The organism is Streptomyces sp. NBC_00873 (assembly GCF_045207415.1).
Taxonomy (GTDB): domain Bacteria; phylum Actinomycetota; class Actinomycetes; order Streptomycetales; family Streptomycetaceae; genus Streptomyces.
This window is the reverse complement of sequence record NZ_CP108803.1, coordinates 7,158,573-7,216,243: the sequence shown is the minus strand read 5'-3', so window position 1 is coordinate 7,216,243 and position 57,671 is coordinate 7,158,573. Positions and strand designations below refer to the sequence as shown.

Sequence of the window (57,671 nt, the reverse complement as noted above, 5' to 3'; positions counted from 1 at the left end):
TGCTCGTCCGCCGGGTTCACGACCGCGATCGTGTCCGCGCCCGCTGCGGGGCGCCACTCCCCGCCGATGTACATACCGTCGTGGGCCTTCATGGCATTACCTCCGGGCAGGGGTACGGTCGATGTCGTCCGCACCCCAAACTAGCGGCGTTAGTTTTTTGGCGCCAGAGACGCCCGTCACGTGCGGCCCGGCAATTCACCCGGGGTTGGGGGGCGTCCGGCGGATCACGGCCGGGGCCGCAGCCTGTCCGGCCCTGATCCGCCAGACCCCCTCGTCACACGGTTCAGTAAAGCTCGTCACGGCGCTGGCCGAGCGCTCCGATGTGAAGAGCAGCCGCAAAGAGCGCACGTACCACCTCGACAGGATCGAGCAGAACCCGGTGACGGACGCCGCGGCCGACGCGGACCCCGCCGCCGCCGAATGGGGTGTCAAGGACATCAAGGCGGACCAGGTCTGGTCCGAGTACGACGACCGGGGCGAGGGCATCGTCATCGCCCACGTCGACTCGGGTGTGCAGTACGACCACCCGGCGCTGGTCGGCAAGCGAGGGCCGCCCACAGGAGGCCCTCGCTCTGCTGACCGGCGGGAGCGGCCCCGGCTCGGCCGCGCTGCTGTCCTGGGCGGAGCTGCTGTCGGGACAGCCTGAGCAGGCGGTGCGGCTGGCGGCGGCGGAGACCGTACGCGCCGAGGAGGTCGGCGAACGGCTGTCGTTGACCGAGGCGCGTACGGTGCATGCGGCGGCGCTCGCGGCGCTTGGCCGCGAGCGGGAGGCGCGCGAGGAGTTCGACCGGGCAGCGGTACTGGCGGCCGAACTCCCCTATCCGGCGGGGGCGTTCGCGGTGGAGCAGGCCCGTGGGATGGACTGGATGACCGGCTGACTCAGCGGTGGTCAGCCCAGACCGGCGGGCTCGGCGCCGGGGCGCTCGAACTGGGTGCGGTACAGCTCCTCGTACCGGCCGCCGGCCGCCAGCAGCTCCTGGTGGGTGCCGCGTTCCACGATCCGGCCGTCCTCCACGACGAGGATGAGGTCCGCCGCCCGTACGGTGGAGAGCCGGTGGGCGATCACCACCGCGGTGCGTCCTTCGAGCGCCTCCACGAGGGCTTCCTGGACGGCCGCTTCGGAGGTGTTGTCCAGGTGCGCGGTGGCCTCGTCGAGGATGACGACGCGCTGGCGGGCCAGCAGCAGCCGGGCGATGGTCAGCCGTTGGCGTTCGCCGCCGGAGAGCCGGTAGCCGCGTTCGCCGACTACGGTGTCGAGTCCGTCGGGCAGCGAGGCGACCAGTCCGTCCAGCCGTGAGCGGCGCAGGGCGTCCCAGAGGTCCTCCTCGGTGGCTTCGGGGCGGGCGAGGAGAAGGTTTGCGCGGACCGACTCGTGGAAGAGGTGGCCGTCCTGGGTGACCATGCCGAGTGTGTCACGGAGGGTGTCGGCCGACAGGTCGCGTACGTCGATGCCGCCGATGCGTACGGCGCCCTCGTCCGTGTCGTACAGCCGGGGCAGCAGCTGCGCGATGGTCGACTTGCCCGCGCCGGACGATCCGACGAGGGCCACCGTCTGGCCCGGTTCGGCGCGGAACGAGACCCCGCGCAGCACCTCGGCGCCGCCGCGGGTGTCCAGGGTGGCGACGTCTTCCAGCGAGGCGAGGGAGACCTTGTCGGCGGACGGGTAGCCGAAGCGCACGGCGTCGAACTCCACGGAGACCGGACCGTCCGGGACCGTCCGCGCATCGGGCTTCTCCTCGATCAGGGGCTTGAGGTCGAGGACCTCGAAGACCCGCTCGAAGCTGACGAGCGCGCTCATCACCTCGACGCGTGCCCCGGCGAGTGCGGTGAGCGGCGCGTACAGCCGGGTCAGCAGCAGGGCCAGGGCGACGACGGCGCCCGCGTCCAGCTGCCCGCGCAGCGCGTAGAACCCGCCGAGCCCGTAGACCAGGGCAAGTGCCAGCGCCGATACGAGGGTGAGAGCCGTGATGAACGCGGACTGGGCCATGGCCGTGCGGACACCGATGTCGCGCACTCTGCCCGCCCTGGCGGCGAATTCGGTGGACTCGTCGGCGGGCCGCCCGAAGAGCTTGATGAGTGTGGCGCCGGGTGCGGAGAAGCGCTCGGTCATCCGGGTGCCCATCGCCGCGTTGTGGGCGGCGGCTTCGCGCTGGAGCCTCGCCATCCGCGTACCCATCCGGCGTGCGGGCAGCACGAACACGGGCAGCAGCACCAGCGCGAGTGCGGTGATCTGCCAGGAGATGCTGAGCATGACGCCGAGGGTGAGCAGCAGCGTGACGACATTGCTGACGACGCCGGACAGGGTGTTGCTGAAGGCGCGCTGGGCGCCGATGACGTCGTTGTTGAGGCGGCTGACGAGCGCGCCGGTGCGGGTGCGGGTGAAGAACGCGATCGGCATGCGCTGGACGTGGTCGAAGACGGCGGTGCGCAGGTCGAGGATCAGTCCCTCGCCGAGGGTGGCCGAGAGCCAGCGGCTGACCAGCCCGAGTCCCGCCTCCGCGACGGCGATCACGGCGATGAGCACGGCCAGCCGCGTGACGGTCCCCTCCTCCTTGCCGGTCACGATCGCGTTCACGACGCGGCCGGCGAGGACGGGGGTGGCGACCGCGAGCAGTGCCGTGGCGACACTCAGCAGCAGGAACAGGGCGACCCGCCGCCGGTGCGGTCGGGCGAACGCGGCGATGCGCCGCAAGGTGGCTCGGTCGAAGGGGCGTCGGTCCTGCTGCGCGTTCATGACGTTGTGGAGCTGCGTCCACGCGGTGGCTTCCATGCTCATGGAAGGAACGTACGACCTCGACCCGGCTTGAGGTCAACGTCCGCTCCAAGGCCTTTCCCGAAAGCAAGGCCCTGGAGCGGTACGGCTCAGACGTCGAGCCCCGGGATCTCCTTCGGCAGGGGGCAGATCCGGCGGCCGTGGTGGTCGAAGACCGCGTTCGTCCGCACCGAGCGAAAGAGCCCGGCAGGAGACGGCGGGCCGCGCCATCGACACCGCCCTCTTGCCGGGCCCTTCCGTGTGGTCCATGGGTCAGATGATCCCGAAGAGGAGTCCGGCGCAGAGCACCACCAGTGAGGTGAGCGCGGCCCACTTGACGGTGAACCTGGTGTGGTCACCGAACTCGACCTTCGCCATGCCGACGAGGACGTAGACGGCAGGGACCAGCGGGGACGACATGTGGAGCGGCTGGCCGATCAGGGAGGCGCGGGCGATCTCCAGCGGGGAGACACCGTGGGCGGCGCCGGCTTCGGCGAGCACGGGGAGAACGCCGAAGTAGAAGCCGTCGTTGGACATGAAGTACGTGAGCGGGATGCTCAGGATGCCGGTGACGATCGCCATGTGCGGGCCCATGCCGTCCGGGATCGCGCCGACGAGCCAGTCCGCCATGTGCTCGACCATGCCGGTGCCGGAGAGCACACCGGTGAAGACGGCGGCGGCGAAGACCATGCCGGAGACATTGAGGACGTTGTCGGCGTGGGCCGCGATACGGGCCCGCTGGTCGGGCATGTGGGGGAAGTTGACGGTGAGGGCGAGGGCCGCGCCGAGCAGGAAGAGCACCGGGATCGGCATCAGTTCCATGATCATCGCGGCGAGGAGGGCGACGGTGAGGCCGGCGTTGAACCAGTAGAGCTTGGGCCGCAGGGTGGCACGGTTCGGGTCGAGGCCCTTGAAGCCCTCGTCGTCGTCCGCGTCGCCGTCGTGCGCCGCTGCCGCCGTGTGTTCCGCGTCCGTGCCCGTACCGGCTCCGCCGGAGTTCTTGCGGGTACGGTCGCTGCCGCCGCCTGCACCGACGCCTGCACCGACGAGAACCGTCTCGGGCTCCCGGACGATGGCCTCGTCGAGGGTGAGGGTGCCCAGCCGCTTGCGCTCGCGCCGGCCGAGGACGACGGCCAGGAGGATGACTGCGAGAAGTCCGACGCCGAGGGCCGGAATCATCGGGACGAAGATGTCGCCCGCGTCCAGCTTCAGGGCGGTGGCGGCGCGGGCGGTGGGACCGCCCCAGGGCAGGGTGTTCATGACGCCGTTGGCCGTGGCGGCGACACCGGTCATCACGACCAGGCTCATCTTGAGACGCTTGTAGAGCGGATACATCGCCGAGACGGTGATCATGAAGGTGGTGGAGCCGTCGCCGTCCAGCGAGACGATCGCGGCGAGCACCGCCGTACCGACGACGATCCGCATCGGGTCGGCCTTGCAGAAGCGCAGGATGCCGCGGACGATCGGGTCGAAGAGGCCGACGTCGATCATCACACCGAAGTAGACGATGGCGAACATCAGCATCGCGGCGGTCGGCGCGAGGTTGCCCACGCCGTCTATCACATAGTCACCGAGCTTGGCGCCCTGCCCGACGGCGACACAGAAAAGTGCGGGGATCAGGACCAGCGCCGCGATCGGCGACATCTTCTTCATCATGATCAGGACCAGGAAGGTCGCAATCATGGCAAAGCCGAGGATTGTCAGCATATGGGATACCTATCGTTCACCCTTGAACTCCCACCGGAGTCGGCGGTGCGGATGACGTTAGGGCGCGACTCGCAGCCTTAACAAGACGTTGACATGCGAGCAATACGAGCAAAACCCCAGGTCAGTGGCCGGGTGACGTGCTGGGCGCCACCGCGATGGGGATGCCGTTGAGCACGGCGGTGCCGGACAGCCGGTCGAGCAGCGCGCCGTCGAGGAGCTGGTTGACGTTGGCGCCGGGGCGGCGGCCGCGACGGACATCCGGGTGCCGGGGCGGTCGTGCCCCCAGCCGTGCGGGAGGCCGGGGAGATGCGGTCCGGTTCCCTGCGGCGCGGACCCGGGTCGTCCCGCGCGGTGAGGTGCGGTGCCGGGTTCAGTCCAGGATCTGGGCCAGATACGCCTGGATCAGGACGCGGGTCTCCACGACGATGGCCGGATCGCCCGACGGGTCGGTGCGGAAGGCGAGTTGGAGGAGCGCGTCGGCGGCTTCGACGCAGACCAGGATCGTCCGGAGCAGATCCTCGTCGGCGGTGCGCCCCAAATGACCGGAGAGCAGCCGGGCGAGGCGCTCCGCGACGCGGCGATTGGCGTCGGAGGCCGGGTCGTCCACGGGGGCCGGGGCGCCGAAGTCGACGAGGGCGAAACCGGGGACGGAGCGCTTCATCGCCAGGTATTCGTCGAGCACGGCGTCGATGGCGCTGCGCCAGTCGGCGGCCGGGATGGCGGTCAGGCGACCGGTGATGCGCTCCGCGTAACTGTCCAGGTTGCGCCGGGCCAGGGCGTCGGCGAGGGCGCGCTTGTTGGAGAAGAACCGGTAGACGGAGCCGATCGGGACTTCCGCACGGGCGGCGACGGCCCGAGTGGACAGCTGCTCGTAACCGGTCTCGTCGAGGAGTTCGGCGCAGGCGTCGAGTATCCGGGCGAGGCGCTCGGCGCTGCGCTGCTGCACGGGGGCGCGGCGGAGGTTCGTATTCGCATGGGGCACGGGCTCCATGATGCCGTGACTCTCCTCTGCGGGACGGGCGGGTGCGCACCGGCGGTCAGGCGAGGAGCAGGGTCAGCCCGCCGACGGTGTACGCGATCATCAGGGCCAGCAGGGGAAGCTGCCCCGCGACGGCGCGGGCGGGCGGGAAGAGGCGCACGGACCGGTCGTGGGCGGCGGCGACGCCGAGGATGTGCCCGACGACGATCGCGGCGACCTGGAGCGTGGCGATGCCGCCGGGGCCCAGGGGCGGTTCGGGTGGAACCGGATTGTCAGTACCGAGTGCCATCATGACCGTGCGTGGCCCTTCGGTCACGAAGAGTGTGAAGTAGTGGGCGACGAGATAGCCGAGGGCGATCGGGACGAGCGAGTGCGCGAAGACGGTGAGGGGGTGGCGGAGTTGACCGGAGATCAGCCGGGTGGCACCGGCGCAGAGGGCATAGAGGGTGGCGACGAGGGCGACGGCGGCGAGCAGCCCGAGCGTGGCCGTGGTGGTGCGGCCCAGGGGTGAGGTCTGGACGGCGGTGATCCAGGAGGGGGCGTCGGAGAAGCCGTCGTAGGCGGTGGAGCCGAGCATGACGCAGACGGTGGCGACGAGACCGGAGGTCTGCGGGGTGGCGTCGAGTGTGTTGAAGGGGGAGCGCAGGACGAGACGGCGGTCGGCGGGCCGGCGGCCGAGGGGGGAGAGCCGGGCGAGCAGGCCGGAGTAGACCTCGAAGGCGTCGGCGTGGTCGAACCAGCGGGCGCCGTGGCGGGCGGCGCCCGCGAGGTGGACAGCGCCGTACAGCACGAGGAAGAGAAGGAGGGCGGTGGACGACGCGGGGTCGGGGGCGACGAGTTCGAGCCAGGTGAAGGCGAGGAGTCCGGCCGCGGCGGGCCACAGACCGAGGCGTACGGGAAGGGGGCGGCCCGCGGCCGGGTCGCGGGCCAGTGCGCGGCAGACGAGGAGGTGGAGCGTGCGCAGGGGGTTGAGGAGTCGCCAGACGGGACCGATGAGGAGCGAGGCGGGGACGAGCCCGACCCAGAGAAGCACGTAGACGGCGCCCGCGGCCGGGTTGCGCTCCGGACCGTCCGGGCCGAGGAGGAGATGGAGGAGGACGAACAGGGCGGCGGCCAGGCCGAGGGCGCGCGCGGCGATACGGGTGGGGCGGGCGTCGGCGAGGCGCTGGAGAGGGACCGGAAGCGGGCGGCCCGCCCGGTCGCCCCGGAACCGGGAGGCGGGCCAGAGCAGGCCGAGCGCAAGGAAGGAGACGAAGAGCGCGGCGAAGGCACCGGCGAACGCGTAGAAGGGGGACAGCGGCAGGTCGTGCCGGGAGCCGATGCCGTGGGCGAGGACGCTCACCGCACGACGAGCTGGGTCAGGAGCAGATCGGACTCGTGGGTCTCGACCTCGAAGAGCCCGGTGCGGTCGGCGGTGAGAGTGAGAGTGGTGGTCCGTCCGGCGGGCAGGCGCGCCTCCTTGTCGTAGCCGTGGACATGGAGGGTGTCGGCACGGTCGGTGCGGACGCGCAGCTCGATGCGCTGCCCCTTCCTGAGCTCGGTGCGGCCGGGGGTGGGGCTGACCCTGCCGTGAGAGATGACGATCTCCAGAGTCCGGTCGGGGCGGGGCTCGGCGGGGGTGCCGGCGGAAGGAGTGGTGGTGAGAGGCGTGGTGGCCTGGATCGGTGTGGAGCGCACAGCCCAGGCGGTGTGATCGTCGGCGTACAGCCGGGCCGTGAGGGTGCGGCCGCCGCCCGCGTCGCGGACGAGGGAGTCGGGGAGGTGGTACCAGGGGCCGTAGAGCCGGGCCAGGGGGTGGCCGTCGAGGAAGAGCCGGGCGTGGCCGCGCCCGAGGAGCGCCGCGCCGCCGACACTGTCCGGGCTGAAACGGAAGTTCCGTACGGAGAGATGGACGTTCCACCCGTCCTCGGAGTCCGGCCGTATGGCGACGGTCACCGCGGGGGCGCCCTGGGCCTCGACCTGGCGGAGCCGGTGCCCGGATCCGTCGTCCGCGGTGAGGAGCCGGCCGACGCTGCCGCCGGCCTGTTCATGACTGGTGCCGGGCCTGTGGTGGGTGGTGGGCCGCCCACCGCAGGCACTCGCACCGCCCACGAGGGCGCCTGCGGTGAGAAGGGCGACGGCGAGCCGGAGGAACGCCGTGCGCGACGTGAGCGACGTGCGCGACGTGAGCGACGTGAGCGACGTGAGCGACGTGCGCGACGTGAGCGACGTGCGCGACGTGAGCCTGTTGAGTCGCAGCGGGCGGGGAGATCGCGTCATGATCAGTCCCCGTCCGGTCCGGAGCCCCGGTGGGACCCGGAATCCGTGTCCGGCTCGGAATCCGCCGATCCGGACCCTGAATCCGCACCGTGTCCGGAACCCGCGCCGTGGCCCGGATTCCTTCCCGCGCCCGCGCCCGCACCGGCACCAACCCCCGCCCGGTCGTCGCCCTGCGTGTCCGCCGCATCAGCGTTCGCGTCCGCCTCATCAGCGTTCGCGTCCGCCTCATCGGCGTTCGCGTCCGCGTCCGGCCCCGCGTCCGCGTCCGGCCCCGCGTCCGCGTCCGGCCCCGCGTCCGCGTCCGGCCCCGCGTCCGCGTCCGGCCCCGCGTCCGCGTCCGGCCCCGCGTCCGCGTCCGGCCCCGCGTCCGCGTCCGGCCCCGCGTCCGCGTCCGGCCCCGCGTCCGCGTCCGGCCCCGGGTCCGCCTTCTCCCGTACCGCCCGTTCCCCGTGCCGCGCCGAGGCCGCCACCGCCCACACCACCCAGATGACGCCGAGGAGACCGCGTATCCAGGCCGGGCCGATCGGGATCCACGGGATCATCAGGACGGCCTTGTCGAAGGCGTCGAGCAGGGTCAGGGCGCCCAGCACCATCGTGGTCCAGCCCAGTCCGGGCCGCTCGCCGCGCAGGACGAGTCCGATGCCGGTCCACCACGCCCCGGTCAGCAGGAGCGCCACCGCAGGCAGATAGGAGGACGCGAGGCCCGTCGTGGCACCGGCCACATCCAGCCCGAGGCCGATCGCGCCGAGCAGGGTGGCCGCTGTGGCGAGCCGGCTGTGCCGCAGGCGGCGCCACCAGAGCACCCCGCCGACCAGCGCGAGCACCAGAGCGACACCCAGCGCGATCTGCACCTCGATGCGCTCGATGCCGCGTGCGCCGTACCAGTCGCAGCCGGCCGGCAGCCGCCGCGCCTGCACGTTGTAGTCGGCACAGACCAGCAGTTGGGCAAGTTTGACCGGTTCGCCCACCAGCCGGTCGGTGCGGACGGAGACCGCGCCGCCCGCCGCGCCGCACGCGGGCAGCGAGCGCGGTGTGGACGGTCCGGCGTCCGACTGCCAGCAGTTGCTGTCACCCTGGCCGTCCCACCACACATCGGTGCGGTTGGGCCGGGAGCGGCCCGCCTTGTCCGTGCCGAGGTGATTGCCCGCGTACCGGTTGTGGTGCGAGGTGTCGGCCTGCTTCGCGAGGGCGTTCTCGCCGCGGATGAAGGCGGGGACGGCGCTCAGGAAGAAGGCGGCGCGTCGCTGTCCGTAGATCCAGTTGTTCTCGTAGATGTTCCAGTTGCCGCCCGCGGTGATGATGCCGGTGCCCGGCGGCATGGAGATCTGCGGGCAGACGACGCCGTCCTCGTAGCCGCGTTCGACGGGCGGTTTGGCGCAGGTTCCGTCGGCGACGTACGGGTAGTAGTCGGCGTTGTTGTCGTGGATCAGGTTGCGTTCGAAGCGTGCGTGGTTCTGCGGGAGTCCGGGGTGGCCGGGGAAGGCGCTGTCCATCGAGGCGCCGCCCATGTTGTGGTCGAACTCGTTGTCGTGGACGTGGACCGAGTCGCCCGCGGTGCCGGAGTAGCCGACCATGTTGTGGTGGCTGCGACAGCCGGTGATCTCGATCGAGTAGCGCGGCACGTCGTAGCCGTATCCGTCGTTGATGTCCGACGCGCTGCCGGGGTAGATGCCGGAGTCGCCGTTGCCGTACGACTCGCAGTTCTTGTACAGCCCGTGGTCACTGGCGAAGGTGAGGAAGCCGTACTCGTCGTTCCACCGGGTGAGGACGTCGTCGATGACGAAGCCGTCCTGGGCCAGCACGTACAGCGAGTTGAACGTCGTGCGCTGGGCGGTGAAGTTCTTGAAGTAGATGCCGTCGGAGCCGTCCGAGCGGATCGCGTTGAGTTTCTGGTACTTGGCGTCGATGACGACGTCGGTGCGCTCCGCCCCCGTCCCCTCGATCTGGAGCTGCTTCTTGCCGAGGATCGCCACCAGGTTCTGGTTGTGGGGACACTGCTTCTGCTGCGCGTACGACAGGATCTGGTAACCGAGCTGCGAGTTGGGCGCCTTGAGCCTCGCGCACTCCCCCGTCGGCCTGGGCAGCGAGGGCTCCTCCTCGTACAGGCCGGGCAGGATCGCGATGTTCATGCCAGGTCTGCCGACCTTGTCGACGGCCTGTTGCAGATGGCGGTAGCCGGACTTCAGGCACCGGTCGAAGAGTTCGAGGTTGCGTGCCCGGAGCTTCGCCGGGAAGCCGGATATCCGGCGTTCGAAGTCGGCGCGGTCGCTCTTGCAGACCAGCAGATCGGGTTCGCCGGCGCGGTGGACCGGGACGCTGCCGGAACCGTCAGGCAGGGTGACCGGCCGTTCCTCGTGCGCCCGGGCGGCCGGGGCCGCGAGGAGTGCGGCGGCCAGTGCCACCAGGACCACCAGAAGTCTTCGTGTCCACGACATGTGCCGGAGAGTAGAGCATTGTTCAACTTTTGGAACCCCCTTCTGCTCGACGGATCAAAAGATTTCCGTCACGGCCCCGCACCGGATCCGCGACGCGCCACCGCCCCGCCCCGTTGACGTGCCCCGATCTGATTCCTACGGTGTCCCATAGGATTTCTTCGGCACCGGGAGCGCGACATGGGCGGAACCAGCGGCATCGAGCAGGCGAGGAAGACGGCGGAAGCGCTTGCGCACTCCGCCGGTTTCGGCAATGAGCACAGCTCCGAGGCGGTCCCGGGGGCGCTGCCGCACGGCCGCAACTCGCCGCAGCGAGCACCCCTCGGCCTCTACGCCGAGCAGCTGAGCGGCTCGGCCTTCACCGAACCACGCGCCCACAACCGCCGTTCCTGGCTCTACCGGATCCGCCCCTCGGCCGCCCACCCGCCGTTCGTCCGGATCGACAACGGCGCGGTGCGCACCGCCCCCTTCACCGAGTCCGTCCCCGATCCGAACCGGCTGCGCTGGGACCCGCTCCCCGATCCCGCGCCCGGCACGGACTTCCTGGCAGGGCTGTGGACCCTCGGCGGCAACGGCGACGCCACCCAGCGCACCGGCATGGCCGTGCACCTCTACCACGCCAACACGGCCATGACCGACCGGGTGTTCAGCGACTCCGACGGCGAATTGCTGATCGTCCCCGAGCGGGGCGGCCTGCTGCTCCGTACCGAACTGGGCCTGCTGCGCGCCGAACCCGGCCACATCGCGCTGATCCCCCGAGGTGTCCGCTTCCGTGTGGAACTCCTCGACGACTCCGCCCGCGGCTATGTCTGCGAGAACTACGGGCAGCCGTTCGCACTCCCCGACCTCGGCCCGATCGGCGCCAACGGCCTTGCCAACGCCCGGGACTTCCTGGCTCCCGTCGCCGCGTACGAGGACGCGGACCGCCCGGTCCAGGTGATCAACAAATTCTGCGGCAACCTCTGGTCCGCGACGTACGACCACTCGCCGCTCGACGTCGTCGCCTGGCACGGCAACCACACCCCGTACGTCTACGACCTGCACCGCTTCAATGTGATCGGCTCCATCAGCTACGACCACCCCGACCCGTCGATCTTCACGGTGCTGACCTCGCCGTCGGACACCCCCGGTCTCGCCGGAGTGGATTTCGTCGTCTTCGCGCCGCGCTGGCTGGTCGGCGAGGACACGTTCCGGCCGCCGTACTTCCACCGCAATGTGATGAGCGAGTACATGGGGCTGATCGAGGGGGCGTACGACGCGAAGACGGCCGGCAAGGGCGGCTTCGTGCCGGGCGGCGGCTCGCTCCACAACATGATGTCGGCACACGGCCCGGACCGGGAGACCTTCGACCGGGCGAGCGCGGCGGAGCTGAAGCCGCAGAAGATCGACGACGGTCTTGCCTTCATGTTCGAGACCCGCTGGCCGGTCACGGCGACCGGACAGGCGGCGACCGCCGACCACCTGCAGCGCGGGTACGACGACGTGTGGCAGGGTCTCGAACGCAACTTCCGGCCATAGGCGAAGCCGCCGCTTCCCGGCCCCCGCTCGTCGCGTCCGCAGTGTCGCAGTACGGAGAGTCCAGGTGACCCAGGTGCCTCAACTGCCCCAGACGCCCCAGGTGACGGCCTTCGCCCCCGACTCGCTGGTCCTGAACCGCAAACTGCCGCTGTGGTACCAGGTCTCGCAGTCCCTGCGCGCGTCCATACTCGGCCGCGCGCAGGACGCCTCGCTGCGGCTGCCGACCGAGGAGCAGCTCGCCGCACACTACGGCGTCAGCGTCCTCACGATGCGGCAGGCGCTCAAGGAGCTGGAGACGGAGGGGCTGATCAGCAGGCACAGGCGGCGCGGCACCTTCATCGAGCCGCGGGCCCGCCGGGCCTCGCCGGTCCGGCTGCTCGGCTCGATCGATGCGATCGTCGCCCAGCAGTCGGGCGAGCGCACCACGGTCCTCGGCCATGGCCCGCTCGCCCTGCCGGGCGATCTCGCCGAGTACTTCCCGGGCTGTACGGACGTGGTCGGCTACCGGCGGCTGCGCTGCGACGGCGACACCGGCGAGCCCACCAACTGGGCGGAGAACACGGTGCATCCCGAGGTCGCGGCCCGGCTCGATGCCGCCGATCTCGAACGCTGGCCGATGACCAAGGTGTTGCGCGACCGCGTCGGCGTCCGGATCGCGCGGATCACGGACACGGTCGAGGCGCGGCTCGCCGACCCGGCCACCGCCGAGCTCCTCCAGGTCCCGCTGCTCAGCCCGATCCTCTTCTACACGGGGGTGACGTACGAGGAGAGCGGCCGGGTGGTGGATGTGGCACAGATCCGGTACCGGGGAGACAGGTTCTCGTTCTCGGTGACGGTCGAAGCGCACTGACTCGCACCCCGCTGCGCACGACGCGCCGTTACGATGCCTGGGGCGGCGGACGTGGCGACGGGGAGGACGACACGGTGGCAGCACGGGCGGGCGCCGGAGCCGGCGGGGACGACGACATCCCGCTGCTCGACGACCTCATGCCATGGTCCGTACGGCCCCTGCGCACCGGGCGCCCCTGGGTGACGGCCCCGGACGCCGGTTGCCTCAAGGCCCGTTGGGGGCGTCTGGTCAGTGCCGAGGGAGCCGAGCGAGAACAGCTTTTCCGGCCCACCCGTTCCCGTAACCCGCAGACACCGGTCGCGGCGCTGCCCGGCCAGACCACCTCCACCGCCCGGTTCGCACGGGAGTCCGGTCCGTGCCCCGAACCGGTACGGATCCTGCACGGACCGTTCGACGAGCAGTGGCTGATCCCCGACCACCGGCTGATCGACGCCGCCCGCCCGGAACTGTGGAGGGTCGCCGACGGGCACCAGCTCTTCGCCGTCGAGCACGGGTACGTACCGCAGGACACCGGTCCCGCCCTGTCCGTGACGGCGCTGCTGCCCGACGGCCACTGGCCGGCGGGCCGCCCCGGCCGGATCCGGCCGCTCTACCGAAGGCCCGACGGACGGGAACCCAATCTGGCGCCCGGGCTGCTCGGGCTGCTGCGCACCCGGCACGGGGACATGGTCACCGCGGAGACCGTGCTGGCGTGGATCGTCACGGCGGCCCGTCACTCCCCCGCCGGGACCGTCGTGCCGCTGCCCGCCGACACCGCACGCTGGTGGGCCGGGGTGGAGCTGGGCCGGGAGCTGTTGCGGCTGCAGCTGCGCGGCGCGCGCGGCGGGGAGCGCCCGCGGCTGCCCGGCGGGCGGCGCCCCTACGTGCGGGCCGCGGTACCGGCCGCGCCCGGCACGCTGGAGTACGACCCCGGCGACGAGACGCTCCTGCTGGGTACGGGACGCATTTCACCGGTACCGGCGGGGGCCTGGGAGTTCCGGGTAGGCGGGGTGCGGATGCTGGAGCTGTGGTTCGAGCGGCGGGCCTCGGCGGACGCGGCGGACGGGCTGGAAGCGATACGACCCCGGGGCTGGCCCCAGGAGTGGACCTCGGAACTGCTGGAACTGATCACCGTGCTCGCCCTGCTCGCCGAACTCCGTCCCCGGCAGGAAGGCCTGGCCGACGGCCCGCAGATCACGGCCGGCGATCTCCGCGCGGCGGGCGTCCTGCCGGTCCCGGCCACGGCCAGGCGGCCCGCGTCGGTGCTCGACCATCAGGAGGAGGGGCCGGACGGGCAGTTCGCGCTGCTGTGACGGCATCGGGGTGCATGTGCGCTAAGGGCTGTCCTCTAATCCCCGGTGGATCAGCGCGCGGCGTCGGATGCGGTGCATCGCAAGGCGGAGGGGCGTCCTCATGCTGGACGTATTCGGGCGTTTCGACAACGCGGCGAGGTGCCGTAGCCGTCGTCGTGCGCCCGCCGGGGATTACGGGACAGCCCTTAGCGGTCGAAGGAGTCCAGTACCCGGTGCAGCGCCCGGTCGAAGACCCTGTCCAGATCGATCGGCCCGGGGTCCTCGGCGAATCCCGCCGCCATCCGCGGATACTTCCCGGTCGCGATCTGGCTGATCAGATAGCCGGTGCGCGCGGCGTGCTCCTGCTCCTCGGACCAGGGCAGCGACCGGCCGCGCTCCGCCGTGGCGATCTCGTTGGCCGTATAGGTGGTGACCACACCGTTGACCATGGCGATGAGTTCCATCTTCTCGCCGAACCGCGCGTCGACCCCGTCCAGGCAGCTGAGCGTGTACTCCAGATACCGCAGCGCGTTCGGGCTGAAGCCGTACACGGGTGACATGAGCCGGGGCACCCAGGTGTGGCGGTGCATCATCTCGCGGGCCTGATGGGCCAGCGCGATGAGATCGGCACGCCAGTCGCCGGACGGCTCCGGGAACTCGTACCCGCCGCTGACCGCGTCGAGCATCAGCTCGTGCAGGTCCTCCTTGCGGGGCACGTAGTTGTAGAGCGACATCGTGCCGCAGCCGAGCTCCGCCGCGACCTTCCGCATGGACACCGCGTCGAGGCCCTCCGCATCGGCGATGCGGACGGCGGCTGCCGCGATGTCGGCACGGCTGAACGCGGGCCTGGGGCCTCGGCCCGCGCGCTCGGGGCGCGCCCAGATCACTTCGGGTACAGCGGGTCGCCCCACCATCGATCATCACCTCGCTCACCATCGTAGTTACGTACACCGTACGTAGTGCGCTACGGTGACCGCATGACAACTACGTACGCTGTACTTAGTGAAGGTCTGGAGAAGAGCTACGGGGACGTCCATGCGCTGCGCGGACTCGATCTCGCGGTCGCCGAAGGAGCCGTCTGCGGAGTCCTGGGGCCGAACGGCGCGGGCAAGACCACCGCCGTCCGGGTCCTCACCACGCTGACGGCACCGGACGGCGGAAGCGCCCGGGTCGCGGGCCACGACCTGGTGCGCCAGGCAGGCGCGGTGCGCGCGGCGATCGGCGTCACCGGACAGAACGCCTCGGTCGACGGTGAACTGTCCGGCCGGCAGAACCTGCGGCTCTTCGCCAAGCTGCTCCGGTTCCGTGGCGAGGCCGTGCGCACCCGCGCCGACGAACTGCTGGAACGCTTCGAGCTGACGGAGGCCGCCGACCGCCCGGCCCGCACCTACTCGGGCGGCATGCACCGCCGCCTCGACCTCGCCGCCAGCCTGCTGACCCGGCCGCGGGTGCTCTTCCTGGACGAGCCGACCACCGGACTCGACCCGCACAGCCGCAACCAGATCTGGGCGGCGGTACGCGAACTGGCGGACCGGGGCACCACCGTCCTGCTCACCACCCAGTATCTGGAGGAGGCCGATCAGCTGGCCGACGACATCGTGCTGATCGACCAGGGCCGGGCCGCCCACCGCGGCACCCCCGCCGAGCTGAAGGCCCGCATCGGTTCCTACGCCGAGGTGGTCGTCCCCCACGCGTCGGCGCTGGTTCCGGCAGCGGCCGTCCTCGACCAGCTCACCGGCGCCGAACCGGTGCTCGACCACGAGCGCCGCACCGTGGGCGCCGTCGCGACCGACACCACGCTCACCCTCCCCCGTATCGTCCGCGAACTCGACGCGGCCGGCGTACCGCTGATCGACGCGAGCCTGCGCCCGCCGACCCTCGACGAGGTCTTCCTCCGCCTGACCGACCGCGGCGACAGCCGCACCTCCCCGCCCCTGAAGGAGACGGCAGCATGAGCAGCACCGTACTGGCCCACGAGCAGCGCACCGCAGCCGCCACAAGCACCCCGGTCGCCGACAGCCTGGCCGTGCTGGGCCGCCATCTGCAGCGGATCAAAGCAGCCCCGGGCGTAGTGATCCTGACCCAGACCATGCCGATCACCATGCTGCTGTTCTTCGGTTACGTGTTCGGCAGCGCGCTGGCCATGCCGGGGCAGGAGTACCGCGCGTTCCTCGTGCCGGGGCTGCTCGCGGCGACGGCGGCGAACGGCATCATGACCGGGATGTTCCAGTCCGCACAGGACTGCCACCGGGGGGTGATGGACCGGTTCCGTACGCTGCCGATGAGCCGCACCGCCGTACCGCTCGGGCAGACCGCGGCCGATCTGCTGACCACGGCGATCGGCATGGTGCCGCTGATCCTGGTCGGACTCGCGGTCGGCTGGCGGATCGAGGGCGGCCCGCTCGCCGCCCTGGGCGCCTTCGGGCTGCTGCTGCTCCTCCGGTTCGCCACGTCGTGGATGGGCTGCTGGCTGGGCCTGCTGATCCGCAACGAGGAGGCGGCCGGCCAGCTGGGCAGCGCCACGTTCATCCTGCCGCTGCTGTCCAGCGCGTACATCCCGACCGACAACCTGCCGGGCTGGCTGCGGACGGTCGCGGAGTGGAACCCGATCAGCGCCATGGCCGCCGCCACCCGGGACTTGTTCGGCAATGCGGCGCCGTCCGCGGACGCGGCCTGGCCGGCGGCCCACCCGGTGGCCGGCACGCTCGCCTGGTCGGCGGCGCTCCTCGCCGTGTTCGTACCGCTGGCCGTCCGGCACCATGCGCGCGGCGGCGAGTGACCCGATCCGGCTCCGGCGGCCCTGAGCGCCGTTCCCGCCGCCGGGCAGGCGTCACCTGGTGCCGTGGCGCCGGGGCATGCCGCGCACACGCCCCGGCGCCCGCCCGCTACTTCTGCGGTGTCAGCTCCGGTCCCAGCGAGGAGAACTTCTCGTGCGACACGACACGCTTCGGCGGCCAGGTGATGTTCTTCGGCGGCCACTTCTGCCCGGTCCTCTTCAGGAACCAGGCCGGCGGCTCGTACATCGGCGGCTCATAGCCACCGGGCAGCGCCGTCTTCCACGCCAGTCCCTTGGTGCGTTCGGCGAACTCGGCCTTGATCGCCTTCAGCCGCTCCGGCTGGGTGAGCAGATCGACCGCGGTCGCGGCCAGATACTTCGCCGCCGCGAGCACCGCCGCCTGGCCGGGCGCGGCGGCCGCACACGCGGCTGTGGACCAGGTGTGCATCTTGGTGCCGATCGGGGCGAGCGCCGCGCCCATCGACACGGTCGGCACATTCCAGCTGATGTCCGCGACATCGGTCGAGCCGCCGCCCATGAAGACCGGGTTGGGCGGGGTGAGCGCGCCGACCTTGTCGTGCATGCCGGTGGCCGGGAGTCCCAGTGACTCCTGGAGTTCCTTCGCCAGCCGGTGCGCCTCGTCGGTGAAAGCGGGCGGACCGATCTGCGTCATGTTCTCGTGCAGCAGCTCGGCGAAGGACTTCGACGGCAGCTGGTTCCAGCAGGCCGAGGTGATCCGGTGTCCGACCGTGGTCTGGCTGGCCTTCGCCGCCGCTTCGGAGACCGCGATCACCTTGTCGAGCAGCACCTGCACCCGGGCCGGACTGCCTTCGCGGACGTAGTACGAGATCTCGGCGATCTCCGGGGTGACGTTCGGGATGTCACCGCCGTTGTTGATCACCCAGTGGAGCCGCCCCGACGGGGCGAGGTTCTCCTCGCGCAGGAACTCCGACATCGTCGCCATCATCACGGCGGCGTCCAGCGCGCTCTTGTTGCCGAGTGGGGTTCCGCCGTGGCCGGCGACCCCGAGGAAGGTGAAGGTCACCGCGGTCATCGCGGTGGTGGTGCCCCAGCCGGTGGCGTTGGCGGTGGAGGGATGCCAGTCCAGGAAGGCGTCCAGACCGTCGTACACGCCCTTGCTGACGGCGTACGTCTTGCCGATCAGCGCCTCCTCGGCCGTCGAGCCGAAGAACTTCACGGTGACGGGCAGCCGGTGCTTCGCCGCGGCCTGGGCGACGGCTGCCGCGGCCGCGGCGGCGGCCGTTCCCAGCGCGCTGTGCCCGCAACCGTGTCCGGGGCCGTAACCGGGCGCGAACGGGTCGTGGATGTACTCGCGCGGATCGTGGTGGCCGACGCCCTTGTTCTGCGAGAGGCCGGGCAGCGCGTCGTACTCCCCGCTGAAGCCGAGGACCGGGCCGCCGCTGCCGTAGCGGTACGTGGCGGTGAACGCGGTCGGGAAGCCCGCGGTGCCGAACTCGACGTCGAATCCCGCCCTCTCCAGGAACCCGGCCTCGGCGAGCGAGGAGTTCCACTCGCGCAGGCTGAGTTCGGCGTGGTCCCAGATCTCCGCGTTGAGCCCGGTGATCCGGCCGCTGTTGGAGTCGATCCAGCCGATGGCCGCCTGTTTGGCCGGGCTGTCCTGCGCCAGTCCCTTCGGAGCCTCGTAACCGTCGTCCGTCGCGGCTTCGGCCGCCTCGGAGGCCGCGGCCATCGCGGGATCGGCCTCGGCCGTCATCACGGCGGTGGTCACGCCTGCCGCGCCGAGCAACTGCATGATCCGTCTGCGGCTGAGGACCGGACCGGCTGCCATGGCTGCTTCGTGCGCGTGCTCGTGCTGGTCGTGCAGGTCACACATGTACGCCTCCGGGGGTGAGGTGCTGTGTACGTGCCAAACGATCAGCACCCTGGCCCCAGAAGTTTTCGACGTCAACATCTCGGGATGACAAAGTTGTTACGTACACGATAGGTAGGGTTCCCATGAGCACTCAGCCCCTCCCCCTGGACGGCATCACCGTCGTCGCCGTCGAACAGGCCGTCGCCGCCCCGTTCGCCACCAGGCAGCTCGCCGACCTCGGCGCCCGGGTCATCAAGATCGAGCGCCCGGACGGCGGTGACTTCGCCCGCGGTTACGACACCGCCGCCCGCGGCCTCGCCTCGCATTTCGTCTGGTGCAACCGCGGAAAGGAGTCCCTCGCGATCGACCTCAAGGACCCGCGCGGCCTCGCCGTGGTGCGCCGGCTGGTCGCCGACGCCGATGTGTTCGTACAGAACCTCGCCCAGGGCGCGGCCGCCCGGCTGGGTCTGGACGCCACGACGCTCTGCGCCGCGCACCCGCGGCTGGTCGCCGTCGACATCTCGGGGTACGGCGCCGACGGGCCGTATGCACACAAGCGGGCCTACGACATGCTCGTGCAGTGCGAGGCGGGGCTGGTCTCCGTCACCGGCACGCCCGGGCAGCCGGTGAAGGCGGGCGTGCCCGCCGCCGACATCGCGGCGGCGATGTACGCCTTCTCGGGGGTGCTCGCGGCGCTGCTGCGGCGCGCGACCACCGGGCTCGGCGGGCCGGTGGAGATCTCGATGCTGGAGGCGCTGACCGAGTGGATGGGGCATCCGCTGCACCATCGGATGCATGGAGGCGAATCCCCGGCGCGCACAGGGCTCGCGCATCCCGTCATCGCCCCCTACGACGCATTCGGGACGGCGGACGGGGAACACCTGCTGCTCTCCGTGCAGAACGACCGGGAGTGGCGCCGGCTCGCGGAACAGGTGCTGGGACGGCCGGAGTTGGCGGACGATCCGGACTTCGCGACGAACACCGCACGGACCGCGCACCGGGAGCGGACCGATGCGGTGGTGGCCGAGGCGCTCGCCACGCTGACCACGAAGGAGGCACTGGCCGGGCTGGACGCGGCGGGCATCGCCTGCGCCCGGCTGAACACCGTGGCGGACGTGGCAGCACACCCGCAGCTGGCGGCTCGGGACCGGTGGCGGGAAGTGGCATCGCCGGTCGGGGCGCTGCGGGCCATGCTGCCGCCGATCACGCTGCCGGGCGGGGCGGAGCCTCGGATGGGAGCCGTACCGGCGCTCGGTGAGCACACCGAAGCACTGCTGCGGACCGCGGGGATGACGGACGAGCAGACAGCGGAGCTGCGCCGGGACGGTGTGATCGCCTGAGCGCGGCCCGAGCGGTGGGCCGGTTCAGTCAGAAACGGGCGATCGGTCGGGGGCCGGATCGATGGTGACAGGCCGTCGGGTCAGTGGCGGCTGCCGAAGAGCGAGCGCCGCAGTCGCCGCAACGGCGCGAAGAGCGAGACGCGCGCGCTCCTGCTCCGGCGGCTGCGCGCGGCGTCGCGCGAGGTGAGCTCCAGCATCAGCAGCGTCGCCTCCGCGGTCTCGCGCTGCGGGACGGCGGGACCGCCGAGCACTGCGAGATGGCGGTCGAGGCGCGAACTGGTCGCACTGCTTCCGCATGTGATGGCAGGCACACGCGGCCTGCTGCGCATCGCTATCTGTTCCATGTCACTCCCCACCCGTACGAGGGCACCCGGCCCGGGCAGGTTAACCCTATCCTCCCGCGATGACACGCGTGTATCCCGGGCGCCGGATTGAGCACACACATACGGAGGTTGACGACGGTGCTCATAATTCGCTCGATTCCAGGGCGAGTTGGACAGAACGGGAGCGGTTCGCCGCAGCGGCGGATTGTTGCGCAAGGGGGTCGGGAACGGTCCGGTCTGAGCTAGCGTGGAGAGGTTTCCGCCGTGCTGCCGCCACTCCTGCGGATGGGGGATCACCGTGAGCGAAGTGCCGGGCGAGGACCGACTGATCGCGGGCCGCTACCGCCTGCTGGGCCCCCTGGGCCAGGGCGGGATGGGGACCGTGTGGCGGGCGCGCGACGAGGTGCTGGGGCGCGAGGTCGCCGTGAAGGAGGTCCGCGCCCCGTCGGGGCTGCCCGCCTCCGACGTACAGCGGCTTTACGCGCGCCTGGAGCGGGAGGCCTGGGCGGCGGCGAGGGTCTCCCACCGCAACGTGGTCACCGTCTACGACGTGGCGACCGAGGACTCCCGCCCCTGGATCGTGATGGAGCTGATCCGCGGGCTCGCGCTCTCCGACGTACTGGACGCCGAGGGCCCCATGTCCCCGCAGCGAGCGGCGCACATCGGCGCGGAGGTGCTGGCCGCGCTGCGCAGCGCCCACGGGTCCGGGGTGCTGCACCGCGATGTGAAACCCGGCAATGTGCTGCTCGCCAACGACGGGCGGGTGGTGCTGACGGACTTCGGTATCGCCATGGTCGAGGGGACGTCCGCACTCACCATGACGGGTGAGCTGATCGGCTCGCCGGAGTTCCTGGCACCGGAGCGCGCACTGGGGCGCACGCCGGGGCCCGAATCGGATCTGTGGTCACTCGGTGTGCTTCTGTACGCCGCGACCGAGGGCAATTCGCCGTTCCGTCAGAACACCCCGCTGAACACGCTCCGGGCCGTGGTCGACGAGGAACTGCCACCGCCCCGGCGGGCCGGCCCGCTGGCTCCGGTCGTCGAGGGGCTGCTGCGCAAGGACCCGGCCGAGCGGCTCTCGGCCGCGGAGGCCGAGCATCAGCTGCGGATCGTCGCCGCCGGGGGTACGCCACGGACCACGGGGGCCGGTGCGGCGGATCCGTACGGTGCGACGGTGACGGCCCGCACGACGGCTCCTGCGACGCCGCTTCCCGTGCCCCCCTCCCCGTCCCCCGTTCCTTCTGCGGCGTACGCGTCCGCTCCCGAGGAGCGGTCGCGTCGGGCGGTCGCCGTTCTCGCCATAGGGCTGGCGGTCCTGCTGCTGGCCGTCGGCGGGATCGTCTGGACACTGACCCACAGGGGCGACGACAAGAACGCGGGAGGGTCCACCGGCGCCCCCGGCCCGGGCCCGACCAGCAGCGCCCCGCGCTCGGCGTCCGCCACCCGGGGAACGTCCGGCGTCGACGAATCACCGGGCGGGGGCGGCACCGGGAGCACCGGCAACACCGCCCACAGCAGTACGAGCAAGCCGTCGCCCCAGACCGTGACGGTGTATCTCACCTCGGTACGCGACAGCTACGAGGGCAGTTGCCCGCCGCCGCACACCGAGGCACCGGCGGTCGAGGCGACGATCACGGTGGGGCGCACGCCGGCCCGGGTCGAGTACCGGTGGGTGCTGAAGGACGGTACGAGCTCCGGTCCTGGCTGGCAGTCGCTGCCCTTCGGCGCCGGCGGCGGGCGGTCGAAGCAGGTGTCGCACACGGAGCTGACGTACCGGCAGGACATCACGTACCACGGAACGATCACCCTGGAGGTGAGGAGTCCGGTCGTGGTCACCTCGAACGGAGTGGAGTTCTCGGTGACCTGCCGGACGGAGACCCCGACGGACGGGGCCTCCGCCTCTGCGGAAGGGGCCTCCGCCCCTGCGGACGAGTGAACGGGGCGGCCCGTGGCTTCCGCCGCCCTGTCAGGCCGCCGAGTTGAAGGCGGGCAGATAGCCGCCCGACTGTCCGGCGGCGGTGGGGTGGTACGACTCACCGATGTTGAGCCAGTTGACACTGTGCAGCCAGGCGCTGCCGGAGCAGATCTCGTGCCCGGTGAACCTGGATGCGACATCACTGAAGGTGAAGCCGTGGTCGGCCGCACGCTTGGCGGTTGCCGCGTTGAGGTAGTCGGAGGCGCTGTTGATGGCGGAGCGTTCGGTATCGCTCAGGCCGGCGATGCAGCTGCCGCCGATCTTGTAGAAGCGGGGGTAGCCGAGGACGACGACACGGGCGGACGGCGCCTTGGACCTGATCGCCGTGTACACCGAGTCGAGCTTGCCGGGCAGGGTGGAGTCGACGTAGCTGCGGGCGGTGGCGATCCGGCTGAGGCAGGTGGCTTCCGACTGGAGGACACAGGTGGTCATGACATCGGCGAAGCCCGCGTCATTGCCGCCGATGGAGATCGAGACGAGGTCGGTCGAGGCGGAGAGCGGGCCGAGCTGTCCGGCCTTCACACCGTCGGTAACGGCACCCGAGCAGGCCGTGAAGGCGAACGACGCGGGCGAGTTGGCGGCGGCCCAGAGCGCGGGATAGGCCTTGGTGCTGCGCTTGCAGTCACCGCTGGCGCTGTCGTAGCTGCCGGATCCGACCCCTGAGGAGTACGAGTCGCCGAGTGCGACGTAATCGACGGACGTCGCTGCGTTCGCGGTGGTCGCCCCGGTCAGGGCGAGTACGGCACCGAGCAGGAGCGAGGACGACAGCGCCACAAGTCTGGATATCTTCATGGAATCTCCCTTGGACCGACCGGCAGGATCTCTGCCCTACTCAGTGGTAGCAGCACAGCGGCCCGGCTGGAAGTGTTCATGCCAAGTACATCCCATGAGGTTCTCCTGAACGCCTCCTGAGCGTGCGTCACATCGGCATCCGGCATCCGGCGCGCTGCGGGGCAAAGGCGCGCATGCAGAACATCCGGAGCGAGGCAGGACGGTGTGGGCTCCTTATCGCGGGGGAGGCCCTTGTGCACCGCAGATCGCTTCCGCATGCACCGCCGACCATTCGGCCGGCGACCGGAATGCCGGAGCCCCGGAACCCATCCGGTCAAGGATGCCGGCGCGGCGGCGCCAGCGACCGTACGCCCCGGAGCGGGTGACGGTCCGGCGGTCCGCCGACGCCGCGGCAGGTACGAAGCGGATTCACCGGCTCGGGGCGGTGAGCGATGCCCGTCCGAACGGGTGGCAGAAGGTGGCAAAACCTGGGTGCGCCGGGTGCCCCTGTGCCGGATCATGGGCGCCATGTCTGCCAACCCTGAGTCCGCTCTGCCGATCCGGCTCACCGTCGACGACAGCGATTCCCCGGCCGATGTCGTCGACGCGCTGTTCCTCGGCCGCTTCGCGACGGGCGAGCAGCCGTACTCCCACAGTTCCTCCCTCGACCGGGTGAAGTCCGGGGCGACGCTGCTGCCGCCTGCCGCCAAGGTGCTGCGCGCCGCCCGCGACGAAGACCGCAGCGCGACCCTCGCCGAGGGAGAGGGCTGGACGCTGCTCATCTCGCGGTGGAACCGCGGCGCCGACGTCACCGTCACCGCGACCACCGCCGAGCTGGCGCAGAAGATCCTCGACCAGGCGACGGACGGTGCCCAGGACGAACCGGAACCACAGCCCGAGAACGTGACGATGGGCTTCTGGTACGTCTCACCGCGCCGTGGCCCGCACCGCACCACCCGTCAGATCGCCGCCGGTACATGGGACGAGGTGCGCGGCAACTACACGGCGCCGGTGGCCGAGGCCATGGACCGGCTGATGAAGGTGACACCGGACGACATCGCGGGCCGGCTGCTCCTGCTGCACGGCCCGCCCGGCACCGGCAAGACGTCCGCGCTGCGCACGCTGGCCCGGTCCTGGCGGGACTGGTGCCAGGTCGACTGCGTACTCGACCCGGAGCGGCTCTTCAACGATGTCGGCTATCTGATGGACATCGCGATCGGCGAGGACGACGGCACGGCGAAGGGCAGGTGGCGGCTGCTGCTCCTGGAGGACTGCGACGAACTGATCCGCGGCGAGGCCAAGCACACGGCGGGCCAGGCGCTGTCCCGGCTGCTGAACCTCACCGACGGGCTGCTGGGCCAGGGCCGCAATGTGCTGGTGGGCGTGACGACCAATGAGGACCTGGAACGGCTCCACCCGGCGGTCGTCAGGCCCGGTCGCTGCCTGGCCCGCATCGAGGTGGGCTCTCTGACGCGCCGGGAGGCGGTGGCCTGGCTGGGCACGGAGGAGGGGCTCGGCCGGGAGGGAGCGACGCTGGCCGAGCTGTACGCGCTGCGCCGCGGCACCGGTCCTGCCTCGGTGCCGAAGCAGGACGCGGGGGCGGACGCGGGGCTGTATCTCTGAGGGTTCCGCCCGCAAGCCTGTCTGCCCCCAATCGCCGGACGGGCTCGGTTCTCGCACCCTTGAGGACACGAACGGCCACCGCCCGGACGGCCGCGGTCATTCCTCGTACGCCGCCCGCACCGCATCCTGCGCCAGCGACGCCGCCGCCGCGCGCGACAACCCGAGCCGCCTCACCTGGTCCGCGTACTCCCGCGCCGCCTCCGCGGCCTTCCGTTCCGCCGCATCCCCCGCGGCAGCGACGAACGTACCGTTCCGTCCGCGGGTCTCGATCACCCCGTCCGCCTCCAGGGTCCGATACGCCTTGGCCACCGTGTTCGCGGCGAGGCCGAGCTCCTCGGCGAAGCCGCGTACGGTCGGGAGTCTGTAGCCGACGGGCAGCGCGCCGGACCGCGCCAGTTCGGAGATCTGCGTGCGCAGTTGCTCGTACGGGGCGGTGCCGGAGTCGGGATCGAGAGCGATCTTCAAAGTCACGGCCCGATTCTCCCCCACCGCCGGAAATTCGGAGGCGACCGGGCCGGTTCTCCCCGTAACGTCCGCCGCATGACTGTGATCGTTCGCGACTTCGTGCCCACCGACGCCGAGGCGTGGGTACGGGTGCGGCGCGCCGCCCTTCCGTACATGGTGACGACTCCTGAGCAGGTTTCCTTCGAACAGGCCAACGCCCATCCCGACAGGCGGTACAGGCTGCTGGTCGCCGAGGAGGACGGGGAGATCATCGGCACCGCTCAGGTCGGCATCGTCCATGACAGCCCGGAGCCCGGCCAGGGTTTCTGCAATCCGTACACGCACCCCCACCGGGTGGGCCGCGGGGCGGGCTCGCTGCTGGTGCGCACCGCCGAGGAGTATCTGGCCGGGGCGGGAGCTGTCGCCATCTACACCTGGGTGCTAGACGAGCCGGCGAACCGGGTCTTCGCCGAGAAGCGCGGGTACACGCCGAGCCGTCCGGCGCACTTCCTCCATCTCGACCTCGCACACGGCACGCTGCCGCCCCGTCAGGATCCGCCGTCCGGTGTGGAGCTGCGGACCGCCGCGGAATTCGCGGACGACCCGCGGCCCCTGTTCGAGGCGGACGCGGAGACCACGGCGGACGAGCCGAGCGACACCCCGGCCGAACTCTCGGACTACGAGGACTGGCTGCGGAACACCTGGAACAACCCCGGTCTGGACCGGGAGCTCACCTCGGTCGCTGTGGTGGACGGCGAGGTGGCGGCCTTCAGTGCGGCGAACACCGACGGCCTGACCCGCTACTGGTCGGGGATGACCGGCACCCGCAGGGCGTATCGCAACCGGGGTCTGGCGAAGCTCGCCAAGACCGACTCGCTGCACCGTGCACGCGCGGCCGGCTACACGGACGCGTACACCGGCAATGACGCGGACAACGGCCCGATGCTGGCCATCAACACATGGTTCGGCTACCGGATCTGCGCCACGGAGGTGCGCCATGTCCACAACATCGGTTGAGGTCGTCCTGGTCAAGGCGGGGCGGACGAAGATCCGTTACCCGGCGGAGCTCGTGGGCGACGACGGCACCCGGGTGACGGTGACCGCGCCGTGGGCCGCGCCGGGCGTGCGCGACTTCGGCTTCGTACGGTTCGAGCCGGGCGATGTCTTCACCGAGCACTACTGGCGCGACCGGTGGTTCGCGGTGAAGGAGGTCCGCACCGGCGAGGGGACGCTGAAGGGCTGGTACTGCGACATCACCCGGCCCGCGGTGCTGGGCGACGGGGAGCTGCTGGTCGAGGATCTGGATCTCGATCTGTGGGTGTCCGCGGACGGCTCCTCCGTACTGCGGCTGGACGAGGACGAGTTCGAGGAGAGCGGGCTGGCCGCACACGATCCCGACGCGGCGGATGCCGCCCGCCGGGCGCTGGACGAGCTGGAGGGCCTCGCCCTCGCAGGCGGGCTCACGGGTCTGCTGGCACTGTCGCGCCCGTCCGGCGACGGACGCTAACGCACCACGAGCTCCACCTCGTACCCCGCCGCGTCCTCCAGATAAGCGGCGCAGTGCGCGTCGCCGCCCGCGTAGGGATGGCGGTCCGCGAACAGCAGCCGCCAGCCGTGCTCCGGGGCCCGCGCCACCAGCGCGTCCAGCGTGGCCCGGTCCCGGACGTGGAACGCCAGGTGGTTGAGGCCGGGAAGGAGCCGGTCGTGCGGTCCCGGGGCCAGGGCCGGTGACTGCTCGATCACCAGATAGGTGTCACCGCGCCGCCAGCTGCGGCCGTGCTCCCATCTCTGGTACGGGACATGGCCCAGCTCACCGAGGAGCCAGCCCCACCCCGCCTCGGCCACCGCCAGGTCGGGCACCCACAGCTCGATGTGGTGCACCCCGCCGGTACCGGACCCGCCGGACCGCAGGGGGACCGCGCGGCGGGTGCCGTGCGGCTGGTACGCCACGGTGTCGCCGTCCTCGTGCCAGTGGATCAGGAAGTGCTCCCCCGCCCGGTAGCCGTCCAGCCCCGCGCGGCAGTACGCGACCATGTCGTCGGGCAGGGCGTCCAGCGGGAACCAGGCGAGCTCCGAGCACTTCTCCGGTTCGCGGTTGTACGGCGGGCGGGCGGGGTCGTACTCCGCCTCGAAGAACCAGCCGGTCCGGGGACTGCCGCCGGGACCGCGGTGCTGCATGACCAGGGCGACCCGCAGCTCGTCCGGGTCCAGTGCGAGACCGATCTCCTCGGCGGCCTCGCGGATCATCGCCTCGCGGACGTCCTCGCCGTCCTCCACATGTCCGGACGGACCGTTGAACAGCCCGTCCGCGTATCCCGTCCCGGCGCGGCGGGCGAGCAGGACGTCGGGGCCGCGGCGCAGGATCAGATGCACATCGACGATCTCGGTGTGCCGGTGCGGCGGCTCGGCGCGCGCCACCAGCGCGTACCGGTCGTCGTCGACCTGCTTGCCCCACAGGTCCGGGTCGCCGGAGAGCCGCTCGTGGTGGATGCGCTCGGTGAACGGGGTGAGCAGTGCGGTCAGCCTCTCGGCGGAGAGGCCCACCCCGCCCCACACCCCCTCGATCAGCAGCAGCCGCCCGCCGGGCCGCAGCAGACCGAACCAGTGGCGCAGAGCGGCCTCGGGATCGGGCAGCAGCCACACCACATGGCGGGCCATGATCACGTCGAACTGCTGCTTCCCGACCGGTGGTCGGGCCGCGTCCCCGACGAGCACCTCGGTGCCCGTCCCGGCGAGCTTGGCCCGCGCCTGCTCGACCATGCGCGGCGACCGGTCGACCGCGGTGACCCGGTGGCCCTGCCCGGCGACGACCAGCGCCAGACTTCCGGTGCCGCACCCCAGGTCCAGCACCTCGGAGCGGTCCCCGGGCAGCCAGTTCTCCAGGCGCTGCGCCCATGCGTGCCGGACCACCGGATCGAGCAGCCCGTGGTCGGGCTCCTCGTCGAAGGAGTCGGCGGCGGAGTCCCAGTCGATCGTCGTCATGCGTCGATCGTCTCAGCCGCCACTGACACAGTCGATCAGTCGGTCGGTCAGCGGGTCAGCCGCTTGCGGTAGTGGAACCTGTCGTAAGGGCCGTCCACGCGCCGCTCCACCAGTTCGTACCCGTAGCGCGGGTAGATCTTCTGGTTCTCCCACATCAGCGCGTTGGTGTAGAGGCGGATCTCGGGAAGGCCGAGGCCGCGGGCGTGCGCGTCCACGAAGGCGAGCAGCCGTCGGCCGACTCCCCGGCCGGCCGCGTCCGGGTGGACGGCGACGGACTCCAGGAAGAGGTGGTCCTCGTGCGGGACGAGGACCAGGACGCCGATGACGTCCTGGTCCCCCGTCACGTACACCCGGCCCGCCGCCACATCCGCCGCATGGTCCGCACGCATGGGTGCGGGGACGACGCCGATGCGCGCGATGTAGTGCCGGTAGGCGGCATCGGTGACGGCCCGTACGGCGGGGACGTCGGCCGGGGCGGCCAGGCGGATCTCGTCGGATGTGTCGGCGGTCATGGAAGCACGGTACGAGGGTCCACCGACTTCATCCGCACCCGCCTCGAACAGGAAGCCGCCTGATGACCACACCCCGCGACACCCCCGCCTCCCGCCGCAGCCGCGCCAACGGCGACGGAACCGTCTACCAACGCAAGGACAGCCGCTGGGAAGCCGCCGGATACGTCCTCGCCTCCGGCAACACCCGCAAGAGGGTCCGCGTCTACGGCACCACCCGCAAGGAAGCCCTGTCCAAGCTGACCGAGAAGATCGCCGCCAGCAACCGCGGCCTCCCCGTGCCCTCCACGCAGGGCAGCGTGGCTGCGTACCTGACGTACTGGCTGGAGAACGTCGCCGTCCACCAGCTCCGCGAGAACACCCACACCCGCTACACGGCTTGCGTCCATCAGCACCTCATCCCGGGCCTGAGGAAGAAGAAACCCGCCAAGCTCGCCGCCAAGGACGTTCGCACCTGGCTCAACCAGCTCCGCCTAACCTGCCAGTGCTGCACCCGCGGCATCGACGCCCGCCGTGATCAGCCCCGTTGCTGCGCCGCCGAGGCGTGCTGCTCCAAGCGGCTCTCCCCGCTGACGCTGGCGTACATCCACTCCGTGCTCAAGTCCGCCCTGGAGCACGCCGTCCGCGAGGAGGAGATCACGCCCATGGCCGGCCCGCGGTGGCGGAGCCGAGAGCGGGCCGGGTGGGCGGCCGTGCCGCGCGCTACCCGCGCCAGCGGGTCGCCTTGAAGACGTAGAGAAAGTTTGGACGCATCCCGCCTTGGCGATATGCCGTGGCCGTCGGCCTGATCGGTCGGCTGGAGTGTGGTTCGAAGCGTCGGAGTGCCAGGTGTGGTCCTGCGGGTAGCCAGGATGATCGTTGTCCGGCCGGTCCGGGGACCGTGTTGCAGGGGTACCGTCTGAGTGTTGCCGCAGAACGGAGTTCGCCGTGTCGCAGAGCATCGAGGAGCACACCGGCGCTCGGATCGCCCGTATCCGGAAACAGCGTGGCTTGACGCAGCAGGGGCTGGCGATGCGCGCCCATGTGTCAAAGTCGCTGTTGTCGAAGGTGGAGTGTGGGCAGAAGCCCGCTTCCCCGGCTCTTGTTGCTGCCTGTGCCCGCGCGCTGGGCGTATCCACGTCCGATCTGCTGGGACAGCCGTACGCCGAGGAGTTGCGCCGGGACCGCATGGACGCCTTGATCCAGCCGATCCGTGAGGGGCTGGAGAACTGGGATGTCGCTCTCGACTGGGAGACGGCTCCGCGCCCAGCCGCGTTGATCCGGGCTGATGTCCAACGGGCCCTTGAGCAGCGCCGTCAGGCACAATACACGGACATGGTGCGTGACCTGCCCGTTTTGATCGACGAGTCGGTGCAGGCGGTGCACACCAGCACCGGGGAAGAACAGCGGCTGGCTCACGAGTGTCTGGCGGAGTCGTTCCGGTGTGTGTTCACCGTGGCGTGGAAGCTCGGCTTCATCGACCTGGCCACCGTCGCGCTGGACCGGCTGGCCTGGACCGCGCCGCGCGCCGACGAGCCGGGACTGGCCGCCATGCATGCCTTCCTTCGTGCACAGACCACGATGTCGTCCGGCCGGTACGACGTGGGTATGCGGGTGATTGACCAGGCTCTGCGGGATCTCGACGGGCAGGACGCGCGCCGCCCGGCAGGTGTTGAGGCCATGCGGGGCATGCTGCATCTGCGGGCTGCGGTGATCGCGGGGCGGATGAAGGACCGGGACCAGGCGGACGCCCGCCTGTCCGAGGCCTGCTCTCTGGCCCGGACCACGGGCGAGTTGCCCGATTTCGGCGTCACCTGGGGGCCGGTGAACGTCGGTGTGCATGCCGTGGCCATCGCCTCGGAGATGGACGACTTCGGGCGCGCGATCGAACTCGCCGAGGATGTGCACATCCCGCGGGGCTGGACCCGTTCCCGGGCCGGGCACCACTGGATGGACCTCGGCCGCTCCCATGCCTGGGCCGGCCATCCGGAGGAGGCGCTGGACTGCCTGCACCAGGCTCGGCGCATCGCGCCTCAGCAGACCCGCTACCACCCGACCGTGCGGGACACCGTGCTGGCCCTCAAGCAACAGGAACGGACGCGTAACAGTTCGCTGGCGCAGTACGCGGAGTGGGTCGGGATATAGCAGGGTCCCGGCGAGAGGGGTTGCACCCTTCGGTGCAACTGCTGTGCATCGCCAGTCGGCAGGCTGACGCCCAGTCAGGACCCCCGCGACCGAGCGAACGGTCCGGGGGCGTGGCCAACGCTGACAAGGAGCGCCGACATGCCGCACTGTATCGCCCACATCTTCGAGCCGCTGTTGCGGCTGCTGTGGCCCGCACCGGGCCGCCACCGCGGACCGGATCGCCATTCCATCAGTCTCGGTGTGGTGGCATCGACTGAATGTCCGCCTCGCTTACCCGCTGCCCCGGTGCTGCGCGGTGAGGACATCGGACTGGTCCGCCCGTACCTGGTCGCGCACGAGTAGCGGGAGCAGCAGCGCCGACGGGCACCACGGTGCGCACTACGGCTGGTCGTGCACGGCATCGACATCGGACCCCGGCTGATCAACAGCGTGGAGGTGCGGGCCTGATGAGCCTCACGAATCAGGCCCGCCTGCTCCCCTGGGCCGGGCCAGAAGGAAAACCTTGCTACCTCGCAGGCGACGGGACCGGCTACCTGTCACGCCTCGCTGACAACATGGAGTCGGCCCAACTCGGCCTGGCCGGTGAACTCGTTCAGGAGGCACAGCGCGTTCTGGACGGGCGCCAGTGGTCGCCTGGCGAACTGCACCTGCTGGCAGTCCAGTTGACCGAGGCACTGACGAACGTCCACCGGATCGCGGTGAGCCGAGGCGCGCGCCTGCCCGCACCGGCCTACGAAGACCTCGATGCCCTCGACAAGCCGGACGACGAGGACGACCGGCGACCCGCCGCGCAGCCTGTCCAGCGCGGCTGACCTGCCCGTCGCCCCGCCACCCGACCCGACGACGGCGACGAACCGCCACTTTGTGCAGCACCCGTCCGGTGACGTTGCCGTCAACTACTGATCTTCGATGACGGGCTTGACGCGGGTGGGGCGAGTTCGAGGCCGGTTCCGGCCAGGAATGCGGTGAGGAGTTCGGGGTGGCGCTGGATGTAACGCAGGGCGCTCTTCGCGGCCCGGTGGAGCTCGTCAATCGAACGGAAGGCCCGGTTCGCAGCCCCCCGCGACCCCGCCATGATCGCGAAGTGGGTCAAGTTCCAGATCCTCGACACCGAACGCCAGGACTGGACCCGCGGCTACGACACCGCCCGGCAGTACTTCGAACGGGAGGGCTCCCTGGACGTGCCCTACGAACACCAGGAAGGCGCCTACCCACTGGGCAGGTGGCTGTCCGACCAGCGGCGGTCCTACCGGGCCGGGACCATGTCCAGCACCCGGGCGGATGAGCTGGAAGAGCTCGGCATGGTGTGGGACACCGCCGACGCGCAGTTCGCCGAGAACCTCGCCGCGGCCCGCGCGTACTACGCACAGGCCGGCACCCTGGCCGCACCCCGCCACGCCACCGCCCTCGACAAACCCGTCGGACAATGGCTCACCAACCTCCGCCGACCCGGCGGACTCGGCAAGGACCCGGAACGGGCGCAGCGGCGGGCCGAGCAGCTCGCCGCCATCGACCCCGACTGGAACCCCCGCGAGCGCGGGTGGACCGTCGACTGGCAACGCCACTACACCGGCCTGAAGGTGCTCCTCGAGGGCGGGGCCTGCCTCGAAGAGATCGTGCCCGGGGTAACGCACCGCGGCGACGACATCGGACGCTGGCTGACGAGGCAAGCCCGCGACTGGACACGCCTCAACACCGAACAGCAACACCGCCTGGGCAAGATGGGCGTGAAACCCGCTGCACGACCCTCAGCCGCCCGTGCACCACGCCCCGCAAGAACAGGAGCAGGGGGCGGCGCCGATGCCTTCCAGCGTGGCGTAGCAGCCCTCACGCAGTACATCCAACGCGAGGGGAAGACTGTCGTCGGAAGGCAGCACGTCGAAGAACTCCCCGACGGCACGACCGTGAAGCTGGGCATCTTCCTCACCAACCAAAAAACCCGACGCCACCGACTCAGTGAGCAACAACTCGCGCAGCTCGCCGCGCTCGGATACGACTGGGCATAGATTCCTGCGATGGACCATGAACCGTTCCGGGTTCGCTGACGTTGCCGTCAACTACTGCCGTCACCCCACGCAGAAGCCCCGCCAGGACGCACCTGGCGGGGCTTCTATTTACTGACACGAACCTTCAAGGACTATTCGAGCAGTGCCACTTCAAGGCGATATTCCCGCCGCAGGTCCTCCACCAGCCGCCTCCGCGCAAATTTCACCACGCCGCGCGCCCACCAGGATTCCTCAGAGATCCTTGGGAACGCATCTGGCATCAGGAGTGCGCGGAATCTTGAGTCTACCGCTTCCACTTCTGCGCGAAGTAGCGCAAGCTCGGGAAAGCGTTGCAGTTCCGCAGCATCAAGAGCTCGCGCCAGCGAATCCCTCGACGTCAGATCATTGAAGTAGTCTTCGGCGTCATCCCGATAGCCCTGTTCGCAACTTTCGACGAAAGCACGCCAGCGAGACAGGAGTGCCTCCGGTTCGACGTCACGCCACCGACCAGACTCTCTGACGAAGTTGGAGAACGCGTCACGGAAGTCCCCAGTGTTTTGAGTCATCGGGCCGCCTCTCTCTGGAAGTATGCGAGCGGATCATCTGGCCGGAAATAGGTCGAAATGGTGTTCCCGTCTCTCATTCCAATTCTCCCTTGGGAGTCCATTCGAATGATGACACCGTCACTTCTGACAGCTTCACGTGCAGCAGCGGGACAGCTACCGGGACACATCAGCGCCTGCGCGTCCGCGACGTATCTTTCAAAGCCATCATCCGTGTCGTATTCCGGCATATCAGGCCTACGGGTCGGATTCCCGGAATCATCGAGCCCCAAGACATGCTTGTCATATTTCTCGTCCGCAACCCCAATCTTGAAGTCACAGTTGCTGTTGTGAACGAGGACCGGCGTCTCACCCGCCAGCACATAGTACGTGTGCAGGTCGTCGACGGTGAGGTTCTGCATATCGGCTGAGCCGGGAACCACCTTGACCGCGACGACGACGGCATGCTCATCGTTCGCCGTGTTGAGCGTGTGGCCTGGGGTGAGCTTGCCGGCGTCTATCCAGGTGCGGGTGGTGTCGTCCCAGAAGGGGTGCCGGGACGTGGTGTGGAGTTCGTAGGTCTTGCCCTGTCCATTGCGGATCTTGAGGTCTACGAGATCGTAGTCGTGGTGGACAAGTTTGGCCGTGACCGTGCGGGGACCGCGATGCTTTCCGGTGCGAGGGTCTCCCGCTTCGACCTTGTCACCGGGCTTCACCTTTCCGATCGCCTTGCTCTTCCCGTGTTCCAGCAAGACGGGGGTATCGGCGCTGAAACTGCATGGCCCGCCTGCGGCACCTCTCAACTTTCCAGGCGCGAGCGCCTTCAGGCCGAGCGTCTTGGAGAGGCCCACTTCCAGAGCTACGGTGTCCAGCACTTGGCCTGCGTAGATGCCTAGCCAGCTCTTTTCATGGTCGCAGGAAACACCCTCGACACCACACATGATGTGTGCGACACCGAAGGAGATTCCGCCTGCAGGGTTCGGGAAGCACCCTAGGCCGTAGTCCAAGCAGTCCTGGTTCGGATCCCAGTGCTTGAGGAGATTCGGCCCCTCCCGCTTAATTACAGCGTTCCATGCCTTGTGGAACATCTTGTAATTCTTGAACGTGATGTTGGTGACATTCATCCGAATCGCGATCGGACCGTCGTAGTAGTTGTTGGTTTGACTCTTCTGCGTGTTCTTCTTGGCGTTCGAATTTCCGGTGGCAGGATTGCTGTCGAATCCTCTTTGGTTGTCGCCTTCGAAGAGTTTCAGCCCGGTGGGGTCACTCTTGCTGATGGGGCTGTTGTTGCTGTAGGCGTACCCGTTCATCTGGAGCGGGTCGGCTATGTCGATAACGGGGTCGGCGGACAGGAACCGGCCGGCAGCCTGGTCGTATTCGCGGGCGCCGATGTGGGTCAGGCCTGTGGCGGAGTCGTCGATGCCGACGCCAAGGTAGCTGCGCTTGTTGGGCCATGTGGAGGGCTTGGGGCCGCGTGCCTCTCCGTACGGCTTGAAGGCGCGGCGGGTGACCGTTTGAGTGCCGCCGAGTTCGACCGTGGTGTTGGCGGTGCCGAGGTGGTCGGAGATGAGGACGTTGAGTTTGTGGCCGGTGGTCGCGCCGTTGGTGGTGGTACGGACGACGGTGGGGGCGCCGGCGTGCCCGTAGGCACGGGAGGCCTTGGTGATCTTGCCGGCGGCATCGGTGGTGAGTTCGGTCTCGCCCAGGTAGAGAGTGGAACCTGAGGGCGAGTTCTCCAGGATGCGGTTGCCCTCGGCATCGTAGATGTAACTCGTCTTGACGCCGTTGGTGGTGACCGTGTCGAGCTTGTTCTCCGCGGTCCAGCCAAGGGCCTGGGTGGTGGAGGGCAGCGTGCGGGTTTCCGTATTGCCTGTGGGGTCGCTGGTGTAGGTACTGCCCTGGCCGGAGGGGGCGGAGGTAATCGAGGAGAGGGTATGCGGCTGTGTGGTGGGCCCCGTGCTGCCGTAGCCGTACTTGAAGGTGACGTTCTTTGTGGCGTCGGCCGTGTTGTGCTCGGTGAGGCTGGCGCGGTTGCCGATCCAGTCGAAGGTGAAGGCCTGGCGGTAGGCGGTGGTGCCGGTGGAGACCGTGCCGGTGGCGGGGGCGGCGGCGTTGAGGGAGTTGGTCAGTGCCGTGTCGGGACTGGTGGTGTCGCTGGCCGCGTTGGGGGCGTTGGCGACGGGGCCGCTGGAGGGCAGGCCGTCGGTGCGGTGCCCCCAGTTGGTGCCTCCGGATGAGCGGCATCCGGTGCCGGAGCCGTCGGGGGTGATGTTGGACGTCCAGGCGTGGACCAGTTCACCGAGCGCGTCGTAGGTGTAGCACTGGTTGTCCCAGGTCGAGCCGGTGAAATCCGTGAGTTTGCGGGCGTTGGAGGTGATGGTGCCCGAGGCGTCGTAGGAGTAGTAACTGTCGGCGATTCGGTGGGTGTTGGCGGTTTCGCGATCGGTGACCGTGCGCTGGAGACGGCCGGTGTGCTGGTCGACGAAGTTGGTCGTCCACACGCGGTAGGGCTGTGGGCCGCTGACTGTGCGCAGTACCTCCCCGTACGGGGAGTAGGTCACGTCCGAGGTGTACCAGTCGAGGCCGGAGGTGGACTCGGGCATGCCCTCGGCGTCGTAGCGGGTGATGACCTTCTCGGCGGCCAGGCCCCCCTTGGCCGGCAAGGTGACCGACGGGGGCTTGCCGGTGGGCGTGTAGGCGTACAGGTACCGGTAGGTGCCCGACAGGCCGGCGGTCACCGTGTTGGAGGGGATGACGGTTTCGCGGCCGGTGACCCGGTAGTCGGTGTCGTAGCTGGTGACGCGGTTGATGTACTCGCCGCCGGCGGTGTGCCGGATGGAGGAAGCTGGTTGGCCGACCGCGCCGATCAGTGTGTCGTAGGTGAACTCGCTGACCGGAGGAGCGGTGGCCGAGCCCTCGCGGACAGCGGTGATGCGGTCGAGTTCGTCGTAGGTGGTGTAGGTGGTCTTGCCGCGCGCGTCGGTGGTGCTGATCTTGCGGTCGGCGTCGTCGTAGGTGAGGGAGGATTCGCCGGTGTCCGGGTCGGTGGACTTCTTCAGGCGTCCGCGGGTGTCGTAGGTGTAGGACCAGGTGTTGCCGGCCGGGTCGGTGACCTGGGTGCGGTCACCGCGGGCGTCGAAGGAGTAGCTGGTGGTTCGCCACTCGCTGGTGCCGGCGGTGTAGTGCTGGATCGAAGTGACCCGGCCCAAGGCGTCGGTGAAGGTCTTCGTGGACGGGGCGGTGGAGCCGGCGGGGTTGGTGAAGACGGACGTCTTGCCGTACGAGATGTACGAGGCGTACTGGTAGTCCTTGCCGTAGTAGACGGACGAGCGTACGACACGCTCCAGGCCGTCGTAGCGGGTCCTGGTCTTGCTCGGGACCAGGGATTCGGACGTGCGGGCGAACAGCTCGGTGGTCGGGGAGCCCTTGGCAAGGTAGCCGCCGGTCTTCTCTCGGAGCAGGCCGTGATCGCTGTACTTGGTGTCGACGATGACCCGGCCCGCACCGTGGGCTTCCGACTGGGTCTGCACCTCACGCATCAGGCCGTCGTAGATCGTCACCTGGCGGCTGTAGGTGTCGTCGTCTTTCAGGGCCTTGACGGTGACGGAGGCGGGGGTGGTGTCCTCGTCCGTTGCCAGTGCCGTCTGGTAGCTGATCTCGACGTCGGGGCTCTTGCCGCCAAAGGAGCGGGAGGGTGACCAGCCCTTGACCAGGCGGCCGAGCGCGTCGTATTCGCTGAGGGTGACGCGGCCGTTGGTGTCGGTGACCGTCAGCGGCAGTGCGCGGCCCGGGTCGTAGGTCGTGGTGGAGGTGTGCCCCTTGGGGTTGATGGTGGTGACAGATGTGACCGGTCCGCCGGTGTCGCCGGGGGTGTATACGGTTTCGCTGGTTCCGGTCTTCGGGGCGGTGACTTTCCGGACCCGGCCCAGGGGGTCGTAGGTCGTCGTGGTCACCACGGAGTGGGATGTGCCCGTGCCGTTGATCTCCGCTACCGAGGTCGGGAGGCCCGTGGTCGGGGGAACTCGCCAGGCCTGCCCGTCGTACGACGTCTGAACTGAGCTCAGGAGCTGGGTTGCAGGGTCCGCGGTCGCGTAGCCGGAGCAGGGCGTTGCGGTGGAGCGGGCTTCCTCGGGCTTGCCGATGATCCAGGCGGTGGTGTTGTGGACGTAGCTCGTCCGCATGCAGACCTGGTTGCTGAGGGTCTCGCCGCCGGTGCCGTTCGGCTTGACGACCGACATCTGCAGCTGGGTGGGCAGTCCGTAGGTGTCATCGACGGTCGTCTCGGTCCGGACTGTCTGCCAGCTGGTGTCGAGGGTCTGGATGGCGTCGGTACGGTCGACCCAGGTGCGGTGGGCGAGGAGCGGGTCGAGGTCAGTGCCGTCTTCAGCCTCGCGGGCGCGGGAGGCGGTCTGCTTGGACTGGGGGAAGGTCAGGGCCCGCTTGAGCAGGTCGCCACCGGTGTGTTCGTAGGTGAGGACCTCGGCGGTCATGCCGGCGTACTGCTCGGCGTCGTCGGCAACCAGCTCCACCGCGCCCTCGGAGTCCTTGAGCGGGCCGCCGGTGCCCTGGAAGTAGCGGGTGACGCCATAGGACTGCGACGGGATCTCACCATTCTGGGAGGTGGTCTCGCTCCCCTTGGTGGTGGCGACCTGACGGTAGCCGCGCCACTTGCTGTAGGTGCGCAAGGAGGGACGGGTGAATTCGTCGTCGTTCTTGGACCAGGCCGGGGAGGAGTACTCGTAGGAGGTGACGATGGGCCTGCCGTGCGTGGTGACCTTGTCGGTTTCGGTGACCGAAGCGACAACGTACTTGTTGAACCATGCCTTGGCCGGCGCCTTCTCCGCCCCGTCCGGGGACCAGCGCACCGGATAGCAGGTGCCGTTGCTCTTGCCCTTGTCGGTGGCGGGTTCGGAGCGGCAGCCGCCGGTGTACTCGACCTCGATGTCGCCGCCGTTCTCGGTGGCCACTGTGCCGATGCGCGGACGGGTGAAGCCCGGTCGCTTGTCGCTGGAGCTTGAGGGAACGAGATTGGGGAGCTGACGGTCCTTCAGGCGTGCTCTCAGCGGAGAGGACGCACCAACCGTGTACTTGGCGAAGCTGACGCCGTCCTTGGACTGGGGAGTGCCGGTGGTGTCGCCTGGGCCGAAGCCGGTGCGGGTGATCGAGTTCAGCCACAGGCCAGGCGATGTGTCGTACCAGTCCTTGGGAAAGGACTGGTGGAGCGTGTGTATGTGTCTACCTTCCGGAGCGTGCTCGATCCCGGGCGCTGGGCGTAGGTGGTGACCGCGGACAGGCGCAGCCGGGTCCAGAAGGAGGGAAAGGCGGGACAGAACTTGGAAGTGGCCTTGCAGTTGAGGTTGCCGGGGCTGTCCCACCAGGGGCGATACGCGCCCGGGTCGTCGGTCTTGTCGAAGTTGGTGCCGTCGCAGACGGTGGCGGAGTCCAGGCATCGCTGAGCAGCCATCAGGTCGACCTTCGCGGACGGCTTGGTGAGGTCCGCGGACGGCTTGGTGAGGTCCGCGGACTGCATTCCGTACTCGATGAGGTCCGGGTAGGCGGCGCGGTCGTACGCCTCGGGCGTCGTGAACTTCTTCCGAACGGCGTAGTAGTTGGTGGACTGGTGCCAGTCAATCACCATGGCGTTGCCGTGGACGTCGACGACCTTGTCCATGCCCCAGCTCCACGCCTGCTGCTTGCCCGCCCCGCACCGGGAGTCCGCGAAGGTGTCGGTGTGGCACGGCTCGCCGGGGTGGTTGCCGAACACAGGCACGGTGGAGACCGAGTCGGTGGCGGCGTGGCCACCGCCTACTGCGTCCAGGCCGTAGTAGTACGTGGTGCCGTCCCTGGTGGTGACGACCCAGTACTCACCGTCGTTGTCGGCGTTGGTGGCGCCGGTCTTCAGCTCCACCCGGGTGCCGTCGTCGTTCTGCGGGCGGTAGACGTCGGTGTTGCCGACGCGGACCAGTTCGGTGGTCCGGCCGTTGAGCGACATCACGGCGTTGTACGACACCCAGCACAGGTCGGAAGTCTTGTCCTTCGCGGCGGTGTTGTTCGGGGTCCCGGCTTGGAGGGTCTTGGTGTCGTCCTTGCAGGGACGGTAGCGGCGCTCGATGTGGCCCGGGTCGTAGTCCCAACCCTCACCGATCCAGGATGCCTGCGGGGAGGAAACAGCTGTCTTGCCGTCCACCGTCTGCGAGTTGTACTCGAAGGCGACGTTGGGGGACGGCCCGGCAGGGGCCGGCGGGATGGCCAGCGGGTAGGACCAGGTAAAGGCGCCGGAGGAACCGCCGGCCGCCCACGAGCCGCTGGAGACCAGCGGGGTCGCCTTGAACGAGCCGCCCTTGCCGGCGCCCGAGTCGGTGAGACCGAGAACCGCCCTGTCGCCACCGGCCACAGCAGCAACCTGCCTGCGGTAGCCGGCCTGTATGACGCCCGTACCGCCGGTCCGGGCCGCGGAGGAAGCAGAGGCAGGTGTGATGGTGCCGTCTGCAGCGGTGTCAACGGTCGCGGTGACCGTCTCGGTGTCGGTGTTGTTGACGGTTTCGAGTTCCTCGTAGGTCTGGCACGCCTCGTCGTCCGGGGTATCCCAGTAGCACTCGGGAAACTGGACAAAACGCAGCCTGGAGGCCCAGTCGGCACCGTAGAGGTTTTTGAACTCTTCGTAGTCGAACTGCACCGTCACCGGCACGGAGCCGGTTGACGGCGCCTCCACGGCGAGCACCGCGCCGTCAATACCCTGCGTCTTGGGGTCCGTCCGGCCGGCGACGCTGACCTGCCAGGTCCCGGTCGGCATGGCCTCGCCGGTCGCCTGTCCGAGGCTCACGGGCAGGTGTTCAACCGGGGAGGTGGCCGTCTGCACCGCATCGGTCGTGCTGACCGTGCGCGCGGAGGCGGGGGTTGTGGTCGAGCCGAAGGTGACGGTACCGGTGCCGGCGAGTGGCGCGTTGGTGGTGCCCGCCGGGGCCTGCTGCAGATCAGCGGGCGTCTCGGTCTTCAGGCTCTCGAGGCTTGTGTTCACGGTCTCGCCCGGCACGGGCTGATCCTGGTCGAGGGTGGGGGAAAGGGACCTCGCCCATGTCGCAACGCCGATACCGCCTGCCCGGCCGGCGTGCCATCGCCATAGCCTGTGCGGCCGCCATCGCCGCGACCGGGCTGACCTATGCCGGACTTGAGTACGCGGATTCCGGGTCGGAGGCCAATTCATCTGCCCACTCGGCTACTTCCGAGGTGAGCGAGGCCGACGCCATCACCCGCGCGGCAAAGAGCGGCAAACGCGTGGAGGCCACCGCACTGCGCACGCCCTACTCGAGCACCTGGGCGCGCCCCGACGGCCGGATGTCCCGCGAGATCCACGTCTCGCCTGTCCGCGCCAAGGTCGGCGGAGAGTGGAAGCCGATCGACCGCTCCCTGCACCGCACCAGCCGGGGCTGGGAGCCGAAGGCCACCAACACCCTCTTGGTCTTCTCCCCCGGCACACAGGCCGGCAAGCAGAGCAAGGAGCGTGCATCGCGCACGACAGTGCGCCGCATCTCGCTGCTCAAGACCGCGGTGGCCGAGGCGGATCCGACCGCGAGCCCGTTGGTTACGCTGCACTCCGACGGGCACGACATCCAGCTCACCTGGCCCGGCCCTATCCCAGAGCCGATCATCGACACCAACCGGGCGCTGTACCCCGAGATCATCCCAGGCGCAGACCTGGTGCTCACCGCGGACGACGACGGGTTCGCCCAGCTGCTTGTGGTGAAGAACCCCGCCGCCGCGGCCGATCCCCGGGTCACCCAGCTCTCCTACGGCCTGACGTCCCCCACCCTTACCTTCCGGCTGGATCCGCGATCCGACATCGTCAGCGCCGAGAACTCCGACAGCGACGAAGTGGCGCTCTCGCCCTCACCGCTGATGTGGGACAGCGCCGGGGCCGTCGCCGTCACCGACGGCGAGGTCGGCGCCACCGCCCAACCCACCGCACCCGAAGTCCTGCCCTCCGAGACCGCATCCGCTTCCGAGACACCCTCGCCCTCGGCAAGCACCGACGACGCGTCCGAGACCGACGAGCAGACCGACCCGTACGCCGAGGCGCTGCCCTCGGCGAGCGACGAACCGGCTCCCTCTGTCTCGGAGTCGCCGCTGCCCTCGGCTCCTGGCGAGCCGACACCGGCCCCCTCGCAGTCCGGCTCGGCGGCCACCCTGTCGCTTCCTGGACTTGACGGGCCGTCTCCCGACTCCCACGGCGCGCTGGTCGCCGCCGACCTGTCCGGCGCGAACTGGGTCCTCACCCCGGATGCCGATCTCCTGGCCGACCCGTCCACGGTCTTCCCGGTGTTCATCGACCCGTCGGTCAAGAAGCACACCCAGAACTGGACCACTGCCTACAACCGTCACCCCGACGCCACCTTCTACAACGGCAAGGGCTTCAACAAGAACGGCACCCACGAGGCGCGGGTCGGCTTCGAGTCCGACACCTGGGGCACCTCACGCTCGTTCTTCAACATCGACTTCGACAAGACCCTCCAGGGCGCCGTCATCTCCCGTGCCAAGCTGCGGGTCCTGGAAACCTACTCCTGGTCATGCGACGACCGTGCCATGAGCGTGCACCTCACCGGTGCGATCACCTCCAAGACCAACTGGAAGAACGCGCCCAAGCTCCACGACGGCAACAAGATCGCTACGAGGAGCTTCGCTCACGGCTACAAGTCCGGCTGCCGCGACGCCTACGAGACCTTCGACGTGAAGAAAGCCGCGCAGAAGGCCGCCGACAAGGGCCTGGGCACCATCACCTTCGGCATGCGTGCGGTCAACGAGACGTCGCAGTACTCCTGGAAGAAGTTCATGGCCAACGGCGAGAACGCCCCCGTTCTCGAGCTGGTCTACAACCGACGTCCGGATGCGCCCACCTCTCTCGACCTGGGCCCGGACGCCAAGTGCACCACCACCGAGCCGTACGTCCGGATGGGCGCGGGTGAGATCACCTTCACCGCCTCGGCCAAGGACAAGGACAAGAACCTCGACTACATCGACTTCGACCTCTGGCCGCTCGGCAAGTGGTCCACCACCGGCGATCTGCTGAAGTCCACCGGCAAGAGGTCGGTCGGCGCAGACACCGACTCGGCCCGTCGCACGACGCCCGGTTTCTCCACCAACTCGCTCGTCAACGGCACGGTGTACTCCTGGCGCGCCAGGTCCATCGCCGACGCGGGCGCGACCTCCAGCTACTCGCCCAAGAACACGCCCTGCCGGTTCATCTTCGACACGGCAGCGCCCAAGCCGCCCAAGGCCGACTCCACCGACTTCCCCAACGCCGACGGCAACGAGAACGGCTTCAGCTCCGATCCTGAAGACGCCACTTGGAGCACCAAGAAGTTCAGCACCCCCGGCTCCTTCACCGTGCGTGCCCTGAGCACCGACGTCGTGCGCTACGAGTACGGCTTCAACTCCGCCAGCTATCCCTTCTCCCTTCCCCGCACCGCGGGCACGTCGACCAGCACCAGCGCGACGATCACCAACGCCAAGCCGCCCACCGCGGGCCCCAACGTGCTCTACGTGAGGACCGTCGACGGTGCAGGCAACGTCTCCGATCCGACCAAGTACTTCTTCTACGTCACCCCGCGCGACCAGGCCGACACCCCCGGAGACTTCACCGGCGACCAGCTCCCTGACCTGCTGACCGTCACCGAGAACGGCTACCTTCGCCTCTACCCCTCACAGGCAACCAACGACCTCACCAGAGGCAGCGGCGACCTGGACTACTCCATGTCCGGCGCGTACCGCGACAACCCCAGCAAGGATCCCAACGGCGACGACCTGCCCTCCTACATCGCCGCCCGCTCCGGCCACTTCGACGGCGCGCTGATCACCCACAACGGAGACATCTACGGAGGCGACGGCATCCAGGACCTCGTCGCCCGCGTCGACGACAAACTGTGGGTATACCCGGGCGATGGCTATGGCGCCGTCAACGTCGACACGCGACGCGAGATCCTGCTGCCGGCCGACGCACCCGCCCCCGCCGCCCTCACCCAACTCGTCTCCGCCGGCGACGCCACCGGAGACGGCAGGGCCGACTTCTTCGCCACCATCGGCGACGAGCTGTGGGTCTTCACCGGCTACCACGGTGCCACCATCGACCAGGCGACTCGCCTCGCATCCTCGGGCTGGGACATTCGCGACATCGTCACGGCCCAGGACATCACCGGCGACGGCGTCACCGACCTCGTCTTCCGCAGCGACGGCACCTCCAAGCTGTACCTTCGCGTCGGCATCGCAGCCGCAGGCGGCAGCGTCGACCTGAACTCGCTCGCGTACGAGGCCAACTCCGAGGGCGGAGCCGACGTCGGATACGGCTCCGCCGGCTGGTCCAGCACGAGCATCCCCCTGCTGATCGGCACCCCGGATGCCAACGGAGACTCGATCCCGGACATCTGGGCCGTACGGTCCGACGGCTCCGTACGCTTCTACGCAGGCGGCAGAACCGTACTTTCAGGATCCGGCACCGAAATCATCGGCCAGACCAGCTGGTGGAAAACACGCCAGGCCATCGGCTGACACGGCGTGTAGAGCAACCGGCCCCGGCAGCCACTTCGGCTGTCGGGGCCGGGCCCGTCCAGGAACTGCGTGCGGTACGGGGTCACGACCTCGTCGTACCTGGTCGCGATGACCGTGTACCGCACGCCGGGCACGGTGTCGCCGCCCGCGTTGAGCTTGGCGATGAACGGGGATCCGGCGACCTGGTCGGCGAGGCCGGGCGTGTTGGCGTTCAACAGGTCCTCGGCGCCGGGGAAGTACGGCAGCAGCTTCGTCAGCCCGAGGAGGGTGGTGCCGTGATTGTCGGGGGCGAGCCCGATCATGGCGTTCACCTTCGTGGCGCCGCCGAGGAACTTCCGGTGATCCTCACCGGGCCGTGATCGCCATACCGCGAGATCGGCTCATCGCCGAGCTCCGAGTCGCTCGCCGGCCAGAGCGGCGGGACGTACGACCCCAGGTCCGAAGCGCCGCCTGGCCCGGTCCGCGGCGGCTTCGGCGGCACGGGCACGGTCATCGCCGGGGTCCAGGGAGAGTTGGCGGTGAGCCCCGTCGGCCGGCAGCAGGTCGTCGGCGCGGATCACGAATGCACGAACTCTTGCGCGCTGCAGCCCGAGAGCGGTCAGCAGGCCCAGCGCAGCCGTGACGAGGGCGGGCGAGTGGTCGGTGGGTTCCGCCAGCGTGCACGTACGCGTGGTGGAGCTGCGGTCGGCGTACCGCACCGTGAGCGTGAGGCGGCCGGTGACCTGGCTTTCACCGCGCAGGCGTTGGCCGATTTGGTCGGCGAGTCCCAGGACGGCGCGGTGATGCCGCACCGGGTCGAGACAGTCCTGGTCGAGCACGAGATCGGCCATCAGATGTGCCGCCGGTTCCAGCGGAACGACCGGGCGGGGATCATGGCCGCGGGCCCGCTCGGTCAGCAGCCGGGCCTGGCCGACGCCGAGAATGCGTTGCAGGGTCGCCGGGGGTACGTCGGCGAGCTGGCCGATGGTGTGCAGGCCGTATCGGCCGAGCGTGGCCGCGGTGGCGCGGCCGATTCCGGGCAGCGCGGTGACCGGTCGGGGGCGCAGCCAGGCGGCGGCCTGTTCGGCGGGAACCCAGGTGGTGTGTCCCGGCGCGGACGCGTCGGCCGCCATGGTGGCCAGCATGCGGTTGCCGGCGAGCCCTGCACTGCTCTCGATGCCGTACAAGGCCAACAGCCTGAGTTTCGCCAGCTGAACCACGTCGTACGGGGTGAGGTCGAAGTACCTGAGCGCGGACGTCAGGTCGAGCTGGACAGCATCGGGCGACACCGCCTGCACATGGGGGGTGATGCCGGTCAGCAGGTCGATCGCGTCCGCGTACCGTCCTTCGTACGGCAGGGCGTGCAGGTGCAGGTGGGCGATGTGCCGTCGGCGCGTGGTCAACCTGCGCTCCCTGGGCTGGTGTGGCCGAGCTTCTTCAGATCGGCTGAACGGCTACCGGCGGGCTGCAGGTCGGCGTAGGGATGCAGTTGAGCGCCTGTCGTGCCGTTGAGCAGGGTGCGCCGCGGCTGCGCGGGGGTCGGTTGCGGATGGCTGACTCCGAGCAGGGAGAGAGCCGCTTCGGGGCCGTGATCGCGCCGGGCGACGGCGATCCGTTCCAGGTCCCAGGCCATGGTGCCGACGACGGTGCGGCGGGTGCCGCGCACCTGGACCGTGCCGCGGACCAGCAGCAGCCCGCTGTGGAAGACCGTGTACGCGCAGGCGGGGTGGGAGTCCTCGAAGAAGGCCAGGTCGACCAGGCCGGAGCCGTCCTCCAGGGTGACGAAGATGATGCGCTTGCCGCTGGCGATCGGCGGGGTCTGCGTCGAGGCCCGTACCCCGGCGACGAGAACCTGCTGACCGGGGCGCATGCCGGCCAGGTGGGCCGCGTCGGTCGCGCCGATCTCCCGCAGCAGCCGGTGGTGGTGCTCCATCAGGTGCTTGGAGACGTCGATGCCGAGCGTGTTCAGCTCCGCGTTGAGAGCTTCGCGTCCGGTCATCTCCGGCAGACCGCTCGGCTCCGCTCCGCCGACCGCCTCCACGTCGATGGGCAACTGGCCCTTGCTCGCGGACCGGGCGCGGGACTGCCGGTGGAGTTCGGCGATCTGCAGCAACAGATCCCGCCGCGTGAAGCGCCCGTCGTGCAGGGAGTTCAGGGCGCCGATCTCCGCGAGGCGTTCGGCGACCGGCCGGCTGGGCCGGGCCCGCTGCCAGAAGTCCGACAGCGATCCGTACGGCTGGGCCTCCTCGATCCGCGCGCATTCCTCCTCGCTGATACCGCGCACCGCGGACAGCGCGAGCCGCACGCCCCACTGCTCCCCGTCGGCCCGCTCCACGGTGTGCTTCGTCCTGGAGTGGTTGACGTCGACAGGCAGGACCGGGACGCCGCGTCGGCGGGCGTCGGCGACGATGACGCGCTTGGGCCACATACCGGGGTCGTGTTCGAGGAGGCCGGCCAGCAGGAAAGCCGGGTAGTGCGCCTTGAGCCAGGCGCTCTGCAGAGCCGGTACGGCGAAGGCGACCGCGTGCGCCCGGCAGAAGCCGTAGGCACCGAAGGCCTCGACGGTCTTCCACACCTGGTCCCGGACCGCAGGGCTGTAACCGCGGGCGGCCGCCCGGCGGTGGAACCAGTCCTTGATCCTGGGCAGTCGGTGCTTGTCGCCGAGTGCCCGCCGGGCGACCTCGGCCAGAGCGCGATCGCAGCCGGTCAGCACCGACAGCGTCTCGATGATCTGCTCGTGCCAGATGGTCACGCCGTAGGTGTCGGCGAGCACGGGTTCGAGGTCCGGGTGGGCGTAGGCCGGTGTACCGCCATGACGTGCGGCGATGTACCGCTCGGGCATCCCCCCGGCAACCGGTCCGGGGCGGAAGAGACTGATGTCGGCGATGACGTCCTGCGGGTCACGGGGCTGCAGGCGCGAGAGAAGGTCCTGCTGGCCGGGCGATTCGAGCTGGAACAGCCCTATGGTCTGGCTCTCCTGAATGAGTTTGAACGCGAAGACGTCGTCGAGCGGCACCTGCCGTGGATCGTCCAGATCGATACGGTTGCCGGTCGCCCGTTCGATATCGGCGACGGCGTGGGCCATCGCGGACTGCATCCGCACACCCAGAACGTCCAGTTTGATGTTGCCCAGCGCCTCGATCTCCTCCTTGGCCGCCATCGCCATCGGATAATTGCCCTGGGGGGTGGGCTGCACGGGCAGCCGGTCCAGGAGCGTCGCGTCGCTGATGATCACTCCGCAGGGGTGCATGGCCATGCCGTGAACCAGGGAGTCGAGGCCTTCGGCGAGCTCCCACAACGGCCCGTACCGCTTCGCTTCGGCCGCCAGTTGACGCAGTTCGGGCAGTTCGGCGAGTGCGCTGGTGATGTCCGACGCCCGCAGGTGCGGGAAGCTCTTGGCGATCCGGTCGACGTCCGCCGGTGCGATCCCCAGCGCGAGGCCGGTGTCCCTCAGCGCCCGGCGGGCCCGGTAGGTCTCGGGCATCGCGGTGACCGCCACTCGCTCGGTGCCGAACCGGGCGAAGATCGCGTCGTAGCATTCCAGCCTTCTGGCGGACTCCACGTCGATGTCGATGTCGGGCAGCGACGCCCGTCGCACGCTCAGGAAGCGTTCGAACAGCAGGCGGTGATCGAGCGGGTTGGCCGTGGCGATGCCCAGCGCGTGGCAGACCATCGAACCGGCGCCCGAGCCGCGGGCCGCGACCCGAATGCCCAGCTCCCGGATGTCGGCCACGACCTGGCCGACGGCGAGGAAGTACGAGTCGTAGTTCAGCTCGGAGATCACGCCGAGCTCTTCGTCCAGCCGGTCGAGCGCCGCCCGGTCACGGTCCAGGCCGCGCCGGACCATTCCGGCCTCGCACTGGCGACGCAGAAACTGTGCCGCGCCGCCCGTTCCCGGCTCGACTCCGAGCACAGCCGGTTCCGGGAAGTGCGGTGTGCCCAGCCCCAGGTCCGCCTTGGGATCGACGGAGCACTCGGCCGCCGTGACGGCGGTGTCCGCCAGCAAACGGTCTGCCCGCCGGGCGTCCGCTCCGGCACACTCGGCAATCAACTGCGCGATGCGCGCCATCGCTCCTTCGTCCTTGAGCCAGCGCTGCCCGCTGTCCAGGCGGCGCCGGTCGATGGGGCGCAGCAGCCGCGCGGCATCAAGGACGTCGGCGAGCCGGTGCTGATCCGGATCGGCATAGCGGACGGCGTTGGAGAGCACGACGGTGGTGTCGGTACGGTCTCCCAGCCCCAGGGTGCGGGCGGCCAGCCGCAGCGATCCCGGGCCCGTACCGGACCGCCTGTGCAGGACAGCCTCCAGCCGTACACCGCTGCCGAAGATCTCCCGCCACGGCGCCAGCAGCTTCGCCGCGACGTCCTCCCGGCCTGCCGTCAGTGCCCGTACCGGCTCCGAGAGCGGTCCGAGCAGCACGATCAGACCGGGACCGCCGTACTTGCGCAGCGCTTCCCACGGCACCGCCACCGGGGCCGCGCCGCCTGCCGTGCCCGCGTGCGCGGCCGACGTGATGCGGCACAGCCGTGCCCATCCCGTCCGGTTCTGCGCGAGCAGCACCACTCGCAGGGGCGGCTCGACGACGTGGGCACCACCGCGCGCCGGGGTGCGGCGGCGCTGCACCGGAGGAGGGGGTGCGATGGCCTCCACGGCCAGATCGATGCCGAAGATCGGCCGGATCCCGGCTCCGGCGCAGGCCTTCGCAAACCGTACGGCGCCGGTGACCGTGTCCCGGTCGGTGAGCGCGAGCGCCGTCGTGCCGCGCTCGGCCGCCCGCCGGACGAGGTGTTCGGGATGGGCGGCACCGTAGCGGGCGGAGTATCCGGACGCGACGTGCAGATGGGCGTAACCCGCCATGCCGCACCTCCATCACATCACCCCATTTGAGCCTTTCACCCGATATGTCTATCGTACGCTCGTTCGATTACTCTAACCCCCATCAGCCTCGAACAATGGCGTGATTCGAACGCGTGACCTATTTCGTGGCATTCCACACAGCGGTTCACCACGGCTCCGCCGGGACTCACCGTCACCACGAGGGAACTCTTCGCACGCAAGGGGCCGGCAGGAAAACCAGCAGCGTGCTGCGCAGCGATGCGCGCCGGGCACGGGTCATCCGGCGAGCGAGCCGGTCAGCCGTCCGGCCCCGCCCCACCTGCGCAGACAGGGGACACCCCGGACCATGGGGGGCATGACTTTCGCCGACGAGGTGACGAAGGCCGTCACTCCACGGGCCGCACTGCTTGTCATCGGTGTGCTCGCGCTGCAGCTGCCGTTCATCGCGCCCTACATCGGGGCGCTGCACGCCCCGAAGCCGACAGACGTCCCCTTCGGGGTGGTCGCACCCGGCGTCATGGCGCTGTACTCGATCGCGGGCGGGATCGGCGGCGCGATCATCGTCGGACCGATCCTCGGCGCGCGCCCGCCCGCCCGGGAGCATATGGGCCCTGTCCGGGCTGGGCACCCTGGTCGTCTTCGCGGTCGGCATGATCACACTCGCCCTGCAGGCGCTCACCGGCATCGTCGGCATCGGCCTGGCCGTCCTGATCATCGTGATCGCGGGCTACCCGAGCGCGGGCGGCGCCTTCCCGCTGCCGATGCTGCCGGACTTCTGGCAGGCGATCGGCCCCGCGCTGCCACCGGGTGCGGGGACCTGGGTGGCGCGCTCGATCGCGTACTTCAAGGGCAACGTTGATCGCTGCGGTACCAGCCGGGCTTCTTCATCCCCATCTCGCCGCCCCGGTTGAGCGCCTGCCTCACTCCCCGGCCAGTTCCTCCGTCCGGGCCGGCACACCTTCGGCCAGGGCGATTTCGACGTCCTCTCCCTCCCAGCCCTGCTGGGTGCGCCACAGGACCTGGATGCCGAAGACGTCGTGGACGGTGGCCGCCGACCAGTCCTCGGCCGGGGGGCCGGCCAGAACGAGGCAGAGGCGGTCGGCAGGCTTGGGCAGCGTGTGGTTGATCTCGATGAGGCGGACCGCTCCCGCGCGGAGGTCGGCGTACGTGGCGAGACCGGCACCGAGCACTTCGTACAGCAGGTGGCCGTCCTCGGTCACGCACTCGACGTCGGCGACCGAGGAGTCGGACTTCGGCTGCCGGTCGGCTCGCAGCAGAGCCGCCATCAGTTCGAAGCGCACCGCCTCATGGGTCTTGCAGGTGCGGTCAGTTGCCGCCGAGGCCTCCAGGATGTGGCGAAGTCCGGTGCTCGGAGTTGCCTGTTCCGATGGGGCGGAGGCGACTGCGGTGGCGGTCATGGGGGCGTTTTCCTTCGGCTCGGACGACGCGGGGGTCTCGGTCGGATCGGACGGCTCGAGGTTGGCGACCGGCTCAAATGGCGCTGATCGCGGCGCGGAAACGGGATGTTCCGGCTTGCCCTTCGTCACCGGGCCGGCCGCGGCACCGATGCGCCGCTCGATGGTCCGCCGCGCTTCGGCCAGGCCCTCGGCCCAGCCACTGAGCTCCAGCTCGGTACGGAACCGGTCCAGGTCCGGCGTCCCGGAAGCCGCCGCCCGGTTGGCGTTGGCCGCCAGATCCCGTAGCAGGTTCAGCCGGGCCCTGTCCGGGGATCCGAGTACGCGCCAGACATCCAGCCAGTCGTGCTGGTCCAGGCGCAGGCAGCGGTTGGCCATGCCCTTGAGCTCCGAGAGCCGGGCGCGGGCGTCGTCCGGGACGTTTCCGCCGGCCAGTTCCTCGACAACGCCGAGTGCATCGGCGTAACGCGCGGCCATGGTGGGCGAGATGGGCCGACGGCCGCGTTCGTCGACCGTCACGAAGCTGACGCTGGAGGCGTGGCGGAGCACCCAGGCGTCCAGCTCCGTCCCTGCGGCGGGGGGTGTGGAGCCGTGGCGCACGGCCATGAGCAGCGGGCGGTCCGTGGCGGGTGAGACGGCCTCGACCTTGTAGTTGCCGCCGGTGGTGTGGCCGATCACCCGGACCCGGATGTCGGTGCCGATCTCCGGAATGTCTCCCTCCGCCGCCGGTGCGGCGTCGGTGTCGGTGCTGATGCCGGGGGCGGCACCGATTCCGCGGAGCGGCTGTTCCGTAGTGCCGGCGGTGTCCGTCAGTGCCTCCGGGAGCGGCGCGGTGTGCAGGACGGTCAGGCTCTGGGTGCTGCGGGTCAGCGCGATGTAGAGCTGGCGCAGGCCGGACGGGCCGCGGTCGGCGATGGTGGCGGGTTCGACGACGAGGACGTGGTCGTACTCCATGCCCTTGGCCTGCGCGGCGGCCAGGACGGACACCGCCTGGCGTTCCTGTTCCGTGATGCCGTCGGCCTCGTCCATGTGGCGGCCGATCTCGTCGAGCCAGCCGGAGTCGTCGGGAACGATGACGGCCACGGAACGCAGAGTGCGCCCGTCGCTGGTGCCGACGAGGCGGACGGCTTGGGCGACGGTGTCGCCGAGCAGCTTCCACGGCTCGGTCGCGATCGCCCGTACGGCATCCGTGCCGGCCTCGCGCACGGCCCGCGGGTAGGGCAGCGAGGGGGCGACCGTACGGGCCAGGGGGGCGACGAACTCCATGATCTCGGCGGGTACGCGGTAGCTGGTGGTCAGCTCTTCGACGCGCCAGTCGCCGTGGTCGGACAGGAGCGTGCCCAGGCGGTCCCACTCGGTGTACGGATACGGGCCGGTGGCCTGGGCGAGGTCGCCGAGGACGGTCATCGAGCCGCCCCTCGCGACGCGGCGGCGCAGGGCGCGGGCCTGCATGGGAGTCAGGTCCTGGGCCTCGTCGACGACGATGTGACCGTAGCGCCGCGGCGTCTCGCCCGTGATGAGGTACCGGAGTTCTTCCAGGCAGACACGGTCGTCCAAGGTCCAAGGGTCGTCCTCGGCCTTGTCGGCCCGAGGACGGGGCAGGGCGGCCTGCTCCTCCTCGTCGAGGATGCCGTCGGCGCAGGCGCGCAGGAGGTCGGGCGAGTCGTAGAGGCTGCGCAGGGCCTCCCGGGCGCCCGGCGAGGGCCAGGCACGGTCGAGGAGGCGCTCCACCTGACGGTTGCGTTCCAGGCTGCGGCGGATCGTACCGTCCGCGCCGCGACGCGGGGCCAGGGCGGCGAGTTCCCGCAGGAGCCGGTCGACGAGCAGGCTGCGGAAGCGGTCGCGGCGCTCGCGGTGGGCGCCATCGCCGCCGCGCGCCTCGTCAAAAAGGGCGCGGACTTCCGAGCGGGGGATGCGCAGGGTCGTGCTGCCGGCGGTGACGGTGAACGCCGGCTCGTCGCCCTCGAAGGAGGGTGCGGTGAGGAGACCGTCGAGGGCCTCGGGACGGCACTCGTGCTCGACGCGGCGCCGCAGGACGGCCGCCATGCGCTCGTCGGACTTCACCAGCCGCGCCCGCGGCGTGTCGGTGCCGAGAACCTCGCCGTCCCACAGGCGGGAGAGCTGGACGGCGTTGACCTCGCGGGTACCGAGGGTGGGCAGGACCTGGCCGACGTAGTCGAGGAACCGCTGGTGCGGGCCGATGACGAGGATGTCCTGGGCCTTGAAATGGTCGTTGTTGACGAGCCAGGTCACGCGGTGCAGACCGACGGCGGACTTGCCCGTGCCCGGGCCGCCCTGCACGACGAGGATGTCGGACGGGGAACCAGTGACAAGGTCCATCTGGTCGCGGCGGATGGTCTCGACGATGTCCCGCATGCGGCCGCTGCGCGAACGCTGGAGCTCACGGAGCAGGAAGTCGTCCGGTTGCAGGGGCTTGCGGCGCTGGAACCGGGCTACGTCGGCGGGCGTGTGGGCCGACGTACGTTTTCCGCGCTCGCCGGCTTCCGGCTGCTTCGCGGCTCGGGGCGGTGCTTCCGCCCCGGCCTCATCGGCGGTGGCGGGCTCCGCCGTGATCGCGTCGTCCCCGGCGGGCCGCGGTTCCGGGACGGCTTCCAGCACAGGGGCGACGGATACGGGAGTCGCCGAGGCGATGTCGTCGAAGTAGTCCTCGACGATCTGCTGCGCGCAGCGTAGTTGCCGCCGCAGGACGACGTCGCCCGGCGTGTGCGACTGCGCCTCGAACCACTTCGTGGCCAGCGGGCTGGTCCACAGCACGACGACGGTGTCGCGGGTCCGGACATCGGATACGGCACGGCGGCCCACGTACCAGGGGCGGGGTTCCTCGCCCGGATCTTCCGGCGCGTCGACACGGGCGATCACCAGGGACTCCTCGCCCAGCCCCCCGTACGCCTCGGCCTTCTTCACGACGTCGAGCCGGTTGGCGATACCGTCCTTGCCACTGGCCGCGGCCTGGGCGGCCGACGTCCCGGTCATCTCGGCGAGGCGCGCGGTATAGCAGTCGTACGCCCGGTCGACGGCCTTCTGCTCCTCTGCAATGACCTGGTTACGAGCGATGGTGTTCATCTGCTGTCCCTCCCTGGCGCCGTCCGGCGAAACGCCGCACCGGGTATACGTCCGCGCCGCACTGAATGGCCATCAGGACCCGTTTCCTCACGGTGAGTCGGAGCCTTGCCCCCCGAGCCGAACTCCCGTCCCCTGTTGAACGTGGATCAGGTCACGCGTGGGACGGCCTTCTGCGCGGCGACAGTCACGAAGACGGCACCCTTCTGAAGCTGCCACCACCTCAAGCATGTCAGTCATTGACTGAGTTCACAAGCTCATCCGGCGCTTCTCGGCCACTCTTGAGCGCCGGACGGCAACTCGTCCGGATACCACCTGCACCACCACCGCCGGTGCACCAAAGCGCCTGCGCACAGCGCTGTCACTGACATGCCATACGATGCGCACACCTGTTCGCAACCCTTCCGTTTGAGGATTCCTACGTCATGTCTCTCGGTGTCACGTCCCGTTCCCTGCGCGGCATATCCGCTGTCGTAGCCCTGATCTCGGTCGGAGCGGTGGGATGCTCCGAAGCCCTCGACAGCGCAAAGACCGGCGCCAAGAAAGTGGTTCGCCAGCGATCGGTCTTCTCGCTCGCGACCGGCGACTGCTACAACCCGAACAACGGGGCGCCCAAGAGCGAGGAGTTCAGCGTCGAGGTCGTGCCGTGCGAGGAACCGCACAAGGGCCAGGTCGTCGGTGACTTCAAGATCGACGGGTCGGCGTACCCCGGCGAGGACAAAACCGCACAGATCGCCGACGAACGATGCCCGGCCGAGGGGCAGAAGTTCACCCCCGACGCCTGGGCCCTGCCCAAGGGCGTCGACGTCTACTACTACTCCCCCACCAAGGAGAGCTGGGCGACGGGCGATCGGGCCGTGAGCTGCACGTACACCAAGGACGCGGGCACGTTCTCCGGTTCGTTGAAGAGCAATCCCCTGAACGCCGACCAGCTCGCGTACCTGAAGGGTTCGAACGCCGTCTACGAGGCCCTGTGGACGAACCAGCCCGAAGCAGATCATGTCGAGGGTGACTTCGCCGGCTACAAAAAGCAGGCCAAAGCCGTTACCGCCGCGCTCGGCACCCACCTCACGGCCCTGAAGAGTATTCAGCAGCCGGAGACCGTCAAGCTCCGTGCACGGCTGAAGGAGACCGCCGACGCGTGGGAGAAGGCCGCCTCGGCCGGTGACACGGACGCCTTCTACCTCGCCTACGACCGGGCCTTCGACGGGATCGACCCGGGCAAGACGGTCGCCGCCCGCAAGGAGCTGAAGCTCGCCACCACCGTCCCGGCCGACGAAGCCGAGGTTTGGGCCGGCTGACCCCGTCGGGTCACGTCGACCGGCACCGGCTCCCCACGACGGGGCTCGACCTCGGCTGAAGCCCCATGACTCCTGGCCCTTCGGGCGGGCGGCCCTCGGAGGCCGCCCGCCCGAAGGTTTGTGCTCACCGCTGGGCAATGCCACCGGCCCGGACAGACTCATCTCCGGCCGGCCCGGACCACCGTGCGGCCGCCGTCGCACACGGCCCTTCGGCTCTTCCGGCGCGCGGCGGTGCTCAGGGGCGCCTTCGGCCGCGACGCCCAGGTAGGCATCATCGACCAGTTGTACGCGCCCGGCCGCGAGACGGAGGCCGAGGCACAGCTCCCCAGCATGCAGACCACGATCGCCGCCACCGGGGCATGGAGTGACGTGCGACGCGGAGGGATGGGAGCCCTGCCTCAGTGACGCAGCAGCAGCGTGACGCCGGCCACGACGGCACCGAGCACGATCGCGGCGACGCCGTAGGCGACCCGGTGCGAGCGCAGCCAGGGCAGCAGTCGGTCCACGGCGATCCGGCCGGGGCCGGTCAGGGCGAGCGTCACCGCGGTCAGGGCGATGAGGATTTCGTACTCGACGCCCTCCGGGGCGAAGAAGCCGCCGCCCCACTTGACGGAGATCGCGTTGACAAGCGTGCCCGCGACGGCCGCGGCGGCGAGCGGGGTGAGCAGACCGAGCGCGAGGCCGAGCCCGCCGAGGGTCTCGCTGAGCCCGGCCACGACGGCGAACGTGCTCGGTGAGGGGTAGCCGGTGGCCGCGAAGAACTGCCCGGTGCCGTCGATGCCGCCCCCACCGAACCAGCCGAACAGCTTCTGGGTGCCGTGCGCAGCCATGACCAGGCCGAGTGCGAGGCGCAGGACGAGCAGGCCGATGTCATAGGCGCGCGCGGGGGCGGCCAGCGCCTTCTCGGGCGCGGCGGCGGGGCGGGACAGGGTGGTAGCAGCAGTGATCAAGGGAGGGGCTCCTCGTGGGGCGGGTGGCAGGGGCCGCGCGACGCTGGGCGGCGCCACATGAACTTGAAACTTCAAAGTAACTCGCAATCCCCCTTGCTTCAACTTTCAAGCAATTCGTGTAAGGTCGACGGCGCGGCCGGCCGGACCGCGGCGACGCTTCGGCTCCCCTTGTGCACAGCGGTCGGCTGCCACCACGTCCCGTACGTGCACCAGGAGTTGCCGCTATGCCATACACCGTCGCCCCCACCGTCCGCTGGTCCGTCGAGCCCGCCTGCAGGCCCGGCACGCCGCTCGTCGTCGCCCTGCACGGGCGGGGGGCGGACGAGGCGTCGTTCGCGCAGCTCGCGCCGCATCTGCCGCAGGGCGCCACGGCTGCCTTCGTACGCGCCCCGCTGGCTGAGGGTGCTGGATACGCGTGGTTCGCCAACCGGGGCATCGGGCGCCCGTTGCCCGACTCCATCGCCGCGACCGCCGACTGGCTGTTCGGCTGGCTCGACGTCGAGGCCGCGGGGCACACCTCGGTCTCGCTTCTCGGCTTCTCGGGCGGCATGGCGATGGCGGGCGGTCTGCTGCTCGCCCGCCCGGAGCGATTCGCCGCCGCCGTGCTCCTGTCCGGCACGCTGCCGTGGGACGCGGGCCTGCCGGAGGAGCCGGGACGCCTGGCCGGGATGCCGGTCTTCTGGGGGCGGGATGACGCGGATCCGGTGATCCCGGCCGACCTTGTGGCCAGGACGGGTGAATGGCTGCGCGAGAAGTCGGGCGCCCGCCTTGCGGAACGCCGCTACCCGGGGCTCGGACACGGCATCGCGCTGCCGGAACTGGCGGATGCCTCGGACTTCTTGCAGGGCGCCTGGAGTGCCGCGGCCCAGCAGTGATGCCTGGCGAGCGCGCCACCGCCCCGGGGCCGCCCGCTCGACCGGAGCTCGGAGATCAGGTCGGCGACGAGTGTCGGCGCCGGCTCGTCGAGGCTGTCGCGGGGCAGCTTCCCGTCCTCATCGAATCAGACCGCAGTCCAGCAGCTCCTTCCGGGCCGCCACGAACTCGTCGGGCACCTCGTCCCCTGCCGCCGGCTCGGAGAGCGCGATCACACTGCGAGAGGCGGGCCCGGTAATCACCCTGCGGCACGGCAACGCCGTGCCGCAGGGTGACGCCGCTGGGCGCCGCCCTGTTGAGAGGCAGCGCCCAGCCAAAGGAGCCTACGCCCGGAAGGGACCGGTCACCTCGTACGTGATGCCGGCGGACGAGCTGCCGGTCGTACCGCGCTGGCTGGAGAAGTACAGCCGCTTGCCGTCGGGCGAGAAGGCCGGTCCGGTGATCTCGGAGGCGGACTGGCCGGTGATCCGCAGGAAGGGAGCCACCACGTCGTCGGGCGTGATGATGCAGATCTCCATGTTGCCGCCGTCCTCGGCGACGAACAGGTCACCGGAGGAGGAGCCGGTGACATTGTCGACACCGGTCAGCGGGGCACCGCCGCCCACCACCAGCGAGTCGTCGTAGGCGAGTTCATAGGTGTTCGTGGCCAGGTTGACCTGCCAGACGCGGTTGTCGCCCTTGGTGGTGAACCAGACGGTGTCGTTCGAGTAGTGGCAGCCCTCACCGCCGTTGAACCGCTTGGCGCCGGAGACCTGGTCACGGGTCACGGTCGGGGCGCCGTCCGGGTCCGGCACGGTCGCCCAGGTGAACGAGCCGGAGGTGGCGGTGCCGGCCTTCAGCACCTGGAGCGTGCCGGAGGACAGGTTGCCCCAGGTCGTCGGGATGAAGCGGTAAAGGCAGCCGTTGGTCTCGTCCTCGGTCAGGTAGATCACCTTGCGGACCGGGTCGGCCGCGGCCGCCTCGTGCTTGAACTTGCCCATCGCGTCCCGGCGGACGGCCGCGTTCACACCCCACGGGTCGGTCTCGTACACGTACCCGAGGCTGACCTCCTCGCAGGAGAGCCAGGTGTTCCACGGGGTGGCGCCACCCGCGCAGTTCTGCCGGGTGTTGGAGAGGATCCGGTACGCGCCGATGGTCGCGCCGGTCGAGGAGAACTTGACCGCGCTCGCGCCACCGGAGGGATTGATCTCCGAGTTGGAGACGTAGATCCAGCCGGTGCCGTCGGCGAAGCAGGCACCGCCGTCAGGGGCGTTGTGCCAGGTGTAGTTGGTGGAGCCGACCTTCTGGCCGGACCGGGCGATGACCCTGCTGGTGAACCCGGCAGGCAGCTGGATGCCGTTGGCGTCCGCGCCGCCCAGTGCCCCGTAGGGTCCGGAACCGGGCTGAGCCGGGGCCGCATAGGCGGCGCCGTGCATCAGGGTTCCGCCGAAGGCCATGGCCGAACCGCCGATGACCGCTCCACGAAGGAAATTCCGACGTTCCACTTGTCACTCCAGGGGGGAGGTGGTGACTTGCCCGCCACCGATCGGCGGCGGGTTCGCACGCTTCCGGAAGGTAGGAGTGACGAATTGACAGGGTGTGAACACCAAGGCACCCCGAGATGATGAGTGCATGCCACCCGTATCGCTGAAGCCGTATCCCAAGAACGGCCGTGAACCGACCCTCGACGACCTGCGCGAACTCGTCGCCCATGCCGAGCAGTT

At 69.9% G+C, this 57,671-nt stretch carries 40 protein-coding genes and 5 pseudogenes (1 of these 45 only partly in view); 22 read left to right on the top strand and 23 right to left on the bottom strand.

Annotation, left to right across the window (positions count from 1 at the left end; genetic code table 11):
• On the bottom strand, positions 1-92 hold the 5' portion of the coding sequence (locus tag OH809_RS33280; RefSeq protein WP_406417989.1) for an aldehyde dehydrogenase family protein. 1,303 nt of this gene lie to the left of the window's left edge; the window shows 92 of its 1,395 coding nt (coding positions 1-92); the start codon lies at positions 90-92; the stop codon falls past the left edge of the window.
• A gap of 230 nt (positions 93-322) precedes the next feature.
• Here OH809_RS33280 and OH809_RS33275 point away from each other — a divergent pair, with 230 nt between their 5' ends.
• Both OH809_RS33275 and OH809_RS33270 read left to right on the top strand, forming a co-directional pair.
• A complete protein-coding gene (locus tag OH809_RS33275; RefSeq protein ID WP_406515995.1) occupies positions 323-646 on the top strand; it encodes a hypothetical protein in 324 nt (107 codons plus the stop codon).
• Positions 647-653: 7 nt separating this feature from the next.
• A complete protein-coding gene (locus tag OH809_RS33270; RefSeq protein WP_406417993.1) occupies positions 654-878 on the top strand; it encodes a hypothetical protein in 225 nt (74 codons plus the stop codon).
• Positions 879-889: 11 nt separating this feature from the next.
• On the opposite strand, the gene OH809_RS33265 is transcribed toward OH809_RS33270, so the two are convergent.
• From OH809_RS33265 to OH809_RS33240, 6 genes and pseudogenes are all read right to left on the bottom strand, one after another.
• Positions 890-2,776, bottom strand: coding sequence for an ABC transporter ATP-binding protein (locus OH809_RS33265; protein ID WP_406417995.1), 1,887 nt, complete (start codon positions 2,774-2,776; stop codon positions 890-892).
• 249 nt (positions 2,777-3,025) lie between these two features.
• A complete protein-coding gene (locus OH809_RS33260) occupies positions 3,026-4,459 on the bottom strand; it encodes a CitMHS family transporter (RefSeq protein WP_406417997.1) in 1,434 nt (477 codons plus the stop codon).
• A 370-nt stretch (positions 4,460-4,829) separates the two neighbouring features.
• Positions 4,830-5,450 carry a TetR family transcriptional regulator gene (locus OH809_RS33255; RefSeq protein ID WP_406417999.1) on the bottom strand — a complete coding sequence of 207 codons (621 nt, stop codon included), beginning with the start codon at positions 5,448-5,450 and terminating at the stop codon, positions 4,830-4,832.
• 46 nt (positions 5,451-5,496) lie between these two features.
• Positions 5,497-6,780 (bottom strand): hypothetical protein, encoded by a 1,284-nt coding sequence (locus OH809_RS33250; protein ID WP_406418001.1) that lies wholly within the window; start codon positions 6,778-6,780, stop codon positions 5,497-5,499.
• The gene (locus OH809_RS33245; protein WP_406418003.1) at positions 6,777-7,697 is read right to left on the bottom strand and encodes a hypothetical protein; all 921 of its coding nucleotides are present in this window, start codon (positions 7,695-7,697) and stop codon (positions 6,777-6,779) included. The genes OH809_RS33250 and OH809_RS33245 overlap by 4 nt, the downstream gene beginning before the upstream one ends.
• Before the next feature lie 392 nt (positions 7,698-8,089).
• Positions 8,090-10,132 (bottom strand): annotated as a pseudogene (locus tag OH809_RS33240) (right-handed parallel beta-helix repeat-containing protein); the annotation flags it as partial.
• A gap of 177 nt (positions 10,133-10,309) precedes the next feature.
• On the opposite strand from OH809_RS33240, the gene hmgA reads away from it, so the two are divergent.
• The 3 genes from hmgA to OH809_RS33225 all read left to right on the top strand — a co-directional run bounded on the left by hmgA (position 10,310) and on the right by OH809_RS33225 (position 13,789).
• Positions 10,310-11,647, top strand: a complete 1,338-nt coding sequence (gene hmgA / locus OH809_RS33235; protein ID WP_406515994.1) for a homogentisate 1,2-dioxygenase — start codon at positions 10,310-10,312, stop codon at positions 11,645-11,647.
• A gap of 64 nt (positions 11,648-11,711) precedes the next feature.
• Entirely contained in the window at positions 11,712-12,497 is a 786-nt protein-coding gene (locus OH809_RS33230) for a GntR family transcriptional regulator (protein WP_406418007.1), read from the top strand.
• 74 nt (positions 12,498-12,571) lie between these two features.
• Complete coding sequence (locus tag OH809_RS33225; RefSeq protein WP_406418009.1) at positions 12,572-13,789, top strand: type ISP restriction/modification enzyme; 1,218 nt, start codon at positions 12,572-12,574, stop codon at positions 13,787-13,789.
• Positions 13,790-13,974: 185 nt separating this feature from the next.
• Here the strand turns inward: OH809_RS33225 and OH809_RS33220 are convergent, their stop codons facing one another.
• Positions 13,975-14,682, bottom strand: a complete 708-nt coding sequence (locus OH809_RS33220; RefSeq protein ID WP_406418011.1) for a TetR/AcrR family transcriptional regulator — start codon at positions 14,680-14,682, stop codon at positions 13,975-13,977.
• A 63-nt stretch (positions 14,683-14,745) separates the two neighbouring features.
• Between OH809_RS33220 and OH809_RS33215 the strand changes: the two genes are divergently transcribed.
• Together OH809_RS33215 and OH809_RS33210 are read left to right on the top strand one after the other, a co-directional pair.
• Positions 14,746-15,723, top strand: a complete 978-nt coding sequence (locus OH809_RS33215) for an ATP-binding cassette domain-containing protein (protein WP_406418013.1) — start codon at positions 14,746-14,748, stop codon at positions 15,721-15,723.
• Positions 15,720-16,547, top strand: coding sequence for an ABC transporter permease (locus OH809_RS33210; RefSeq protein WP_406418015.1), 828 nt, complete (start codon positions 15,720-15,722; stop codon positions 16,545-16,547). The genes OH809_RS33215 and OH809_RS33210 overlap by 4 nt, the downstream gene beginning before the upstream one ends.
• 106 nt (positions 16,548-16,653) lie before the next feature.
• Here the strand turns inward: OH809_RS33210 and OH809_RS33205 are convergent, their stop codons facing one another.
• Positions 16,654-18,399 (bottom strand): amidohydrolase, encoded by a 1,746-nt coding sequence (locus tag OH809_RS33205; RefSeq protein WP_406418018.1) that lies wholly within the window; start codon positions 18,397-18,399, stop codon positions 16,654-16,656.
• Positions 18,400-18,521: 122 nt separating this feature from the next.
• On the opposite strand from OH809_RS33205, the gene OH809_RS33200 reads away from it, so the two are divergent.
• Entirely contained in the window at positions 18,522-19,718 is a 1,197-nt protein-coding gene (locus OH809_RS33200; protein WP_406418020.1) for a CaiB/BaiF CoA transferase family protein, read from the top strand.
• Between the two features lie 80 nt (positions 19,719-19,798).
• On the opposite strand, the gene OH809_RS33195 is transcribed toward OH809_RS33200, so the two are convergent.
• Complete coding sequence (locus OH809_RS33195) at positions 19,799-20,062, bottom strand: hypothetical protein (protein WP_406418022.1); 264 nt, start codon at positions 20,060-20,062, stop codon at positions 19,799-19,801.
• Positions 20,063-20,339: 277 nt separating this feature from the next.
• Here OH809_RS33195 and OH809_RS33190 point away from each other — a divergent pair, with 277 nt between their 5' ends.
• Positions 20,340-21,977 (top strand): serine/threonine-protein kinase, encoded by a 1,638-nt coding sequence (locus tag OH809_RS33190; protein ID WP_406418024.1) that lies wholly within the window; start codon positions 20,340-20,342, stop codon positions 21,975-21,977.
• A 30-nt stretch (positions 21,978-22,007) separates the two neighbouring features.
• Here the strand turns inward: OH809_RS33190 and OH809_RS33185 are convergent, their stop codons facing one another.
• A complete protein-coding gene (locus tag OH809_RS33185; RefSeq protein ID WP_406418026.1) occupies positions 22,008-22,808 on the bottom strand; it encodes an SGNH/GDSL hydrolase family protein in 801 nt (266 codons plus the stop codon).
• A gap of 498 nt (positions 22,809-23,306) precedes the next feature.
• Here OH809_RS33185 and OH809_RS33180 point away from each other — a divergent pair, with 498 nt between their 5' ends.
• A complete protein-coding gene (locus OH809_RS33180; RefSeq protein ID WP_406424833.1) occupies positions 23,307-24,410 on the top strand; it encodes a DUF5925 domain-containing protein in 1,104 nt (367 codons plus the stop codon).
• A 96-nt stretch (positions 24,411-24,506) separates the two neighbouring features.
• Here OH809_RS33180 and OH809_RS33175 read toward each other — a convergent pair whose 3' ends face one another.
• On the bottom strand, positions 24,507-24,881 hold the full coding sequence (locus OH809_RS33175) for a GntR family transcriptional regulator (protein ID WP_358858121.1): 375 nt from the start codon (positions 24,879-24,881) through the stop codon (positions 24,507-24,509).
• 69 nt (positions 24,882-24,950) lie between these two features.
• Between OH809_RS33175 and OH809_RS33170 the strand changes: the two genes are divergently transcribed.
• Positions 24,951-25,871, top strand: a complete 921-nt coding sequence (locus OH809_RS33170; RefSeq protein WP_406418029.1) for a GNAT family N-acetyltransferase — start codon at positions 24,951-24,953, stop codon at positions 25,869-25,871.
• Positions 25,852-26,361 (top strand): DUF402 domain-containing protein, encoded by a 510-nt coding sequence (locus tag OH809_RS33165; RefSeq protein ID WP_406418031.1) that lies wholly within the window; start codon positions 25,852-25,854, stop codon positions 26,359-26,361. Before OH809_RS33170 ends, OH809_RS33165 begins: the two co-directional genes overlap by 20 nt.
• Here the strand turns inward: OH809_RS33165 and OH809_RS33160 are convergent.
• Positions 26,358-27,836 (bottom strand): trifunctional class I SAM-dependent methyltransferase/NUDIX hydrolase/VOC family protein, encoded by a 1,479-nt coding sequence (locus OH809_RS33160; RefSeq protein ID WP_406418033.1) that lies wholly within the window; start codon positions 27,834-27,836, stop codon positions 26,358-26,360. The two genes, OH809_RS33165 and OH809_RS33160, sit on opposite strands and share 4 nt — an antisense overlap.
• Before the next feature lie 47 nt (positions 27,837-27,883).
• Entirely contained in the window at positions 27,884-28,348 is a 465-nt protein-coding gene (locus OH809_RS33155) for a GNAT family N-acetyltransferase (protein ID WP_406418035.1), read from the bottom strand.
• 62 nt (positions 28,349-28,410) lie between these two features.
• On the opposite strand from OH809_RS33155, the pseudogene OH809_RS33150 reads away from it, so the two are divergent.
• The 4 genes and pseudogenes from OH809_RS33150 to OH809_RS33135 form a co-directional block, all read left to right on the top strand.
• Positions 28,411-28,983: pseudogene (locus OH809_RS33150) on the top strand (site-specific integrase); the annotation flags it as partial.
• Between the two features lie 289 nt (positions 28,984-29,272).
• Positions 29,273-30,469: a helix-turn-helix domain-containing protein gene (locus OH809_RS33145; protein WP_406418037.1), complete on the top strand. Its 1,197-nt coding sequence runs from the start codon at positions 29,273-29,275 to the stop codon at positions 30,467-30,469.
• A gap of 138 nt (positions 30,470-30,607) precedes the next feature.
• Positions 30,608-30,811, top strand: coding sequence for a hypothetical protein (locus tag OH809_RS33140; protein WP_406418039.1), 204 nt, complete (start codon positions 30,608-30,610; stop codon positions 30,809-30,811).
• A gap of 104 nt (positions 30,812-30,915) precedes the next feature.
• Complete coding sequence (locus OH809_RS33135) at positions 30,916-31,281, top strand: hypothetical protein (RefSeq protein WP_406418041.1); 366 nt, start codon at positions 30,916-30,918, stop codon at positions 31,279-31,281.
• 80 nt (positions 31,282-31,361) lie between these two features.
• Here the strand turns inward: OH809_RS33135 and OH809_RS33130 are convergent, their stop codons facing one another.
• On the bottom strand, positions 31,362-31,562 hold the full coding sequence (locus tag OH809_RS33130) for a hypothetical protein (RefSeq protein WP_406418043.1): 201 nt from the start codon (positions 31,560-31,562) through the stop codon (positions 31,362-31,364).
• On the opposite strand from OH809_RS33130, the gene OH809_RS33125 reads away from it, so the two are divergent.
• Complete coding sequence (locus tag OH809_RS33125; protein WP_406418045.1) at positions 31,543-32,475, top strand: helicase associated domain-containing protein; 933 nt, start codon at positions 31,543-31,545, stop codon at positions 32,473-32,475. The two genes, OH809_RS33130 and OH809_RS33125, sit on opposite strands and share 20 nt — an antisense overlap.
• 131 nt (positions 32,476-32,606) lie before the next feature.
• Here OH809_RS33125 and OH809_RS33120 read toward each other — a convergent pair whose 3' ends face one another.
• A complete protein-coding gene (locus OH809_RS33120) occupies positions 32,607-33,020 on the bottom strand; it encodes a hypothetical protein (RefSeq protein WP_406418047.1) in 414 nt (137 codons plus the stop codon).
• A pseudogene (locus OH809_RS33115) lies at positions 33,017-39,789 on the bottom strand (polymorphic toxin-type HINT domain-containing protein). The gene OH809_RS33120 and the pseudogene OH809_RS33115 overlap by 4 nt, the downstream one beginning before the upstream one ends.
• A 281-nt stretch (positions 39,790-40,070) precedes the next feature.
• Between OH809_RS33115 and OH809_RS33110 the strand changes: the two are divergent.
• Positions 40,071-43,535 carry a DNRLRE domain-containing protein gene (locus tag OH809_RS33110; RefSeq protein ID WP_406418049.1) on the top strand — a complete coding sequence of 1,155 codons (3,465 nt, stop codon included), beginning with the start codon at positions 40,071-40,073 and terminating at the stop codon, positions 43,533-43,535.
• Between the two features lie 50 nt (positions 43,536-43,585).
• On the opposite strand, the pseudogene OH809_RS33105 reads toward OH809_RS33110, so the two are convergent.
• The 3 genes and pseudogenes from OH809_RS33105 to OH809_RS33095 form a co-directional block, all read right to left on the bottom strand.
• Positions 43,586-43,870: pseudogene (locus OH809_RS33105) on the bottom strand (lipase); the annotation flags it as partial.
• Between the two features lie 45 nt (positions 43,871-43,915).
• Entirely contained in the window at positions 43,916-44,917 is a 1,002-nt protein-coding gene (locus OH809_RS33100) for a DNA polymerase thumb domain-containing protein (RefSeq protein ID WP_406418051.1), read from the bottom strand.
• Positions 44,914-48,369 (bottom strand): DNA polymerase III subunit alpha, encoded by a 3,456-nt coding sequence (locus OH809_RS33095; protein ID WP_406418053.1) that lies wholly within the window; start codon positions 48,367-48,369, stop codon positions 44,914-44,916. Before OH809_RS33095 ends, OH809_RS33100 begins: the two co-directional genes overlap by 4 nt.
• Positions 48,370-48,703: 334 nt before the next feature.
• Here OH809_RS33095 and OH809_RS33090 point away from each other — a divergent pair.
• A pseudogene (locus OH809_RS33090) lies at positions 48,704-49,202 on the top strand (hypothetical protein); the annotation flags it as partial.
• Positions 49,203-49,268: 66 nt separating this feature from the next.
• Here the strand turns inward: OH809_RS33090 and OH809_RS33085 are convergent.
• A complete protein-coding gene (locus tag OH809_RS33085) occupies positions 49,269-52,847 on the bottom strand; it encodes a HelD family protein (protein WP_406418055.1) in 3,579 nt (1,192 codons plus the stop codon).
• A 422-nt stretch (positions 52,848-53,269) separates the two neighbouring features.
• On the opposite strand from OH809_RS33085, the gene OH809_RS33080 reads away from it, so the two are divergent.
• A complete protein-coding gene (locus OH809_RS33080) occupies positions 53,270-54,145 on the top strand; it encodes a septum formation family protein (protein ID WP_406418057.1) in 876 nt (291 codons plus the stop codon).
• A gap of 183 nt (positions 54,146-54,328) precedes the next feature.
• Positions 54,329-54,550, top strand: a complete 222-nt coding sequence (locus tag OH809_RS33075; RefSeq protein ID WP_406418059.1) for a hypothetical protein — start codon at positions 54,329-54,331, stop codon at positions 54,548-54,550.
• Here OH809_RS33075 and OH809_RS33070 read toward each other — a convergent pair.
• The gene (locus tag OH809_RS33070) at positions 54,544-55,074 is read right to left on the bottom strand and encodes a DoxX family protein (protein WP_406424835.1); all 531 of its coding nucleotides are present in this window, start codon (positions 55,072-55,074) and stop codon (positions 54,544-54,546) included. The genes OH809_RS33075 and OH809_RS33070 overlap by 7 nt on opposite strands.
• 245 nt (positions 55,075-55,319) lie before the next feature.
• Here OH809_RS33070 and OH809_RS33065 point away from each other — a divergent pair, with 245 nt between their 5' ends.
• On the top strand, positions 55,320-55,970 hold the full coding sequence (locus OH809_RS33065) for an alpha/beta hydrolase (RefSeq protein WP_406418061.1): 651 nt from the start codon (positions 55,320-55,322) through the stop codon (positions 55,968-55,970).
• Between the two features lie 321 nt (positions 55,971-56,291).
• On the opposite strand, the gene OH809_RS33060 is transcribed toward OH809_RS33065, so the two are convergent.
• Complete coding sequence (locus OH809_RS33060; RefSeq protein ID WP_406418063.1) at positions 56,292-57,452, bottom strand: alkaline phosphatase PhoX; 1,161 nt, start codon at positions 57,450-57,452, stop codon at positions 56,292-56,294.
• Positions 57,453-57,671 lie beyond the last annotated feature (219 nt).

Bases quoted from the DNA above. Each gene is read 5' to 3' on its own strand.
- OH809_RS33265 (WP_406417995.1), bottom strand. From the start codon at position 2,776: ATGAGCATGGAAGCCACCGCGTGGACGCAGCTCCACAACGTCATGAAC.
- OH809_RS33260 (WP_406417997.1), bottom strand. From the start codon at position 4,459: ATGCTGACAATCCTCGGCTTTGCCATGATTGCGACCTTCCTGGTCCTG.
- OH809_RS33255 (WP_406417999.1), bottom strand. From the start codon at position 5,450: ATGGAGCCCGTGCCCCATGCGAATACGAACCTCCGCCGCGCCCCCGTG.
- OH809_RS33245 (WP_406418003.1), bottom strand. From the start codon at position 7,697: ATGACGCGATCTCCCCGCCCGCTGCGACTCAACAGGCTCACGTCGCGC.
- hmgA (WP_406515994.1), top strand. From the start codon at position 10,310: ATGGGCGGAACCAGCGGCATCGAGCAGGCGAGGAAGACGGCGGAAGCG.
- OH809_RS33220 (WP_406418011.1), bottom strand. From the start codon at position 14,682: ATGGTGGGGCGACCCGCTGTACCCGAAGTGATCTGGGCGCGCCCCGAG.
- OH809_RS33215 (WP_406418013.1), top strand. From the start codon at position 14,746: ATGACAACTACGTACGCTGTACTTAGTGAAGGTCTGGAGAAGAGCTAC.
- OH809_RS33210 (WP_406418015.1), top strand. From the start codon at position 15,720: ATGAGCAGCACCGTACTGGCCCACGAGCAGCGCACCGCAGCCGCCACA.
- OH809_RS33205 (WP_406418018.1), bottom strand. From the start codon at position 18,399: ATGTGTGACCTGCACGACCAGCACGAGCACGCGCACGAAGCAGCCATG.
- OH809_RS33200 (WP_406418020.1), top strand. From the start codon at position 18,522: ATGAGCACTCAGCCCCTCCCCCTGGACGGCATCACCGTCGTCGCCGTC.
- OH809_RS33195 (WP_406418022.1), bottom strand. From the start codon at position 20,062: ATGGAACAGATAGCGATGCGCAGCAGGCCGCGTGTGCCTGCCATCACA.
- OH809_RS33185 (WP_406418026.1), bottom strand. From the start codon at position 22,808: ATGAAGATATCCAGACTTGTGGCGCTGTCGTCCTCGCTCCTGCTCGGT.
- OH809_RS33180 (WP_406424833.1), top strand. From the start codon at position 23,307: ATGGGCGCCATGTCTGCCAACCCTGAGTCCGCTCTGCCGATCCGGCTC.
- OH809_RS33170 (WP_406418029.1), top strand. From the start codon at position 24,951: ATGACTGTGATCGTTCGCGACTTCGTGCCCACCGACGCCGAGGCGTGG.
- OH809_RS33165 (WP_406418031.1), top strand. From the start codon at position 25,852: ATGTCCACAACATCGGTTGAGGTCGTCCTGGTCAAGGCGGGGCGGACG.
- OH809_RS33160 (WP_406418033.1), bottom strand. From the start codon at position 27,836: ATGACGACGATCGACTGGGACTCCGCCGCCGACTCCTTCGACGAGGAG.
- OH809_RS33155 (WP_406418035.1), bottom strand. From the start codon at position 28,348: ATGACCGCCGACACATCCGACGAGATCCGCCTGGCCGCCCCGGCCGAC.
- OH809_RS33140 (WP_406418039.1), top strand. From the start codon at position 30,608: ATGCCGCACTGTATCGCCCACATCTTCGAGCCGCTGTTGCGGCTGCTG.
- OH809_RS33135 (WP_406418041.1), top strand. From the start codon at position 30,916: ATGAGCCTCACGAATCAGGCCCGCCTGCTCCCCTGGGCCGGGCCAGAA.
- OH809_RS33125 (WP_406418045.1), top strand. From the start codon at position 31,543: ATGATCGCGAAGTGGGTCAAGTTCCAGATCCTCGACACCGAACGCCAG.
- OH809_RS33120 (WP_406418047.1), bottom strand. From the start codon at position 33,020: ATGACTCAAAACACTGGGGACTTCCGTGACGCGTTCTCCAACTTCGTC.
- OH809_RS33110 (WP_406418049.1), top strand. From the start codon at position 40,071: ATGTCGCAACGCCGATACCGCCTGCCCGGCCGGCGTGCCATCGCCATA.
- OH809_RS33095 (WP_406418053.1), bottom strand. From the start codon at position 48,369: ATGGCGGGTTACGCCCATCTGCACGTCGCGTCCGGATACTCCGCCCGC.
- OH809_RS33085 (WP_406418055.1), bottom strand. From the start codon at position 52,847: ATGAACACCATCGCTCGTAACCAGGTCATTGCAGAGGAGCAGAAGGCC.
- OH809_RS33080 (WP_406418057.1), top strand. From the start codon at position 53,270: ATGTCTCTCGGTGTCACGTCCCGTTCCCTGCGCGGCATATCCGCTGTC.
- OH809_RS33065 (WP_406418061.1), top strand. From the start codon at position 55,320: ATGCCATACACCGTCGCCCCCACCGTCCGCTGGTCCGTCGAGCCCGCC.